Raw genomic sequence first — 57,671 nt, forward strand, 5'->3', positions numbered from 1 at the left:
TCTTTGGCAACCGCTTTTCCGTTTACGTAACCTACGGCATACAAAACGTTGTATTGAATATTGACATTATTCCATTGAAAATGCTGACCCAATCCCGGATTTTTTAGTTTTCCCAGTGATGATTTATTCACATCATTGAACAGTTCTACGGCATCACAGTTCGAATACACATCGATTCCGTTTTTGATTCCCGGAGCATCCCAACGATTCGGCCAGGTGTGCGAAACGATATACACCATCGGGTTGGTTTTGTTCGAAACATAATTAGCGCGGTACATATAATACGAATCCAAAGGTTCGCCCCAAATGCTAAAAAGCCCTTTGTAATTCACCGGTCCCACTTTGTCAATATCTCGAAAACCTTCCCCGTTTTGCGTGCGTCCCGGATTTTCGTGTGAAGCAAAAAGCCAGTTGAATTGTCCCGCAATTTTATCTTTTACCGATTCGGCTTCGCGGACTTTTATTTCCATTAATTGGGAGAAACGGTTTTCACTCAAAGTTCCTTTTTGGTCGAATTCACCTTCGGTGTGTAAATCGTGTGAACGCCAAGCGCCGTATTCTCCGTTTAACAATTGCTTGCTCATTTCGACATCGTAATTAAACGGATCGCCACCATAGGTTCCCGACCAATTTTGCACAACATTCCAATCCGTTCCTTCTCCTCCGTTACAGGTTGTTACGATGCGTTGTGAAGCCGACATTGGATCCATTTCCCGAATGATTTTCGTGCATTCTTCTGCAAATGCTGCCGGAATAGTACTTTCGTTTTGCAATCCCCACATCACGACAGACGCATTATTTCTACGTTCTTTAATCCATTCTCGCAATAAGGTTTTGAAATTTTCCTTAAATTCTGGCGTGTCGTACCAAATGTGTGCCGAAAACTGACTCCAAAACAGGATTCCATTTTCGTCTAATTCTTCCTGATATTTTAAATTATGAGGCTGGTGGGCTTCGCGAAAAGCATTAAATCCTCCTGCTTTTATTTGTTCGATTCTCGAATGGATTTGCTCGTCTGAGAATGAATGACTGTTTCCGATTAAATGTTCGTATTCGCAGGTTCCGTTAATGAACAAAGGTTCGTCGTTGATGTAAAAACGGTTGTCTTTTCCGTCACGACTCACTGGCCAACTTACCCAACGGATTCCGTATGGTGTTTTTAGTTCGTCTATTTTTTTCCCGTTTTCAGAAATTGTGGTGACCAATTGGTACAAGTAAGGACTGGCGGGAGACCATAATTTTGGGTTTGAAATTTCGGGGAGTGTTTGTGCTATTTCTTTTGTTTCACCGGCAATGCTATTCGTTTCGCTTTTGGAAGTACTGATTTCCTTCCCTGCTGCATCGAAAAGCGTATTGACAATGGTTAGTTTTCGGTTGAAATTTCCGTAGTTTTTGATTTCGGTAGTAATGTTCAGAGTCGCTTTTTCTTTGGAAATTCCTTTGTCATTCCAAATGTGAACGCCAAAAGGTTCTATGCGGACTCCATCGGTAACGACTAAAGTGACTGGTCTGAAAATCCCCATTGGCTGTGAGCCTTCGGAGAATCCCCATTCTCCGGAACAGCCTCCACAAACCCAAGGCAAATCGGCAATGAATGACGGATGAGCCGCTTTAACCATTATATCATTTTCTTTTTCGAAAGAAACGGCATCGGTAATATCGACTGTAAAAGTGGTTCTTCCGCCTTTGTGTTCGCCTACTTTTTTGCCGTTTACCCAAACAGTCGCATACGAACTTACGCCTTCAAAATAAAGGAAAAGTCTTTTTCCTGAATCTGATTTATCCAGTTGTAAAATTTTGTGATACCAAGCGGTGCCGTGCAAATTCCCGTGTTTTGTTCTTCGGAAGCCGTAATACTGGTCCCAATTGTGGGGTATGTTTACTTTTTTCCATTGGGAATCCACTTTTGGATTGCTCACAAAGGCTTGTTCTTGTTGCGGAAGATTGTCCAAAACAATGGTTTCCCAAGAGGAGTTCAGCGAAACTTCTTTACGAAAGGATATTGCTTTTTCTTGGGTTTGCGACCAAGAAAAAGTAGATATAAAAAATAGTATGTAAATTAATTTCTTCATATTGCTGTTTATCCTCACCACTCCCGAAGCCTCGGGACTCTCCAAAGGAGAGGGAGCCGAAACTGGATAAGTGTAATTTTTAATTTCACTATTAGTATTTCAATCCTGTAAGGTTTCCAAAACATTGCAGGAAATCTGTTAACTTCAAAATATTCTATTCTCCCTTGTTTTGCGTGAGGGATGGCAGTGGAGCTCTTTTTGAGGCGATTTTTTTCGCCTCAAAAAAAAGCGGGAACGTACAGCTCGACCCGTAGTTTTTACGAAGGGTCACGCTCACATTAAAAAATGCACCTTAATAAAACAACCAATCTACCGCTCCTTTTTCGCCTTCGTCTATAAACCCAACATCACGAGTTGTAATCGTTTGATTCGCATCAATAAAACCTAAAATCAAAACTTTGCCTTTGCCCAAATCTAATTTATTTTCGCCGGGTTGAAACGTATATGTATGGATATTTACTCGCGGCAATTCTTTCAGATTCATCGCACTTGCCAAAATTACTTCGGCTTGACCGTACGCATTTCCGGCTGCATCAGTTTCCAGACTTGGCGGGAACAAGAATCTTTTCTGGTCGGAATTGAAATAACCGACAACCAGTTTTACGGCTTTGGTATTTTTGAATTTCAAATGCGTTCCGTTCTCATTTTGTGCAGTTTCCTCGAAGGTAATTCCTTTTAGATTTTGCAGTTCGGGAGCTATTTTTATCAGTTCGGAAATAGGAGTGCCATAGACTTTAGTTCCGTTTTTCACTGGATATGTTGCTTTGTTTGCGCTCAACAAAGTTACTTCGGCGGTTTGCCAAGGCTTGCCTACTGCCGTTTCTATTTTACCGTCTTTTGAAGATTTCAAAAGGGCAATATTTCGCTTGAAATTGGCTAACTCACGTTCGTAATGTGGCAACAATTCTGCCCAGGTTTTGTTGTTTCCGTCGTCTCCGCCAATCGGGATTCGACGTTGTGCGGTCTGCATACTGTTGGCATACAAATAATGATCTTTGGTTAGATTCACCAATAATTCGTAATGTTTGATGCTTTCTTCAAGATGCGGAAGGGCTTTATCCAAATCGGCAATTTCGTTGGAATAGCTGTAACGCAAGACCAGCAAAGCAGTTTTTACTTTCTCCGAAAAGAAATCGGCGAAGGCTTTGTAAGCGTGCATATCGTTTTTCAGGCGCAGGAATTCTTCCTTGTCTTTGGTCACTTTTGACTCGGCTTTATCAATAGCTTCAACGGCTAATTTTCCGTGTTGCGTGATTTCGGCTATTATTTGCGTTGGCAATTCCCCAACGTGCGGCTCTTTGTTCCATTCTTTTTTGGCGTATTCCAAAAGCAATTCTCCCACTGGCCCGCACGATTCGTGGAATCCAGGGTAAACTCTCCATTTGGCTGGATTTACTAATTGACTTTCGAACATTCCTAATAATAAAGTCTGACGATTTCCTTCGGTGATTCCGAAACGTCGTAATGTTTTTGGAGCGATTTCTCCGGCTTCTTCGTAGGCTTTCAGAATGTTATTTGCACCTTCTGTATCAGTTCCGAATTTATCCGCCAATTGTTTGTCCCAATATTGGATTTCGGCAGTTCTGTCTCTTTTACTTTCCCAGGCATATCTTGCCCAAGCCTTGTACCAAATCCAATCGCGATCCATTTCCAACAATCGCTTATCGGTTTTATCTGCCGTGTAAGGCCAGTCCCAATAGGATGATTGCGGGTACAAATGCAGCGCATTGGCACCGTGAATATTATGCATTGCCTGAACCGTTTTTTGGATAAAATCCGGTGACCCGTATCGGAAAGGTTCCAAATTCGCCAAAATATGTACGTTTGAAATGTGTACCGAATTCAACGAACTCAACTTTTTGTGAATTTCTCCCCAAGGGCCACGAGGCGTGTAAGTTGTCAAGGACTCTCCGTTGTACTTGTGCATCGTGTATAAATTTTTATACAACGGAAGCGATTTTTCCATTACCAAAGGCGCATCGGTATCGTGCGCACGAAGAATAATTGGTGGTTCGTCAGTTCTTCCCAAGGTTTTCATACCATCCTGAACTCCCGGAATGATGGTTTTTGTAAACCATTCGACATCATCGTCGATAGTATTTATGGCTTCCCCCAAACATACTAACAATCCTACGTTTGGATATTTTTCGATAAAAGCGGTAATTGATTTTTTGGTGTAATCAGCGATTTCAGGCGTAATCGGACGTGAACGATCCTGTGTTTTGATGTTGTAATGCTCCGCAAAAGGCTTGGAAACAATGATATTGTAGAACATCTGAATCACCCAGATTCCCCTTTTGTTCGCCTCTACGGTTAGGTAATTATAAATTTCTTCGTTCTTTTTGAAATCTTCTTCGCTTACTTCTAATGCGAACGGATAATCTTTTAGTTTTACCAAAGAGGCAAACGGATGTCCGTTCCATAAATACAGTGAATTTAGTCTGTTGTCAACCATCATATCCAGATACTTTGTCCACAGTTTTTTATCGTAAAACCAAGGAAAAGATTCCGGTGTGTATGGATACTCGTAAACGTCTCTTCCCGGAAGATACACCGGTTTTTGAACTCCGATACACGAGCCTCTCAAAACCATTTCGGGACTGTCATCGATATTAATTTCTGACGGAATTTCACCTGAAGTTTTGATTCGGTCTGCCAATTCCAAAGCGCCGTACAAAGCTCCGGTTGCATCGGTTCCTTCAATGAAAATGATGTTTTTTTGCGTGCGGATTTGAAAACCCTCTTTTTTTGTTAGTTGGCTGTCGTCGATTTTAGCGTTTTTTGCGTTTTGCTTCCAAAAATCAGTTCCTTTTTCGCCAATAACGATTACTTTATCTTTTGATTTTTTAGGCGTTTTGTCTGCAAAAGTTATTTTGAAGCCTTTTGATGTTGCGGTTTCTGATAGTTTTTCGGCACCATATTGCGCTCTTGGTGCTTTGGCATCACGAACGATGGTGATGTTTTGCGCTGATGCAAAAGTGACAAATAATCCTAAAAAAAATATGCTTAAATATTTCATTGTATTGTGATTTTTGTTTTGCCACAAAGTCTCAAAGACGCAAAGTTTTTAAAAGTCAATAATTTATTAAAACCATTGAACTTAAATTTTCTTTGTGGCTTTGTGCCTTCGTGGCATTTAATTTTTTAATTCTGAAAAATGCGTTTTAAATATGCAACGTTAGCTCCGTAATTCGCTTTTACATTATGTACTTGAGTCACATCACGAGAACGTTCTACAATCAGCCAGCCTTTCCAGTTCATCTCGTCCAGCGTTTTTTTGATTTTTGGCATATCGACATTTTTATCGTTTTCTAACCAAACGTTATCTGTTGTGGAAGCGTGAATCTGAGCCAGATGTTTTTTGCCTAAAATCTTCAATTCGGCTGCGATGTCTCTTCCATTATCTACGGCGTTCGCAAAATTAAAAGAACTTTTGATGTGTTTACAGCCAATTTCTTCCAACAGTTTTTTCTCTTCGGTAGCGTTTAGTGAAGTTTCGATGGCAATGACACCACCTATTTTGCCTACTTGTTTTCCTGCCCATTTTAATCTTTCGATAATTATTGGATGTAATTCCGGATTTTTTGTTAAATCGCTTTCTGTACCCAAAGGCAAATAAGCAACTTTAACTTTCATGTTTTTCATTGTTGAAACACAATCATTAATCATCAATGTGATCGAATCTCTTTTGGCGAATGACTGTGCATAGAATCCTGACATCGCGATGGAACTGATTCCGACACCTGTTTCTTTAGATTTATCCAAAAACTTTTGTCTTTCAATCGGGTCGCCTAATTTGCTGTCGAATGTAGGTCTGTTTCCCAAACCTCCCATATCCAGTTCGATTCCGTCTGCTTTTATTTCGGCAGCCAAAGCAAAAGAACCCAATTTTTGTCTTTTTAAAATCATCCAGTCGCAAACTGCCACTTTGTAGCGTTGCTTTTTTGATGATTGAGCCGAAACTTCGCTATTGAATGCTCCCGATAAAACAACAAGCATCACAATGATTAGGCTCCTTTGAAAATTAATTAATTTCATAGTATATTTTTTACCATTAAGAAAATTAAGTGTGATACTTAATAAAACTTAACTTTCTTAATGGTTAATTTTTAAATCTATTCTTCTTCCGCTTTAACGGCTTTTACCTCTTTATTTTCATCACCAGGCCAAATTCCGTTTTTGATAGGAAGGGCTTTTAATTTTGTTGGATCGATTTTTACGTATTTCAGTTTTTCTCTTCTCCAGGTGTAAACGATATGCACCATTCCGTCTGAACTCTGGATCATCGATGGATACGAATATTGGCTAATTTTCGAATCTTCCAAAACCAATACCGCTTTCCAATTGATTCCGTCGTCAGAAATAGAAAGATTCAAAGGTGTTCTTGGTCCTTTGACTAAATCCCCAGGAGGCAAAACGTGATTATAAACCAATAAGTGTTTACCGTTTTTAAGCGTTACGGCATCGGTTCCGGAGTTATTATTTGGCAAACCAATCAAAGATACATCCGACCAAGTTTTTCCGTTGTCTTTTGAAAACGTGCTAAAAATAGCTCTATTTCTGGTTCTTCCAATGGCCTGAATACTTCCATCTTTATGAAAAAGAATACTTGGCTGAATGGCATTAATTTTTTGTTTTCCTCTGGATAAAGTATCTCCCATAACCCAAGTTTTTCCAAAATCGGGAGTCGATTCCATACGCAAACGCCAGCCATCACCTTCGATGCTTGAAGGAAGCAATAGTGTTCCGTTACTCAATAAAACTGGTTTGTTTTTGATTGGCCCCAAGAATCCGTCAGGCATTTTCTCCGCTTCCGACCAAGTTTTTCCACCATCAGAAGACCTTCTTAACATTCCCCACCATTCTGATGGTTTCGGTCCAATTTTATAAAACAACATCAAATCTCCACCCGGAATTTGGTACAAAACAGGATTCCACGTTGGTAATCTTGGCCCTTCTTTCATTACACCATCAGCCACTTTCACTCCTTCGCCCCATTTATCGCTTCCTTTTGGTTTGATAGCTACATAAATACAAACATCAGGATTTCTTTCAGCAGTTCCGCCAAACCAAGACGACACTAAATCTCCGTTAGTTGCTTCCACAATGGTTACAGCATGACAAGAAGGATAAGGTGCCTTATCATATATAAATTCATCTACTAAAATTCCTTCTTTCCAAGTCTTTTTTTCCAAAGCAGATTTACAGCTTCCTAAAAGTAGTACGGTTAAAAGGAGAAGGGTTGTCTTTAAGGTTTTCATTACTATTGTTTTATATTATTTGTATTTATTTGATAAGATCCCGATGGTAATTCAAGCACCAATTTGTTGTTTTCTATTTTACAGGATTTTGAAACTTTTTCATTATTTACTTTCACATCCGAAGCATTCGTTGTTGGCAAATACACCAAGGCCGATGAATTAGCTGGAATGATAATTTTCCAAACTAAATTGGTTTTGCTTGTCTTCCAATCGCTTTTAATCAGGCCGTAAATTGATTCGTAAGAAGCATTTACATAAGTCAATCCAGCCTTGAAATCAGGTTTCATAATGATTTGCTTGAAACCCGGAGTTTCGGGATTGCTCTTGATTCCCGCCATATTTTCATAATACCAAATCAACAAATCACCCAAAAGCATCACGTGATTTTGAGAATTCATTGTTGGGTCAGCGGTGTTTCCGTTCCATAATTCCCAAATGGTTGTCGCTCCATTTTCTACCATATAACCCCAACTTGGATAGGTTTTGTTTGAAGCCAATTTATAAGCCAAATCTCCTCTTCCAAAATTCGTTAAGGTTCGCATCAAAAATTGGGTTCCAATGACACCGGTACTAATATGTCCGTTCTTAGTAACCTCAACTTCGTGAACCATACTTTGAAATACTTTCTCTTTTAAGTTTTCAGGAACCAGACCAAAAGCCAAAGGCAATACGTTTGCCGTCACGGTATTATTAGCGTAGTTGTTTGTTGCAACATTCAAATATTTCGCATTGAATGCTATTTTGATTCTTATTGACAAATCCTCATAATGTACAATATCGGCTTCAGCATTCGCGATTTTGGCAAATTTTTTCATTATTCCCAACAGCTGATAATAAAAGGCACTCGATAACAATCCACCATCCGTTAAGCGAGTCGGATCTTTGGAACGAATCAATTCTAATGATTCCGGTGGAACACACCAATCTCCATATTTATCCTTGTCCATTAAATCGTTTTGCAAATAATTTTCCTCCATATATGTCATCCATTTTTTCATTGATGGATACTGCTTTTTAACTACTGCTGCATCGGCAAATTGTTGGTACAACATATCGGCAACCGTGATGTACGTTCCCGGCCAAGTCACATTATCGCCATAATAACGCCAAAATGCCGGTGCCACATCAGGTAATCCTCCATCCTGGGTTTGGGAATATTTAATATCATCCAGCCATTTGGCATACAAAGTTTGGTTATCGAATAAAAAACTTTCGCCATAAGCGCCCGTTGTTCGGTCTCCCAACCAAGGCTGACGCTCGTTTCGTTGTGGACAATCAATTGGCATTCCTTTGTAATTTCCCCTGATTCCCCAATAGGCATTTTTAAAAATTTGGTTCATCGTGGCATCCGAAGATTCAAAAGTTCCAGTTGTTTTGATGTCGTCATACACCACTTTCCCTATGAAATTATCCAATGTTGGTTTGGTGGTATAACCTGAAATTTCTACGAATCGGAAACCGTGAAATATAAAACGAGGTTCCCAAATTTCTTCTCCTTCGCCTTTCAACGTATAAACATCCGTTGTTTTAGCATCCCGCAAATTGGCAATATAAAGCGAACCGTCAGCCTGCAAAGATTCGACAAACTTCATCGTGATTTGATCGCCACTTTTTCCTTTTGCTTTCAGTTGCAACCAGCCCACCATATTTTGCCCCATATCCAAAATGTAAGTTCCTTTTGGAGTAGTTTTTATCGAAAGTGGTTTTACTTCGCCCATGATTTTCATATTCGGTGTCATTTGGGCTTCATAAAAACCGCCCGGTTCCTGCACGTATCTGGCATTTACCCAAGTTTTATCGTCGAAATTGGTTCTGTTCCAATCTTTCATTTCTTTGCGGGCATCGTATTCTTCTCCGTCATATTCGTTGTTGGACAAAATAGGTCCGTCAGTGGTTAGTTTCCAGGTATCATCTGTTCTGATTACTTCTTTGCTTCCATCAGCATATTCAATAAATAACTGCAACGCCATTTTTGGGAAACCGAATGATTTTATTTTATATGGTTTGTAATCCTGACGCATCGCAAAAAAACGTCCGTTTCCTAAAATCGTTCCCAACATATTTTTGCCTTCTTTCAATTGAGAAGTCACATCAAAAACATTGTATTTTACGTTTTTGGTGTAGTCTGTTGCAACGGGAGCCAATACCTGATCGCCAATTTTTTTTCCGTTGATATACAACTCATACAAGCCCATCCCCATAATATAGACTTTGGCTTCTTTAATTGGCTTCTTTAAATCAATTTCTTTCCTTAAATAACGAGCTGACAACCTGGCGAACTGACTTACACTATCCAAAGGAGATACTTTATCATATCCTATCCAACGCGTCGATTTCCAATCCGCATAGGTTAAAATTCCAATGCTAAAATGAGCACTCCAATTCGATTTAATCTCTCCTTTATTCGTCCAAACGGTTACTTTCCAAAACGCATTTTGTCTGTTTTCTAATCGTTTTCCGTTATAAATAATATTGACAGATTCATTGCTTTCTACTTTTCCACTATCCCATAAATCGGCTTTATTCGCATTCAGATTTTCTAAAGTCGAAGCCACTATAATTTGAAAGGCTGTTTGTTTGACAGCATTAGCATCCGCCTTTATTTGCCAACTCAAACGGGGTTGTACCACATCGATTCCTTCCGGATTGACCAGCATTTCGCATTGCAAATTCTTGACGCTGATTTTATTTTGGGCTTTCGCCAAAGAAAAACAGAGCGATGCAATTAAGATGAATGTATATAGAAATGTTTTTTTCATGATTCTATTTATAATTTAATTTTTAACGGATTAAAATCCGTTGCTACAATTTGTCCCGTTCCTACATCCAACGGATTAAAATCCGTCGCTACAATATGTCCCGTTCCTACGGAACTTACATTATGTTCTAGAGCCATCGGCTCGGATTATTTTGTAGGGCTGGACTTTAGTCCAGTTTATAATGCGAAACATCATAAAAAGAGCCGTAGGCTCGGTCCATTTTTTTTATTCCGACACTAATTTCTCCAGTTTTTCTGAAGCAACAATTTCCCTTCCGTTTTTGAAAATTTTAAACCCTTTTCCTTTATGGTATCTTTCCCCTGTTTTATCCCAAAGAATAGTGATGATATTTCCATGGTACAACACATTATCCAAACAAAACCAATCCCATTTATCTTGTGGAATTAATGGATTCACCTCTATTTTCTCATCTGCTCTAGGTCGTAATCCCACTACTCCGGTAATCATTAAATCATTGAAAGTTGAATGATTGTAATAACGGCTTCGTTCCCTGTCGCCCATTAACCAATAACCTGTCGTTTCGTCTAAGTATTCTCCCAGATAAGGTTTCCCGCGATAGTACTGTGATTGTACATACAGATCCATCTGCTTGAAATAATCCGTTTTACCAACGCTATTTTGATTATAATTATTCAAAACATTAGCCAAAGCCGTCAAAGTTTGCGAGCTTGCAAAAGGCCAAATCGCTCCGTCCCATTCACAAGTTCCGGTACCGTGCGTTCTAAAACGAGGGCTTCTGCGCTCGGCAGTTGTCAACCCAAAAGGGGCCGAAAACCCTTTTTCATCCTTAATTTGTTCCCAGGCTTTTTCAAATCCTTTATCCTTTTGCGGCAAATTGAAATACCAAGGGATAAACCCAATCGCTTCTCTTACTTGCGCTAACGTATCTTTTTCGGTAAAGGTTTCAAAGAAAGTATTTTTAGGATTCCATAATTTGGTTTCCACTAATTTTTGAAGCGTATCGGCTTTTGCAGTGAAATAACTTTCTTGTTTTACATCCCCTTTTATCTTGGCTATATTCGCCAAAGCCTTTGCATTTCCAAACATATAGCTATTAATCGTCGGACGTGCATTTCTGAATTTTCTTGCCCCGCTTAATGATTCTTCCATTCCGTCTTTTACGTCAAACTGCCAAAACAATCCATCTTTTCGTTTTCTATCGCCTTCCCAAGCCGCATATTCATTCACCAAATCAGGAAACATATCCAACAGAAATTTATCATCTTTATTCACCAAATACCGATTGTACAAGGCATCTGCTGTCCAACTGCTAAAGGTTCTCAGTTTTTTCATCGGTTTGCCATCCTGGCCTCTAAACCATAAATGAACGTCTTGCTCGATATATTCCGGATTATGCACCCACCTGAATTCATTGATGTGATGCCCTAATGCACAACTAATCATGTTGTATTTATCGGCATACGAACGGTCCACCAAAAATTCTGTAATCGCAAATCCCTGAGGTGTTTTCTTGATGTGTTTGCGCGCACTCCACCAACGGAAATAATAAATTTCTTCAAAATTTTGCTGTGGGCATTCAAACAACGGAATATTGGATTTCATCCAAACCCAAGCACTGTCATTCGGAATCGCAAATTTCAAATTCTCGTCTTCCATCGTGTTGAAATAATCCACATAATGCTTGAAATTATCGGCTTTCAAGATGACAGCCGATCCCTTGGAATGTGCCCCGGATTTACAGCCGCTATTCAAGGCAGCCATCAAGATTACGAAAGCAATTATTCTGTATTTAAAATGGTGTAACATATTCAAATTATTTTATTTATTTGGGCGTGACCCTTCGTGAAAAACTTCGGGTCGTGCTGTACGTTCCTGCTTTTTTTTGATCGGCAAAAAAAGCCTCTCAAAAAAAGAGCTCCACTGCCATCACTCACGCGGACACAACAACATTTATTCAATTTCTACTCCTGAACGCTCTTTTTTGACCTTTTAGGTTTGATCTTTTTTTTTCCTGTTTTTGTCATTTCGATGTAGAAAACACATCCAATATTCCACAACAGTGCGTGCTCAACTTGTGTGATTCCTCTTGCGTCGGAATGACAAACTAGACTTGCTTTTTGTATTTAATTCCCATAAAAAGTAAAAGTCTCTCCCGCTTTCATTTCCACATCATATTCATTGTACTTTGGTAATTCCACTGTTTTGATAACTGCTTTTTCCGAAATGATTGGTTTCTTGACATTCACATCCAAAAACAACGGATTTGGATTTTTTCCTTTTGCTTTTTTAATTTGGATTCCCTCGCTGCCACGCAAAGTATTTTCTAATCGCAGTCTGCAATTCCCTCCAATTTTTGAATAAATTTTCAAAGTCGAAACTGTATTGTTTTTCCATACCATATCGATTACAAAACCACCTCTTGAAACCAGTCCTTTCACAGAACCATCTTTCCATACGCTAGGCAAAGCAGGCAATAATTGAATCGCCCCTTCCTGACTTTGCATCAACATTTCGGCAATTCCTGCGGTGCACCCAAAGTTCCCATCTATTTGAAACGGTTGGTGCGCATCGAGCATATTTGGATACGTTCCCCCTCCTTTACGTTGCTCCGGCGTAACCAAATGCAACTGATCCTGTAATAATTTATAGGCATGGTTTCCGTCTAATAATCTCGCCCAAAAATTTACTTTCCAACCCATAGACCAACCTGTAGATTCATCGCCTCTTTGCGCCAAAGTAGTTTTGGCCGCTTGTGTCAATTCCGGAGTTTTGAAAGGCGAAATTTGATTGCTTGGAAACAAACCATATAAATGAGAAATATGTCTGTGTTTGTCTTCCGGGTTGTCCCAATCTTCCATCCATTCTTGTAACTGACCGTATTTTCCAATTCTCATGGGTCCCATTTTAGCCAATGCCTGACTCAATTTTTGGGCAAATGCACCCTCTTCCGAAACTATTTTTGTTGCTGCAATCACATTGCTAAACAAATCAAAAACCAATTGGTTGTCCATAGTCGTCCCTGCTGCAAGAGTTGCTTTTCCAGAACCACCAAAGTGTTCGTGTTCGGGAGAATTGGATGGCACCACCACGAGGAATCCTGTTTTGGGATCAGCAACCATAAAATCAAGAAAGAAAGTAGCCGCACCTTTCATGATGGGATAAATTTCTTTTAAATATTTTTTATCTCCTGTGTACAAATACCTTTCCCATAAATCTTGGCAGACCCAAGCACCACCTGAAGGCCACATTCCCGAAGTAGCAAAATCTACTGGCCCTGTTATACGCCAAATATCGGTATTGTGGTGCAACACCCAACCATTTGCTCCATACATCATCTTGGCGGTTTCTTGTCCTGTGACGCTTAATTCTTTTGCCATTTGAATAAAAGGCTCATGCATTTCAGAAAGATTAGTTAGCTCAGCCGGCCAATAATTCATCTCGGCATTGATGTTCATTGTGTATTTACTTTCCCAAGGAGGAGAAAGCATATCATTCCAAATTCCTTGTAAATTGGCGGGTTGTCCCCCCGGTTGTGAACTCGAAATTAAAAGATACCGTCCAAATTGAAAATACAATGACGCCAATTGCGGATCAAATTGTTTCGAGAAATTTCGTATCCTTTCGTCTGTCGTTTGTTTCGCAATTTCATTTGTTCCCAAGTCTAAAGAAACTCTATTGAAAAATTTCTGATAGTAGGCTACGTGCGCTTTTTTTATAGTTCCGAAATCTTTGGTAATGGCTTGCGCCAAATAGGCTTTACTTTTAGCCACTTCATCTTCGGTGATATCCTGATAATTTTTGAAATTAGTGGCAATTGATATATATAGCGTCACCTCATCGGCTTTGTTGATGCTAATGATTCCGTTGCTTGCAGTAACTTCACCGCCTTTGTTTTTGGCTTGAATTCTTCCTTGAAATTTTACTTTCCCTTTTTGTCCTTCGAAGGTGCCTGAAACTCCGGACAATGCGATTTGATCTCCTTCGGTAGCAGGAACTGTTTTGTCAAACGGACTGTTCATAAACACATTACAGGTAATATTTCCCGGCTGGCTTGCCGACAATTTTACTACAATAACCTGATCTGAAAACGAAGCCAATATTTCTCTTGTAAATTCTACTCCATTGACGGTGTATTTTACTTTTGCAGTAGCATTATCAATGTTTAAATCTCGGTAATAATTGGTATATTTTTGATGCCCCGGAAACGAAATATAGGCACTCCCAAAAGTTTGATAGGGCATTCCGTTATTGGTTTTCGACATCATTTCTTTGTCGGTCAAAGCTTGGGCTTCATCGTATTTTCCATCAAAAATTAATTGCCTCACTATTGGCAAAGACTTCAATCCATTGGGATGCGCATTGCTGTTTGGCGAACCTCCCCAAATGGTTTCTTCGTTGATTTGCAAACGTTCAACTGCCGGATCGCCAAAAACCATAGCGCCCAAACGACCATTCCCCAAAGGCAACGCTTCGTTCCAAATGGCAGCCGGTTTATCATACCAAAGTTTTAGTTCCCCTGTGGTTTGTGCAGTTATATTCTGGACTCCAACAAGAAACAGTATCCCGAAAAAAACACTGGCAATTTTATTTCTTAACTTCATATACTTTATGATTTTTTTCTCCAAACATTTCATATAACTTGTTAATATCCTTTATGGCATTGGCCGGTAATTTTTCACCTTTGTCGCCAAAAACAAACATTTTTTCTTTGGGTTCCATTACGCAGGTTGATTCGTCAATTTCGCCTTTTGCATTCTTCACTTTATTTAAATCCAAACCTAAATACTTGGCCATAAACGGATACAAAGCCATCCGTTTTGAAACTCCAAAATCATGTCCTTCATTAGGAAAATGAGCATTTTCCACTAGATTTTTTTTATCATAAAAACCATAAGTGCGTTGGATAAAAGGGAATTCTAATTCTGGAACAGCCAGCGTCCAATCTTTTCCATCCGAAACAATCAATTGTGGTTTTGGTGCCATCATTGCCGAGATTTCAGCATTATTGGTTCCGTTGCCACACAAATGAATGCCACGACCGCTTTCGCAGGGACAACCTCCAGAAAAATGGGACGAAACCATTACAACGGGAGCAGAAACCGTAATCCTGTCATCTAAAGCTGCCAAAAACATCGTGTGCGAACCGCCACCGGAACCTCCCGTAACGCCAACGCGAGAAACATCAGCATTTTTAATCGTTGCTAAATAATCCAACAACCGTATTCCGCTTAAAACCTGAACCGTCGATGCAATACTATTTCGGTGTGTCTGTTCCGGAAATTGGAGCAAGGATTCTCCCCAGGCAAACAAATCATAACTCACTACAATTGCGCCCATTTTGGCCATTATGGCGCAACGGTGTTGCTCATCGTTTCTATATCTTCCGTCTCCAAAATGTCCATCAGGCGTTAAAATAATAGCCGCTTTTTTATTTAAAGGATAGGGTTTGTATATGGAACCGGTCACGTAAACTCCCGGAAGGATTTCCAACCCAATATTTTCTACACTATAGTCTTTGTAAATCCTTTTTGGAGTTAAAATTGGTTTTGATTTTGGCATAGGTGGTGCTTTATCCAAACCAAATGAAGTGCGCATACAAGCTTTCAATTCTTTTTTTCTCGCTTCCCAATCGGATAATTTTGGATATAAATTGGTCAAAAAATCCAGACGTTCTTTTCCTTTATCAACAGAAACTTTATGACTTTCAAATTTTCGAACCAGATAACTTCCATCGGGTTGCTTGAAATAAGTCAACTCAAAAGGAACTAAAACATTGGCCAAAGAAACTTCCAAATTGCCTTGTTCAATTCTCCAATCGGCATAGTCCAGTTCTTTTCCTTTTAATAAACCTCTATCATCCGTAATGATGATATGAAAAATAGTTTCAATCTTTTTGATGGTTTCCGTAACCGGTTTTCTGAAATTTTCATCTGAAGTTTGTGCTTGAACATTGGAAAATAGCAATGCGAAAATTGAAACTAGTACCGCACGCTTTATGTTTTTAATGGTATTCATAATTCTATATTCTTTATAATTTGCATTCTATTGTATAAATTCCCGAACCTAATTTCAAAGTAGCTTTCTTTTGATTCGCATCAAAACCCAAATCTAATTTCAATTTTTCCAGGGATTTTCCATTTACTTTTATTTTCGTATTTCTCTCAACTGGTAATTTTACTGTCGCCGATGTATTGGCTGGAATTTCAATTTTCAAGAATAATTTTCCATCTTTTTTCTCCCATTCGGAAGTGATTTTACCATAAATTGATTTATAGTTTGCTTTTACAAAAGTCATGTCGCCCACCATTTCCGGTTGGATAAAGAAATGTTTAAATCCAGGATTTTCATCATCTGAAACAATTCCGGCCAAACTTTGGTAAAACCATTCTTCAATTTGTCCCATCATAAAATGATTCCAGGAATTTCCTTTACGGGGATCCCATTGCTCAGTCAAGGTGGTCAAGCCAAATTTTATTTGGAAACCATAACCCGGCGCATCATAATGATTGTTCATTTTATACATCATTTCATTTTCACCATTTCGAGCCAAAGCTTGAAATAAATAGCGGTTCCCAACATCTCCTGTAGTCAATCTATCTCCTTTGGCTTTAATATCTTCCAATAAATTATCCATCACCGCTTGTTTGTATTGCGGTTCTACAATATCCATAAAAACAGGAACAGCGTTGCTAAACTGACTACTCGTACCGTATTGTTTGGTTTCTTTGTTGAAAAATTCGGTATTGAAAGCCGTTTTAATATCAGAAGCCAGTGTTTCGTATTTCGCAATATCACCTCCTTTGTTCAATAATTTTGCTGCTTTTGCCAACAAATGTGTCCCATAATAATAATGAGAAGTTGCCGAAAGTGCAATGGGACTGTTTTTTGAATAACCCGCTGGATGCGTACCATAATCGTACCAATCGCCCAATCCGTGTGAAACAATATGATTGATTGATTTTGTCCCTAAATAATCGACATATTTTTTCATTACGGGATAATATTTTTCCAATAAGGAAGCATCTCCATATTGTTGATAATATATCCAAGGCAAAATAACGCCAGTTACGCCCCATTCCGGAGAATCGGTGAAATCACCTCCAAAAACAACATACTCGGGAGCGATAGTCGGAATCAAACCGTTCTCTCTTTGGGCATCGGCAATGTTTTGCATCGAACTGGGAATATAGCTTTCCAAATTATAATTGAACATTAAACCTGGTCCGTTTAAATGAATTTCCTCTAACCATCCTAATTTTTCACGTTGAGGACAATCGGTAAACACACTCTGAAAATTACTCTTGATGGCATTGTTAATCAATTCGTGCGTTTTGTTGAAGATGTCATTGGAACATTCAAAAGTTCCTGCTTCACCCGCAGAATTGTATATAAAATTAGATTTTAAATCTAAAAGTGTCGGGAAATTTTCATTCTTGGTGCCTTTATAATTGATGTTCTCCATCTGAACATATTGAAAACCATAATAACTGAATTTTGGTTGCCATTCTTCTATGCCGTCACCTTTTAATGTATAATCATAATAATACGGTTTCCCTGTTTTTCCCTGTCCGACCGTTCCGTCTTCATTCAAGCTTTCACCTACCCAAACGCGAACTGTTTGACCTTTTTTTCCTTTGACTTTGATGGTTGTAAATCCGGAAAGATTCTGTCCCATATTGAAAACATAGGTGTTTGGTTTAATTTCTTTTGCTTCCTTAACCTCATACTTTTTTTGTATGGTAATTGGCGTTGCAGTTTGCGCTCCCAAAATCCCTTTTGGAGCCTCCTGAACGACTACTTTTTTCCAATTTGAATCATTAAATCCTTTACTATCCCAACCTTTTTGTTCCAAGTTAGCATTGTAATCTTCCCCTCCAAAAATACTATTGAAAGTAATCGGGCTTTTGCTGTATTTCCAGCTCTCATCAGACTTTATAATGGCTGTAGAACCGTCTTTATAAACCACTTTCATCTTGAAAAATAAAGTTGGCGGGCCAAAACTCACAAAGAACTTGGCATACCTTTCGGCAACCATATTGTACATTCCGTTTCCTAACAGCACTCCTATTACATTTTCTCCTTTTTGCAAGGCATCAGCTTTAAGTTCATAGGTATTGTAATTGACTGTTTTGTCATAATCAGTCCACAACGGCGTAAACTCGCTATTGCCAACTTTTTTTCCATTTATAGTCAATTCATAATGTCCCAAACCCGAAATATAAACCACGGCTTCCTTGATTTCTTTGGTGACCGCGAATGATTTGCGAAGCATAATACTTCTGCGTGCCAGAGAATCGGAAGCATTGATTATGGCTTCCTTTTTCTCTTTTTTGAAAGTCGCCGTATGGTAATTTCTGCCTTCCGGCAAATGACTGTTTGCTTTTGTAATCGCGCCAATCCAAGTTGGATTCAAATCGGATTCCGAGGGTGCGATTCTGAAAGAAGCTGTTTTACTCCAATTGGAAGACTTGTTCTTTTGATTCCAAACTTTAACTTTCCAGAAGTATTTGGTTTCGCTTTTTAAAGCAGTTCCTTTGCAACTTATTTGAAGATTTTTATTTGAAATCACTTTTCCGCTATCCCAAACATCTCCTTCATTATCATGTAATTTTTTCTCGGAAGAAGCTACCAAAATCTGATACGCAGTTTGCGACACATTCGATGCTGTAGAAACCAATTGCCAGCTTAATCTAGGTTGATTTTGAATTACTGCCAATGGATTTTCTGCCATTTCGCATTTTAAATGGTCAGCGGTAATTTGTCCATTAGAACTAAAAGCTACTAAAAGACAAAAGAGGAGTAATATGTTTTTTATATTCTTCATAGTTTTTGTTGCACGCAGATCTTGCAGATTTACGCAGATTCTGTTTTAAAGCTTTTTTGTAATCAGAGACTGAATATTAAACACGGCTTCAGGAATTAATTTACCCACATCTGGCAGATCGGTAAAATCGGGTGTATCTGGAGCTGTATCTGGATTTGGCGTAAAACGCTGTTCACCGGTGCGGAACATAATGCGTGAAATACCATCTACCGGAGCATAGAATATCTTAAAAGTCTCTTTGCTATCATTCACTTTTACAGTATAGGAACGAGATGTAACATCTAATTTGACCGTAAGCGTATATTCTTTTCCTGCTTCGTATTTTGTAATTCCACCGAAGCGAGCGCCGTGTTTTACTTTTAATTCTCCATCCGAATCAAACACTAATCGAATCGCAGGAAGTCCTTGTTTGTTTTGAAATTCAATTTGCAATAGACCGTGATTGTTTTGCTCCGGTTTTACGGTAAAAGTCGCTTCCATTTTTTCGGCAAACGGAATCACGCGCTCTGCACGAGAATAATCAAAAGCATCCTGATCTCTTAATGTCAGCCATTTTTTGCCATCGGTTTTCTTTTCTACTTTGGCGGAAGCCCAAGACAAATCGTATGTATTCCACATTTTTAATTCTTGTCCATTAGGAAGTTCATTAAAAATATCTTTGGCATTTTCAGTTACAACACTCGTCACGGGAACTGGAATTGAAGCCACCCAAATATCTTCTTTGTTCACGCTATAACTTACCCAAAGTTTTCCGTCTGGCGGAGTCCCATCGGTTTGAGGAATTCCACGAACGTATTGTGGGCCGGCGGATTTGTAATTTCCTCCGTAACGCATCGGACTTACTTCTCCGTGAACCAATAATAAATCTTTATAATTTAACCCATCATCACTGGTTGAAATCGCCAATGGCCAACGGTATTCCGATGGATTATAAACCGTAGCATACCGATTATCCGATGTTTTTTGTCCCCAGATTTTGGCATTGCTATTCACAAAACCAGGCGCTCTCACCGGACTGTATTTCCAAGTTTTTCCTTCATCTTTACTGATAGAAGTCAGGGCAAATTTCCATAAACCAACTACATTTCCATTTGGTAAATGGTAATAATTGAAGGCCTTAAATTGTTTTTTTAACGGAATTAAAGCGTCATCTCTATCCGCTTCTTCCACCCATTGCTGCATTAACAATGGTTTAGAAAGTAATTCGTCACAAGCTTTAATAAATTTTTTGTCTTTGCTTTTGGTATAAAATGGAAATGTTGTTGGCAGTGGATTCCCGTTTTTATTGTATCTGATAAAATAAATCGGTCCAAAACTTCCATCTTTATAAATTTCTCTTACCACACGACCGATTCCTTTTCCATCATTGGGGTCGTCTTTTTTGTCCATCGCCACTCCGTAATAAGCCAAAGTCAGCAACCTATTGTCAGATGAAACATAAAAACCCATACGCTGGTGCATTATCGCATCCAGATTTTTGGCGACTCCTTCTACTCCTTCTTTTTTAAATCCGTCAGGAACGTGATAAATTGGGAAAAGCACTGTTGGCTTATTCCATTTTTCACCATCTTTGGAAGTCATCAAAAAAGTTTGACTCGGCGGAATGTGTTCGCCAGTTGGATCACTCAAATATTGTAAGAAAAAGGTATTATTCCAGTACGCCATCATCGACTGGTGGTTGTATGTCCAGCCAAAACCATCTGCTTTTTCAGGATGTTCTCTGCTGGCACGCATAATCTGGGTAGCGTGAACCCCAACCGCTGGACTCAATTGCCCGTGGTGGTAATCGACATTAGAGAGTGTTTTTCCTACATATCGAATGGTATCCTGTTGGGCTTGGATCGTATTTATGCTTCCGCAAAAGAATCCCATTGCGATAAAAGCCAGAACACTTTTAATCTTCTTTAATTCAAACATTATTCTTATTTTTTTTGCCACAGATTTCACAGATTTTTACAGATTTTTACAGATTTTTTATTTTGAATCTATTGAATTTGCTAGTCTATTTTTTCACGCAGATTTGGCAGATTTAGCAGATTTTTTTAATATCTCTCATTTTAATCTGTGGAAATCTTTTAAATCTGTGGCATTAATTTATTTTTTCTCTATTAACCCTTTTAAAACTTTTTTTGAAATAGTCGTAATCGTTCCGTGTTTATGGCCTTCCGGAAGTTTTATTTTTGAAGAAACATCTTCAAAATGGACAAAATCTGAAGTATTTAAACCTTTATAATTTTTTGAACCATAATTATCATAATACAGTAACCAACTTTTACCGACTTTTACCACCGTTGGTCCTTCTGATAAATATTCCGTCAATGGTTCTGAACTTTTTCCGAAAGGTCCCAATGGTGATTTCCCAAAAGCTACTTTTATGTTTCGCATCGGTCTGGTGTTGTCTTTTAGAACCAAAACATAATCCTTTTTGGCTCGTTTGACAATCACACAATCGATAACGCTAAAACCTGGTTCATAATACAATTTCGTATCCGAAAAAGTCTTAAAATCCTTAGTAGTTACATAATACATTCGGTGGTTGTTTTTCTCTTCTTCTGCTCCTTTTTCGTATCGGAACGGAATAGTTGATGCCCAAATAATAATGTATTCTTTTTTGACATCATCATAAAAAATTTCCGGCGCCCAAACGTTTACTACTTCAGGCTCATTTTTCATAACCGGAATATATTCTTGTTTTGACCAATGAATTAAATCTTTGGAACACGCATATCCAAAACCGTTTCCGCCTTTCCAGTCCGTAGTCCAAACCATATGATAGGTTCCGTCTTTTCCTTTTGTGATAGAAGGATCCCGCATTATTTTGCTTGCGCCTATTTCCGGTTTTAAAAATGAACCTTCAAGACCTTTCCAATTGTAGCCGTCTTCACTGTACGCTAAATACAAACCTTCCGTAGCCGGCTCTCTAAAAGAAGTAAAAAGGTAAACTTCTTTCTTCTTCTGGGAATAGCTTACAGCGAATAGTGAAAGCGTTAGTATGATGAATATTTTTTTCATAATTATGTTTCCTTTTATGGATAATGGCAAAAGAGTAAAATCTCTCCTTTTAGCCCCGATAGAAGTAAAAATCCTTATAAGCCGGCGTTCGGCTTATAAGATTGAAACGGATAGCGGGACAATGCTTCCAAAAATGACCAATGTTTCTGCTCCTAAACAATAATTACATTACTCTGTAATTGCTTTTTTATCCAAGTCTTTTCCTTTTTTCACAACGGTATTTACGTTATTAAATACATTGTTTTTCAGGAAGATATTTTTAGTGTCTTTTCCGTCTGCTTCAATAAAAATATCGGTGGCGTTGAATGGAAAATTATTGTTGATCATCATATTCGAAGCGTTATCGATTTTGATAACCGGAATTCCTTTAATCGGTGTTGAAGAACCTACATTATCCAAAATGAGATTTTTAGCATCGGATATTTTAAAAGAAGAGCCTATTGATGCATTTACTTTTACATCGTGAAATTCAACATCTGTTGCAGTAGTTACCGTAAAACCTTCTTTGGCATCCATATTAACATTAGAAAAAGAGATGTTTTGAATTGGCATTTCGCTGATTCCGCGAACAACACCTGCTTTATTAACATTTCCACCTGTTACATTACTGATGTGAATGTTTCTAAAAATAGGCGTACGCTCTGATACTGGCTCGGCAACATCGGATTTATCATAAAACAAATCCAAAATAATGGCTTCTTCCTTGATGTTTTTCATTACAATATTGTCCACGCGAATGTCTTCTACAACGCCGCCACGACCACGAGCGGCTTTGATACGAATTCCTCTGTCGGTTCCATCAAAAACACAGTTTGAAATCGTGATTTTTTTAATTCCGCCAGACATTTCGCTTCCAATTACCACACCACCGTGACCGCTTAACATCGTACAATTGGTAATGGTTACATTTTCAGTTGGTTTTCCGTATTTACGACCGTCTGCATCTCTACCCGATTTGATGGTAATACAGTCGTCGCCAACGCTGATATGGCAATTCGAAATATGAACATTTTTGCAGGAAGAAGGATTGATTCCATCTGTATTTGGTGAATGCGGGTTAAAAATTGTTATTCCTGTAACGGTAACATTGTCACAAAACTCAGGGTTTATTGTCCAGAAAGGAGAGTTTTGAAAAGTAACTCCTTCGATTAAAATATTTTTACAATTGTATGCCTGAAAAAAAGAAGGCCTGAAAAATTTTTTATCAATCGTTCTTTGATAATATGGCGAATAAACGATATCCTTATTTTGTTCCACCCACATATTTTGATATTTCGTCAATGGAATTGGTTCTTTGGCACTTTCAATTCGGTACACTTCATTCCACCACGCTTTTCCTTGTCCATCAATTACACCTCTACCTTTGATGGTAATATTTTCGGCATCTTTCGCATAAAACAATGGCGAGAAACTTTGCATCACAATTCCCTCATAACGCATTTCGACATAAGGAAGATAATCATCAAAATTCTCTGAAAATTTCAAAAGTGCTCCTGAATCTAAATAAATCGTGATATTACTTTTTAGTTTTAAAGCACCCGTTAAATATTCCCCGGCAGGAAAAAAAATAGTTCCACCCCCGTTTTTCGATGCTTTTTCTATGGCTTTCTGGATGGCTTCGGTGCATTTCACGCCTTTATTGTTTCCGCCTTCATTTAGGATATTTAACCAGCCATCGTTACTGGCGAAAGCGGTGTTCAATCCAGTTATGAAGAAGAGTATTATTATGATATTTTTGATTTTCATATTGATATTTTTTTATCTCACAGATTTCGCAGATTTACGCAGATTTTATTTGATGTTTATGCCAAAGATTAAAAAGATTCACACAGATTTTTATCTACCAAAATCTGTAAAATCTGCGTGCCTAATTTTATGCAGATTTATTTGTTTGACGTTAAAATTAGTACCCAGTCGTTTCCATCTTCTTTTTTGCCAGTAGGCTGAAATTCCTGAACTCCTTTATTAGCTACTATTCCTATTGTCGTTTTTTGTCCGTTTCTTGGATTATACCAACTTGCCGTTACTTTAACTCCTGCGATTTTACCCATATTAACGGCAATTTTTCGACCGGTATACGTGTAAATCAAGGCATAATTTTTTCCTCTGGTTGCTGTTAAATAATCGTATTTCTCTCCTTGGTTTGCAACCAAAGACTGATCTGGAACTCTTTCGAAATATGGAAAATCAAGCATTAATTTTTTGATGTAAACCATTTGTCCAGCTCCTGGCGCATTGATAGCAGATGTCCATAATTCTTTATTTCCGTATGCTGGTTTATCCCCTTTTCGGAACATTTGCATCACGGCATTGTGTCCGTATGTATAACCTGCAGCTCCAGCAAAAACGGACCAATACCCATAACGTCTAACATCACTTGCTTTCCATAATGGCTGCAAAGTATCATGTAATCCGTGTGGAATTCCTTCGTAAGACGGTTCTCCGTCCAAAGTTGGTTTGGTTGGTTTTAAATTAAAATCTCTTTGAACGAATTTGTAATTGTCTTCTTTGAAAGAACCTGGCAAGGTATCCTGATCGTATCTGCGGTGGCCCGATTGAAACATATTAAAATCCAACCAAGTAGCAGTATGGTAATCGTCAGAGGAATCGGTTCGACCGAAAGGGTGAAAAGTCACTAATTGATTCGGATTGTTGGTTTTTAATGTACTTCCGATGGCATTCCAGATGTCTTTAAATTCGTTACCGTGCGTGTCGCCACCGTTGAGCCAAATAATATTGGTTCTGTTTTTATATCGATTGGCCAAAAACTGGGCATATTTTATAGCTTGTTCTTTGCTCACTTTATCTCCTTTTGCCACATTGGTTCCCCAAACTGGAACCATCGCTACATAGATTCCGTTTTTTTGAGCCACATCCAAAACATAATCTACGTGATCCCAATAATCGTATTCTTCTTTGTTATTGAAATTATTTCCTGCAGTGGTTAATGGTTTCGAAACATCTTCATTTATCAAGGCTGCATCTCCATTCACATTAACAGCATTTATATTATGCAAAACCATAACCTGAACCACGTTGAATCCTTTTGCTTTTCTGTCTTGAAAATACTTGCTCACACCTGCTCTGTCCAGTTTTCCGAAGGTTAACCAACCGGTATCCCCAAGCCAAAAAAATGGTTTTCCGTCTTCGGTAACAAAATAGTGTTGGTCTTTGGAAACTTTAAGTTTGGGAAGAGCACCTTTTGCAGATTGTGAAAACCCGTTTTGCGCTAATAGCAAAAGGCTTATAAAAAATACGTTGAAATATTTTAACTTAGTATTCATTTTATTATTATTTGAATTATAATTTTATTTTTTCACGCAGATTTAGCAGATTTTTTAATCGTGTAACCCTTCTAATCTGTGGCTAATTTTTCTTAACTACGAATAATACTTTTTCTTTGATTTCAGCTTGTGGAATTACAACAGTTTTTCCTCCGCTGATGTTTGTATTTTTCGATACGGCTCCTGTTGTTGGATTAATCGTATAGACTTCGAAATGGCCGGCGTAATTAGAAAGGTCAATTGAAATATCTTGGGAATTCTTTCCATAAAAAAGATAAGCCTTTCCTTTATTTTCTAACTTCCAAAGATTGTCTGAAAACATACTTCCTCCTACAAATTTCATGCTAGGAATTGCTTTATAAAATTCTGAAAGTTGAATATTTGGAATATTGGCCAATGACCCACCAGCCATTAAAACAGCCCATCCAAATCGCGAAGATCCATCGGTAGAATACAAAATTACTTTCTCCCGATATTTTTCGCGATACTCCCGAATCGCTCTATATACTTGGTCTTCGGTTTCTTTGCCGGTTTTCAGTTTTCGGGCGTGCTGCCTCGGAGCTAAATTTATGCCACCTTGAGGAGCATAAGCCGTTCCATCTTCTTTGTAATACCAATACCGAATATCAATGGCATCAACTGTTTTGGACCTATTGGCATCGTTCAAAATAGCGTCCTGAACATCTTTGGTAGCACTCAAACCTATAATTCCTTTTTTACCGGTTTCATCTTTCCATTTTTGGACTTCATCCAACCAGAATTGCATAAAGTGAAGTGGTCCGGTATATTCTGCACTTGTCAACTGAATTACATTGCTGTTATCTTGAAAATTTTCCAATGATTTACGAATGAATCCTTCGTGCAATTTTTTTCGAACAGGATTCGTAATATCATAAAACTGTTCCGCCATAAAAATACGCTTGTCTCCAGCATAAGGTGGAGGTTCAGGAAAACCAGTACCGTTGATATTATTGGCAGAACGCCAAGGCGAACTGGACCAATGCGCTCCAGCTTCCAAAATGTTGTGTTGAAAATATTGTTGATTGATCAACAATTGTCCGTTTGGTTCGGCCAATTCTGCGAAACGAGCCAAGCGATTCCAATACCAATCGTTGAATTTTGTCAAGTCATATTTACTTAAATGATCCCAAGCCAAATCCTGTCCGCTTCGGGCGAAAGGCTGTTCGTAAAACGGAGGCCAAACATCGGCATCTATACGGCGAACGCGTTCGTGATCATCCATTCTGCGGTCGTACCACAAACCGTAATTATGTTCTAGGGCAATTGTATTATTGGCACTTAAATAATCAACTACTTCATTGATGTTGTCCGTGAGTCCTATTCCGATTCTTCCGGGAACAAATCGGGTAACGTGCAGGGATGATTTTTGGACTTCTTTGTCTGAAAGACTGCCACGCCACCACGCCACATTGGTTTGTTTTCCAACGATTATTTTGCCTTCAAAAGTCAATAATCCGTTTTCGATTTTTATTTTCGAAGTGTTTTTAACTGTTTTATTTGTGTCAATATTTTTTAAATCGTTGGCATTTTTCGCACCTGAATTACTAATATCAATTGGATTTAATTTAGAAACTTCGGCAATCCATTCCGGTAAACTCATTGCGGTTGTAACCGAATTTTTGGTTAATTCTAAAGCTACCTCAACTGTCGGACTCGAAGAAGGTTCTGAACCTAAATCATAGATATAAGGCTTAACTGGCAGTTTTCCCAAGCGACTTTCCAACTGTGCATAAAACAAACTTCTTGGACTGATATGACCATTCACGTCTTTCCAATGTCCGTTTCCAGCAAATTGTCCCCAAACTCCAAAAGCCCAGTTTTGCGCTGTTGGTGGACTGTAACATTCGATTTTGGAAGCCGAAGATTCCCAGATCACGCTATTCGCAGCCGTCCACCCGGCTCCTCTTCCGTCTTGTTCTCGATTGTTGTAACTTAAGGCGTCGCCATCGATATTGGCGATGTCGAATAAAACTCCGGTTGCCCAACTTCCGATGGCTCCACTATTTTCGAATGGCAAATGAGATTCGCATTGTACAAAAGCATTTGGCCCTGTAGTTCCAAAACCTCCAACTGCAAAATCGTGATAACCGAATTCCGAATAACAACGTTGAAACAAGGTTTGTTGCCCTTCGGTATAAAAAGTGTGTCTTCTAAAAGATGCAATTTCAGAAATTGGTTCTGTTGCGATACAATCTTCAACTGTAATTTGTAGAGCCGTTTTTAATACTGAAACAGCTCCGCCTGCAAAATGCTTGAAATTCACTTGTTTTACCCAAGCATTTCTGGTGTTTTCGATGCTAATTCCCAACCATCTGTGTTCTTCATCTTTTGCATTAGAGGCATTATAAGTCGATTTCATCAAAATATTTTCGATTCCGATTTGCTCAATTCGCCCCGGCCAAGAAAATATTGTCACTTTTGAAGTCCCGTAAACATCATCCAAAGACATTGTTAAAGGCGCATTTAGAGTTATTTCATTTCCGTTGATTTTGGTTACGACTCTATTCCAAGTCATATCCCAATCTCCTTTTTTCCAGCCAATCCAAGAGGTTTCTCCTCCAAAATCTTGCATATTCAATTCCTTGATCCAATTATCTGTTACAGATTTACTGATGCTGATTTCGTCCGAGACTTTTAATTTGGAAGCATTTTTTAATTGAATTTTTTGTGTTCCAAGTGGTGTGTAGGCTGTATTGAATTCAAAAGCATCTCCGTACTTTCTATCATCCACACCAAGAACACGGATTAAAGATTCTCTTTCCAGTCCAGTTCCCAAAAGAATGGTTCCGTTTTCTGTGTTTCCGCTTCCTCTTAAAACCACACCCGATTTTTTGATGTATAAAGTTCCGCTGATTTTAAATGTTCCTTTATCTAAAAGAACAGCTCCACGAAATCCTGATTTGTCCGGTTTTAGATTGCTGACATAATCAATTGCCGATTGTATTTTTTGCGTCGCATCTTCTTCTTGTTTTGGAACAAAAATTTTATTCTCTAAATTTGGAATTGCTTTTTCAGAAGCCATATACCCCGCATAAGAAAAATCAGGAATCTGGTTTCCTTGATTATCCGCAGTAAAAGAAAGTTTTCCTTCCTTGGTTTTTGTGATATCAGGAAATGTATTTTGTGCCATTCCATTTGCCACGATAAAAAACAAAGCTAAACTGGACAAAACCAGTTTGCCTTTTTGAAGGAAGATTATATTTTTTAGTTGAACAAAATTCACTTTAAAGTATTGTTTTAAAAATTAACTCATTACTGCAATAACCCTTTTGACTTCGCCAATGTATCGGTATTGTATTCTGCTTTTGACCAATCTGTTTTTTGTGTTGGATCGATACCGTTAAAATATTTTTCCAAGTTGGTATATCCATCTCCATTCAAATCTTTATTGGCATCAGAAGCGTCTTTTGGATTCAATCCGTATTGGACTTCCCATTTGTCAGAAATTCCGTCACTGTCCGAATCTTTATAGGATTTTCCTTTATATTCCGGGTAACCTCCGACCTGATTTGGACTGGTAATAATTCCTTTTTTATAAGAATCAGCAGGCAATCTTCTTTTGATAAATTCCTTACCTATCGTATTCTCTAAACCATCTTTAACCTCAATTTTTCCGGTACGAACTTGTTTGACAATTCGCTCGTCTACCGCATCTCTTTTTGGCAATGTTGCCCCAGCATTGTTCAACACAAATTCATACGCTTCTTCTGCCTTCATTATTTTAATCAGAGGCATTGCAAATGGTTTTGGTTGTTTGATTAATTCCAAATATTCTTTAGATTGTTCCAATGAAAGGTCTTCTAATTGAATTCCTCCATTCCAATTATCAGCAGTAACATCTGGAGCTCCTACTATATAATTTCCCGAAACGTATGCTCTCCCAAAGGTTTTTGGTTTCATATAGCCTGATTCCGGCTTCAAGATTCTATACCGAATAGGCTGATCTGTGGGAGTAATTGGCCCCGGTTTGAAATAATTATTGATGATATTAAACAACGAGCGGTAATCGCCGCCATCTAAAGAACGATTCCACCAATTGAAAATCACGTTATTCACAAAATTAAAGTCGCCGTACATGCCAATAGAAGCATTTCGGGAAATATTGTCTGCCCATAAATTTCTCATAAAGGTACTGTTTAAACCTCCGATAGTACTTCCAAAAGAATGATTATAGGTATCCAAGCCTTCCGAAGAAATCGTGTTTTGAATCGTAATATTTACAGCTGGCAATTTTTCCAAAGTTGATTTTTCATTCGCTTTAAACTGGTGTCTGTACAAGGATATATTTTCGTCCAGCCCCCAACTTATCGAACAATGGTCTATTATAATATTCCCTATAGGATTACCTCCAAGTGCATCATCCCTTCGGGTAACATCGGTTGCGCCTCTTCTAAAACGCATGTGTCTAATGATAACGTCGTGCGTATCCACTTCCAAGGTTTCTCCTGCTATACAAATACCATCACCGGGAGCTGTTTGCCCTGCAATTGTAACATAAGGCGCTCGCATACTGATGCGATTTTTTAATCGAATAATTCCCGAAACATTGAATACGATTGTTCTCGCACCCACGGCTTCGCAAGCTTCTCTAAAAGTACCTTTACCGCTATCTTCCAAACTGGTTACCACGAATATTTTTCCGCCTCTACCTCCTTGAGTGAAAGCACCTCCTCCTTCGGCTCCAGGAAAAGCAGGGATTTCTGCAGGTACAAAATCTTTGGGATAAGAAACCCAAGGTAAATAAGGTTTGCCGTGTTTTGCCTCTTCCTTAAGAATATTGGAATTAGCAGCCCAGATCTCGTTTAAACGTTTTTCTTCTTTTGCCAAAATGGTGTCCGTTTTAGCTTGAAGTTCATTCGAAATTACGGGATATTGGGCAAATACTGATGAAAAAGACAGCCAAAATGAAATTGTCGCAATAGCCTTTTTCATAATGTTTTTTTGAAAAATGTTAAGCATTAGAATCGTTGTTAAGAATTAAAATTTAAAATTTGGCAACTTACTTTTTTGATTTGTCCTTTTCTCGAGCTGCTGTGCGTGCATGCCAATCCGTACTTTCCTTGTTTAAATCGTATCCTTGAGCTGATAAATAATTATTTATTCTTCCTTTATATTTACCAAACCAACCGTGTTTTTCTTTGGAAGAACCACCATCTATAGCGTGTTCTCTCGCTTCAACCAAGTTTTTATAAATGTATTCTTTTTGTTCTTTGGTTAAATTAGGCAACATATCTTGGTATCCTGCGTAAGTAATTGGCAAAACACCATAAGTCATTCCGTCTTTAACTTCGGTGATTTTATCTGCATTTAATTGAGTTCCTAATTTTTTCAAATAGGATTTATGCAATTTAGCAATTGATCTGTCGGCTTTCGCTTTTAGTTTTTCAATCGATACATTTTGCTTTTCTTTTGCTAAAGCAATACTTTTTACTTTTGCAATTTCAGCGTCTCTTTCATCTTGAATTTTACTTAAATCTCTAGATTGTTGTGCAATGATATTGATTACAGCTTTTTCTTTTTCAGTATTCGACAAAGCTAATTTAGCAACAATTTTGGTTGCACGTTCATTGGTAACTTTTATATATTCTGGATCTAAATATTGTTGCGCGTTTATCGTACAGCATATAAACAGGAACAATATGCCTATACTTAAATTTTTTATTGACATGATTTTAAATTTATGAGGTTTCTTATACTCTTATTTATTTAAAAAAAACATCCTTACGCCATACTACAAGTAATGGAATAAGAATGCTTAAAAAAAAACACATTCTAAAAAACTATTCCAATAATGGACTTTTTAATGTCTCCTTATTATTGGCTAAATCTTTCCAATCCATTTTTATCGCAGGGTTCACACCATTGATGTAATCTTCAATATTGGCATAGCCATCGTTGTTCAAATCACCTTTGGCATCTGATGGGTCATTGGGATTTAAACCGTATTTTTTCTCCCATTTGTCTGGTATACCATCTTTATCAGTATCTACATAAGGTTTTCCTTTGTATTCTGGATATCCACCCACTTGTGAAATATCTGTTATGATACCTTGTTTATATGAATCCGCAGGCAAGCGTCTGTGCTCAAATTGATAGAATTTTTTTGACTCCAATCCTTTGGCATATTCAGGAACTCCTGTTTTTACTGTTCGCACAATTCGTTCGTCAACGTTGTCTCTTATTGGCAAAGTAGCACCTACATTTTTAAGTACAAAATCGTATGCTTCTTCAGCCTTCAATATTTTATTAAACCAAGGCATAGGGAATGGTCTGTCGCTTTTCATTTTGTCAAAAAATGGTTTGGCTTCTACATAAGTCATTAATTCCCCTTTTTTGTTTTCGATTTGAATACCACCGTCCCAGTTGTCTTTGGTTACTTTTTCGTTATTGTTAATTACATTTCCATTAACATAAGCTCTACCATAAACCATATAAGGCAATTTGCTTCTTCCAGATTCAGGTTTTAAAATTCTATAGCTTATAGGCTCATTTAAATTAGTTACTGGCCCTGGTTTATAAAAATTATTAATAATATTATAATTGGCTGTATAATCGCCCCCATCTGTAGATCTGTTATACCAATTAAAAATAACATTGTTTACAAAATTAAAAATACCATTCCACCCGATTGAAGGGTTTCTACCCGCATTATTTGCCCACATATTCCTAATAAAAGCACAATTTTCTCCTCCTAAAGTACTACCAAATGCATGGTTATAGGTATCTAAAGCTTCTCCGAATAAACTGTTTTGAATGGTAATGTTTACAGTACCTTTCTTTTCATCCGGATAACCGGCACCTGGACTGTACATGTGTCTGTACATTGACATATTTTCATCTAATCCCCAAGTTGCCGAAACGTGGTCAATCATTATGTTCCCTACCGGATTACCACCAATAGCATCATCTCTGCGTCCTACAAAAGTTTCGCCTCTGCGAAAACGCATGTGTCTTATAACTACATCATGTGTGTTTATCCAAACTGATTCTCCAGCCACGCAAATTCCATCACCAGGTGCTGTTTGTCCTGCAATAGTAATATAAGGAGCGCGGATAATTAAAGGGCTTTTTATTTTAATAATCCCCGAAACATTAAAAACAATGATTCTTGCCCCGCCTTTTTCACAAGCTTCACGCAAGCTTCCAGGTCCGTTATCTTCTAAGCTGGTCACAGTATAAACATTACCTCCTCGGCCACCAAAAGTATACATACCTCCACCTTCGGCACCAGGGAAAGCAGGTATTTCTGCTTGTGGCAAATCCGTTGGTCTAGATGCCCACGGAATGAATGGTTTCCCTTGTTTGGCCTCTTGTTCTATAATTACAAGTGCTTTTTCCCAAGCTTCATCAGAACGTTTGGAAGCATCATCCATAATAATCTTGGATTTTGCCTGAACTTCAGCAGAAAGAGATGGATATTGGGCATAACTTTTAGTAAATCCCGCTAGTAAAATAAATAAAATAAAACTGAACTTTTTCATGAAACTTTTTAATTATGGTATTGTTTTAGAACTAAATCACCTGTATTTAAAAAGAGAAATACAGGTGAAGAAGTAATATATTAATATCTATTTTAATTAAGTGGATTAAACGTTCCACCCCACCCTTGTGTTTGTTCCAAATATGGTGCCGTATCTAATAAACCTTGCGGAATACCAAAGAAATAATATTCGTTGTACCATTTAAAAGACCAGTTAGCAGGAGTAGTCGACTCTATATTATTTCTTTCTACTATCTCGAAATAATTAGTATACAGATATTCTAAATACAAAGCTTCAGTAGTAATAATTGTTCCCGGTAGTTTTCCTGTTGCTGGGATAGTGTATGGAAATACAGGGTCTCTATTCACTATTGGAGCAACACCGGCTGCATTTGGCAAGAAAGGATCTGTTAAACCTACATATCTAGTTCCAGCAGTATTTTTGGCTATGTAATAGTAACCAGTTCTTCTGGTACCATTAATAGGAGCGAATCCCAATCTAGCACAAGTTCCTGCACTATCATCAAAAAGTTTCCAACGTCTTAAATCATAAAAGCGTTTTCCTTCGTAAGCTAATTCTATTTTTCTTTCATTAAGAACAGCTGCAAAATGTTGATTTCTAGAAGATACATTAGCTAAACCATAATCAGAAGAACCAACAACTAAACCAGCACGAACTCTAATGGTTCTTATTAAATCTTTTCCTTCAGATAATTTGTTAATCCCAATAGCACATTCCGCTAAATTTAATACTACTTCGGCAAAACGCATTTCCATAAAATCAGTTCCACTATAAGCAAAACTATTAGCAATACTTGCTGATGGCGAAGTGGATTTGCTCAAATAAACAGCCGTTTTATTATCTCCTAATGTTTCCGTAAAAGTAGCTGGTGTAGCAGAAGCAGTTCCTGTTTTTGTATAAGCATAAGTCCATTGTTTAAAGGTAGTTTTTTCAGCATAACCCCAAGTTGCACCATTATATGCAAACGTTTTATAAAACCTTGGATCCCTGCCTTTATAAAATAAAACAGGATTATAGGATGGATTACCTACAATACTAGTACCGTCTGCCATTGGAAACGCATCTACGATTTGTTTAGTAGGAGCTACAGAACCACCTCCTGTAACTTCTTTAGAACGACACGCTTTTTCCCAACCATTGTTTCTCTTAATTTGATCTGTAACTGAATTATTAAAACCGTAAACAATCACTGCTTCTGGATTATCTTGTTCCTTAAACCACATATCACCCCAAGCTTTACCATTAGCAGTTCCACCTACAGCAAAAAGACCAGAACCATTCGCTTCTAAAAGTGTTTTTGCAGCTAAATTAGCATCATAAGCACGTTGCCAACGTGCAGTATCGTCATTAGGATTAAAAAGAGGACTTGCCCATGTTAACAATACACGTCCCTTGAAGGCAGCAGCTGCACCACTTGTGATTCTACCCCAGTTTGCAGTATCCCATTTAGGAGGCAATAATGATTTAGCCATATCTAAATCAGCAATTATTTGTTCGATACATGCAGATGTAGAACTTCTTGCAATTTGACTGTCTGAAGCAGCATCTAAAATAGGGTTCTGTGCCGTTAAAACCAACGGAACACCACCATACAACTTCACCATATCATAATATTGCCAAGCTCTCCAAAAATACAATTGTCCTTTCAGTTGATTTTTTTTAGCGTCATCAATTCCTGTATATTTATCAACTTCATTCAGGAAAATATTAATTTGTTTCATTCTGGTCCATGTATTATTGGCAATACTTGTACCCATTCTTGTCCCTAAATAAGGTAGAGAATTAGTTGTTGCATTTAATGTTGCATAAACCTTATTATAATTAGTTTCCCCAAAAAGTTCGTCTGAAGTTTTACTAAAGGTATCCGCACCACCTGCAGCAAGATCCCAAGTCATGGCGGCAGCATTATCCGGAGGCAGAATTGATTTATAGATATAATCTACATAAGCCGTAGCTAATGAAGGATCTTGAAAAACCTGTTCATTAACTCCTCCAAAATCTGCTTTCTCAGCAAGGAAATCATCATTACAACTCACTAGAGAAAAAGCTGTTACGATTGTAAACAACCCTATCTTTTTTATATTTTTTATTTTCATAACTTTATTTATTTGATTGATCACTAATTAGAATCCAACATTAAGTCCTAATGATATCGTACGTAAAGTAGGATAAACATCATAAGCTCCACTACCATTTTTATAGGAATAAGGATTATAAAGATTAAACGGATTCAAACCTACTAAGTTAACTTTACAAGAACTTAAATTCATAGCAGTCAACGCTCTTTCAGGCAATGTATATGCAATTGTAATATTTCTACAATTTAAACTAAAAGAATCAACTCTCCAAAAAGTAGATGTTGGATCCATGTTAATAGCAGTAAAGTAAGGGTTTGGCATTGTTCCGGTTGGATTAAGAACTGGATCATAAATATTATTCCAAATCACAGGTTTATTAACCGTATTAGAATTTATAGTTGCTTTCAAAGGTTTTCTAGCGTTACTATCAATTTCAGACCATCCTCCACCAAATGAAGCACCTACAACCGCATTAATACTAAATCCTTTGTAAGCAAGTTTTAAAGTAGTACCGGCACCGTATTTAGTTGATTTCCTTTTAGACAATTGAATTTGGTCATTTACATCAATGATTCCGTCTGGAGCAGCAAACTGTCCGTTCCCCAAATAAGCACCTCTAATATCTCTATAATAAAGAGTTCCCGGTCTAAGTGCTGAAGCTAGCGTACCAAAAACAGATTTAATATTATATTTAGTGACATAATCAGTTACATCTTGTTGTGTTTGGAACATACCCATATAATCATAACCCCACTGACCATTATCACTAGACTGACCCGGTTTAGCGTTCCAAGGAAGCAAGATATCAGCAGCATTAAAATTACTCTGAATTATTTTGTTATCTGACCATCCAAAACGAAGATCGATACCGTAACTAACTTTTTTTGCTATTTTATCATTCCAACCTAATTCAAATTCATACCCAAAGAAATCTGCTTTTCCAAAATTTTCAGAAGCTACGGTTCCTCCAACAGTAAAAGGTACGTTTCCAGTACGCTCCATAAGAATATCAGTACCAATATTGTAAAATGAATCTACTCCAAAAGACAATCTATTGTTTAAAAATTTAGATTCTAAACCAAAATTAGTTTTTAGCTCATCACTCCATGTACCATTAGGATTAGGGGACGCTTCCATTTTCATACCTGTAGATGCTCCAACATTTGCTGTTCCACCAAAAACACCCCCTTGACCATTTTGAAACGTATATCTTTGTCTCCACAACCAAGCTTTAGTATCGTCTTTTCCAACCTTTCCAATAGAATATCTAACCTTTAGGAAATCAACAACTTTAGATTTGAAAAAATCTTCTTTAGATATAATCCATCCAGCAGACACATTAAAGAAGCTACCCCAATAATTCCCAGGAGCAAATTTGGTTGAAGCATCCGATCTGAAAAGAACTTCAGCTAAATATTTTTCTCCATATGCATAATTTAATCTTCCAATATATCCTAATGAACCAGATTCATTTCTCTCCGTACTTCCATCTACTGCACCAAAAGCTGAACCAAATTGACCATTTGTAGCTGGTATTGGACCCGCTTTAAAAACAACCTCCTTAGTACCCTCGGACTCTGATCTTTCGATAGCAACTAAACCACTAATACTGTGCTTCCCAAAATCACGAGCATAAGAAGCGTTTAAACTATATTGTACTGACAAAGAATTAGAGTTCGCAAAATACAAACGATCTCCATTTGTGTAGTATTTACTACTTTTCAAGATAGCATTGTCATCAAAAATATGGCCATTCGTACCTGTTCCCGTATATTGATACAAAGTATAACCCGTACCTACTTGCGTTCCTCTGCCATTACCCATGTTACGGGCATATGCCCCCTTAACACTCATCCCTTTAATAAAAGGAACTGCATATTCAGCATACATATTAAGTGTCATCGTACTCGCCTTGGTAGTAGCTAAGTTATTCAAACGTTGAATTTCCTGGTAGTGATATCTAGTTGTAGCATCATTATTTCCTAAAGGCTCCACTGGATTTCCTTTGATGTATTGAGGAATATAAGGTAAATCAGTCAACAAAGTGATATAATCATTTTCTTCGTTTTCAGTTCCAATCTTATTAAATGTTTTTGTCTGATCTGAATTGAAACCAGAAATCTGTATACCTGCTTTCAGATTACTGGATAAATTGACATCAACACCCGCTCTATAGGTCCATTTGTTATAATCTAAAGTTCCTAAATTACCATTTTGTTTATAATAAGAGGCTCCTGCAAAATAAGTAGCCCTGTCAGTACCTCCACTAGCATTAACATTATGGCGCATAGTATACGAAGGAGACCATTCTTGATCTAAAGTATTATAATTTATAGTTTTGAAAAACGCAAGCTCATCATCAGAAAAGAATTTAGTTGCATCTGGAGCTGTAACATTAGCACCATTAGGCCCATTCATCGTGTTAATGTATCTTCCAAAATCATTCGCATTCATCATTTTTGTACGATAGGTAGAGTCATTCGTGCCATAAGTACCACTATACGTAAATTTAGTAGGTCCTTTTTTACCTCTTTTAGTAGTTACCAAAACCACCCCTTGACTAGCTCTAGATCCATAAACAGCAGCAGAACCATCTTTAAGAAACGAAATACTTTCTACCTCAGAAGCATCTAAGTTATCAAACAAAGTACTATCACTTTTTCCTTGAGGATCAATTTGTAAAACCCCATCTATAACATATAAAGGCTGGTCATTACCACCATCCTTTGAAAATGTCATCGGATTACGTATTTTCAAAGTCGATTTATTCCCTGGTCTTGCAGAACCGCCTGAAACTCCAACACCCAGAACACGTCCCGCCAAAGCAACACCCAAATCTCCAGTTGGCAAATCCTCAATTTCGCTCATTTTTAAGGTCGCAACAGCTCCCGTTAAATGCGCCTTTTTCTGCTTACCGTAACCTACAACAACCACTTGTTCCAGTTCAGATGCATCTTCTTTCATCGTAACATCGATAACAGCTTCGTTGCCAACAGTTTTTTCTACTTTAATCATTCCTATGTAAGCAAATGAAAGAACATCTCCTTTTTTTACGTTTATAGCATAATGTCCATTAGAGTCTGTAATCACTCCATTTTTTGTTCCTTTTACATTTACATTTACTCCTAGAACTGCTCCTCCGGCGTAATCGATTACGCTTCCAGTTACAATTTTTTCTTGGTTAGTTTTTTGGGCAAAGCTCGAAAAACTCATTAGTGCAAACAAAATTAAACCACATCTCTTTGCGATCGTTTGTTTCATAAGTGCTTTTAGTTAATTAGTTAATAGTTAGTTGGTTAATAAAAACTGCTTTTCGAACCTGACTAAAATTATGAAAAAACATCTCATTTGATGTTAAATTATAAGACAATCGTTAAGTGTCAAAAAGACATTTATTATTTATGGCCCAAATATATAATCTTAAAACATCGCAACTGTCCTGTACTGTCCTGCTTTAATGCTATTATCAAATAAAAATTGCAGTAAATAAATCAGATTAACAAAAAATAGACGAATAAAATATACTAAACAAAAAAAACAAAGAATTAGTTTGCATATTATTCGGTGCTCTTATCCCTGTTTTAAAGAGGAATCAGAAAAGAAGCCTAAGGTAAATTAGCATTTGTTTTAAACCATGAAGAAAAACTACCACACAAATCAAAGTTTTTTTTCTTGAAAAAGTAAATTCTTACAGCTAGTTTCTTAGTCCAATTTTTTAGTACTACGAAACTAGCTGTAAGAATAAATAGAATTGAAAATTATTTCTAATTTAGATTAATGTGAAAGCCAAACCGTCATCTCTCCTTTTTTATGATTTCCCCAAGCAAAATAAGGGATTAATTTGATTTCATATTGTTTGACCTCTTTTTGAGAGAACGGCCTATACAACCTTTTTTCCCATGAAGCATCCTTATTAATTAATGAATTAACAGTAATGGAAAGTAATTTCCTATCGGCTATTTCAATAAAATCAGTGGTAAACGGGGAATTTGTATTCAAAACCACATCATTCACACTTGTGTTTTCAGGCAATTGATCCGATTCTAAACAATACACAATAGGACCACGCTTTACGGCTACCTGATTTTTAATTTCCTCTACCAGAGGATTGGCTTCCATTAATTCAACTGGCATGGGTAAGTTAAGTTCAATAACGTCTCCCTTTTTCCATTTCTGAATTATTTTCATATACGTGCCAGAAACAGCATCGTTTTCAATGGTTCTATTGTTAACCAAAATTGTTCCACCTTGACTCCACCCTGGCATTCTTAAGAAAAAAGCATAACTCTCTTTTGGGGCTTTTAAGATTTTCAATGTTATTTTACCATCCCAAGGATAATTGGTTTGTTGTTCTACCTCTAATTTTTCTCCGTTTAAAGTCAACGTGTTCAAATGATTGCTACCGTATAAATTGACATACACTCCTTCTTTCGAAAGATTATAGGCGTAATTACTAATCTCGGCAATGCTTCTTGTCACGTTTGGCGCACAACAATTCGACAAAGCAATATAGCCTTCGCGTTCTTTGCTCCATCGTTGTTTAAAAGGCAATTTCGCAGAAACATTCAATGGATTATTATAAAAGAATTTTTTTCCTTCCAAACTGATTCCTGACAACACACTATTATACAATGCCAACTCTACAACATCGGCATATTTTGCATCTGCGGTAATTTGCAACATTCTCCAATTCCACAACACATTCCCAATGTTAGCACATGTTTCAGTATGAGCAGTCGCATTCGGCAATTGAAACGGTCTTCCGTAAGCTTGATGAATTTTTTGCACATCTGTCGGATTATACGAAGTTCCATCTGGGGAAACACCATCATACAAAGAACCGCAAGCACCCGTAATGTACATTTTTCGATACGTTACGTCATCCCAAATTGACTTTAGATTATCCAAAAGTTTTTTCTCTCCCGTTTCGGCATATAGATCGGCTACACCAGCATACAAATAATTCGCTCTCACGGCGTGTCCCATTGCGGTGGTTTGTTGCCTGAACGGAATTCTGTCCTGATTGTCGTCTGTCCCGTCATTGGTTGTACCTCTAATATCAATTAGATTATTGGCCAATTCCAGGTATTTTGGATTTTTCGTCGTGCGATACATTTCGACAATTCCCATATAATGCGAAGGGCAAATCGCATTACGAGCTAAATCTGGAGATGCTTTTTTATAGAAATCATACAGATAATCCGCTACTCCTTTGGCGATATTCAAAAAATTGGTTTTTCCGGTAGCACGATAATGTACGCAAGCAGCAGTCATCAGATGTCCCATATTGTATTTCTCGAAACCCAATTGTTTTTTTACTTCTTCCGGCCCTAAAGTTCCCCAGCGTTCATCAATTAAAACTGGCGTGTGCAAATAGCCATCTTTGCGTTGTGCTTTCGCAAAAAGTGCAATGGCTTTATCCATTTCGGCATCCAATTTCTTGTCTTTGGTTACGGCATACGTAGCTGCCATTCCTTCAAAAATCTTGTAAAAATCTCCGTCGTGAAAAGAAGGCCCTTTGAAAGCTCCTTTGGTTAGACCTGCGGCTATTTCAAAATTTTTATAAGCGTGCGAAATCGAATCGTTATGATACAAATCCCACATATAAGGCAAAGTATTTTTGGTTTCCACATCAAATTGTTCTTTCCAAAAACCATTTGTCCATTGTACATCTTGTAAATTGACACTTTGCAATTTGGAATAAGGACTTTCAGAATTGGCAACCAAACCTTTATTTTGAGCTACAAAAGCTGTCGAAAAAAGTATGGTTGATAATAGAATGATTTGCTTTTTCATCTTAATATTTTTATATTTTTTTGAATCTGCAAAAATCTGTTAAATCTGCGTGAAAAAAATAGGCACGCAGATTTAGCAGATTTTCGCAGATTATACTTTACTATTTCTTTATTTTACAAAAAAATTAATCGTACGGCTCATTGAATCTCCATCTGAATCTTTAACTGTAATGGTAAATGAAGCAAATCCTTTTTCGCTTGCCGTAAACTGAATTTCTTTTCCGTTTAAAACTACTTTTCCGTTTTTAACATCTGAGAAAGTATATACCGGTTTTTTCTCGTATCCTTTAAAATAATCAACTGCTGAAAGTGTTACTTTTCCACCTGAATTGATGAAAAAGTGCGGTTTTGCCATCCAATCCAAATAGTCGTCCAATTGGGCAAACCCGTCCTTGTCTTTATCCAAATTGACATCTGAAAAATCATTCGCAACCGAATTTACATTCGACCCTTTGGCTTCTTCCCACCAGTTTGGCAATCCATCGTGGTCGGTATCCCAGTCTGCAGAGCGTTTTTCATTTGCAAAATTTGGCCATCCACCGGCATCTGCTTCGTTATCAATCATACCTCCCAAACCACTTTTGCTTCCTTTATATGTAAAAGTTCCTTTCAAAGTTTCATCAACAATTCGAACATCATGTTTATCGAAGAAAGGCTGATTCGCGCCCACATCTGAAAGCACATCCTTGTAAGCTGCTTCTGCAGTTTGAGTGTTTACAAACGATTCGAAAAATGGTTTTGGCAAAAACACCGGATAATCCACAATCGCTTTATTAGATATTGTAAACTTTCTACCTTTATCTTGATTCTTTTTATTAAAATAACCAGGCATCACATTTCCATCAAAATAATATTGCTGTTTTCCTTTTCCAACACCTTCAATTTGTGCATTTAGCGCCACAAATATTTTAGTAGAAACGCCTGGCTTGTAATAATTATTTACAAAATTCACTTCGCTAGCACCACCATCTGTAGTTCGGTGTCCCCAATTGTACACCACATTATTACGGATGTCCAATCGTCCTCCATAAAAGCCATCTCCATTTAAACCTCCACCAATACTCCAGTTCCTGCCTTCATTGTGTGCCAATAGATTATGGTGAAAACTACCCACATCACCACCAATAGTAGCGGCATAACCGTGCATTTTTCCTGCTGGATATTTATCGTGACCTGCTACATTCAAGGCTTCGGAAATTAAAGTGCGTTGCAGGGTAATATTGTGTGATCCTCTGGAACTAAAAGATTCGTCAATCGTCCAACTGATAGAACAGTGATCTATAATACTATGGTTTGCACCCGTCAATCCCATTCCGTCGTAAGTAGTTCCGCCTCCGATCCGAACTTTCAAAAATCGGATTACCCCATCATTTCCTGTCAGTCCGACAGGTGCTCTACTGATAGTGATTCCTTCACCCGGAGCGGTTTGCCCAGCAATTGTTATATAAGGTTGGTTTACCACTAATCTTGATTGCAATTTTATGTTTCCAGAAACATTAAACACAATAGTTCTTGCGCCAATAACCTGATCTACGGCATCACGCAAACTACCTGAACCGCTATCGTTCAAATTAGTCACTTCCACTACTTTTCCGCCTCTTCCACCCACGGCAAAACGTCCATAACCCTCAGCTCCAGGGAAAGCCAATTGTGCTGGCCTGAAAGACCAAACTGTTCCCAATGTAGCATTTCCTTTGGCATCCAATTCATCCACACGCCAGTAATAGGTTGTTCCACTATATAATTTTCCAAGATCAAATTTGGTCGAGGTTAATTTTCCTTTGAATTCAGGAGATTTTTCAGTGGCATTTGAAACCGCATTTTTATCGGTTCCATAATAAATTTGGTGTGCTACCGCATCTTTGGCAGATTCCCAATTCAATATCAAATTTTTATCAATTACCACGTGTTCATCTGCAGTTGAAGGCTTTGGCGTATGCGATTGTTTCTTCAAATTTGGAGTATCTATTTCAAATCCGTTAATCACCATTTGTTGAATAAAATCAGATGATTTTACATCCAATTCAAAACGAATCACCACGTCCTTGTTTGCTTCAGCATTAAACACAAGATAAGCCGTCGCGGTTTCTATTTTAGAATTGGAACGATTACTTGGTGTAACCGTTTCGGCCAATTTATCATTCACATAAATTTTTACCGGCGCGAATGTTTTTCCTTCGATTTTGTCAAAAGTGTTGTGAAAAGTCAGCAATGAGTGTTGTCCCGCTTTCAGACCGCTAATAGTCAATTCTAAATTTTCGGCAGTAGCCAAACCATCACTGGTCAATTTGCCGTAAAAAGGTGCATTCATTCCAACCTTGTACCATTTCGAATTGAAATTTCCTTTCAATTTGAAGGTTACATTATTAAATAATTTCTCTGCATCTTTTTGCTCGCTTATTGGCCAAGAATTATAAGTGGTGTCATTCACTTCTTCCACTCTTCGCTGAGAAAAATCAAAATCAACTTTTACGATTTGTTTCCCCGTTACATTTTTTAATGATTGTCCTTGTGCATTTACAGCCAAAATAGCCGACAAAGCCAAGCAACTAACTAATCCCTTCATCATCTTATTTTATTTTAAATTTATTTTTTCTGTTGCTGGCATTTCCAGCAGGTTTACAATGTTTTTTCTTCTTTCCTCTGGCATTACTTTTATAATCTTTACGATTCCATTTTGAAGTTCGGCTTCAACCGTAGTATTTTCAGTGGCGTGTAATTTGAAATGTACATTCCAGTCTTTTGGCCAAGCCGGAAAAAGATAAATTTTCCCATTCGCTTCCTGCAAAAGCATTTCCTGCATACCAATCATCCCTGAACCTCCCCAATTGTGATCTGGAACCCAATCGAATCCCGGCCCCCAAAAGGCAGGAAATCTTCGGTCAGAATTGGACATTTTCAATAAATTGTATTTCGCCGCTTCATTGGTCAACCCCAAACGTGCCGCAAAAATATTGTCCTGTTTCCAGCCAACAAAGCTTCTGAATTTTACCGCATCGGTATCGTATTTCCAGGTATTCAAAGCGGTTTCTAAATCAGGTTTACCTATGCCGTAAATTCCCCAAGGGAAAACGGAATACAATTGTGGCACCTCAGAATTATTGATGCGTTCCCATGATTTAGCTGGAGCCAATGTTGTATATCCGTCAAAAGTCCTGAAATTCAAAGGAGGAATTCGAGTTTGAAAGCCTTTCAAATAATCGGAGTCTTCCTTGGACAATTCTTTTGACGAAAGGTTTAAAAGTCGCTCTGTAATTACTTGCAAAGCCGAAATAGTGCTATTAGAATTATACGCCATTTTATAGGTTTCGGCACCCGAACCCGGATAGAGAACCAAATGACCATTCCCATCCAAAGTTTTTCTTCCTCTTTGCTTGGCCAAGTATTGATAATGCTCATCAAAAAAACGAAGACAACTGATGACGAACGGATTGTATTTTTGAATATTCTCGTTTGCATATTCTTTTTGCTGTAACATCATTTGACAAAACTCAAAAACCGTATCCCACTCGTATTCCAACCAAGCATTGTATTCCATTCCGGGGTCATAATCGGCTGGACGCTTCCATTCGTATTCCGCAGGATTGGGCAATCCAAAGTTTTCTAATTGTTCAGTAAACGCTGCTCCGCCGTGTTTCCAATAGACTTGAGAACGTAATTCGGTTGTTTTTTGCAAACTCAAATAATAATCCAATTGGGATTTCATCATATCGAAATCACCACTCTTCAGCATCGGAAAATAAACCAATCGTTGGTTTTGAGCCGTCATCGTTCCCCCTCCCCAATTCCTAAAATCAGGCGTAAAATTTAAATCTGGATTGGTAAAAACAGGATCAACCGTAAAAAGTCCGCCGTTGAATTTAGTCGGGTATTTTCCATAAGCATTGCAACCCAACATATAGCGGAACAATTGATAATTTTGACCTATTTGATACACCGAATCTTTTGCAGATGATTGATTTTTTTGGGTATAAATAAAACTGCGGTTCCAGAAATTATTCCACCATTTTATCGTGTTTTTTTCTGCCTGTTTTCCTTTGATTTTATAGTCCGAAATTTGATTTTTTAGATCTTTATTCCAAGAATTAATATCATTTTGACTAGTCTGTAAATGAATTTCCAAAGCTTGTTTTTTGGAAGCTTTCACGCTCGACAAACTAAATCCTTTGAAATCCGTATTTTGATAATTACCCAAATATGTTCCGTCTGGTTTTAAATTATCTCCGGTCATAAATCCGCCAAAAGTCAAATTCGCCAACGGATTCAGCATTTGATCTTTAACCGATTCCATTTTTTGCTGTTTGACAGCAACATCAAAAACAGTTTGTTCTCTATTTCTGTGATAAAATTTTACGCCATTATTTTCAAATGCAATTGAATCTTTGAAAGTCACAATTTCACCTTGTGGAGCCCATTTATAAGAATTGGCATTGTTGGCTTTTCCTTTGGAATCCCTATCTTTATGACGCCAACTTTCGTAAGAAGCCGTCATTTGCAAAGGCGTTTTGCTCTCCAAATCCAAATGAATTACGGGTTTGAAAACATCTACCCAAAGCTTGATTTTGGTGTTATTTTGAGCAGTGGAAATATAACCGTCTTTCAATACCAATTCTTGATGAAAACCTTCGCTATCTTTAAACGGATTTGGAGTTAAAGTAACTTTTATGCGTCCTAGTTTCAATAAGGCATTATGCTCATCAAAAGTTCCACTGCGGGAAAAATAAAAATACAAATCCCCTTTTTCTACCCAAACATTTAAACCAATATCGCCCCCGCCCAAAGGCATCGATTCCGACGAATTGTTACTTTGTGTTCTCCAAATTTGATTGTAATTATCGAGCACAGGAATTTGCGCTTTGGTCAAAAGCGTAAAAAAAAGAAAGATATAAATCGTTGAGTATTTCATCTAAAAAAAATTGTTTCAAAATCCTAAATCATTAACAAACTAAGGTTTTCTGCAACCATATAAGGCAAATAAGATCATTTAAGTTTTAGCTTCAATCGCTTATATGCTTTTATGGTTAAAATCACTACCATTCATCCGTTCTGAAAGACGAAACTGGCAATCCTCCCGTACTAAATAATTCGGCTTTTGTATAATCTTTGAATAAATAACGAACAGCAACTGGTTTTGTTACTTTATCCGAAGTCAACACCACCGATTTTCTGCGAACTTCCGCTTTAGCAGGATAAAAAAATTTGTCTTCTCCAGCGATTTCGAAACCTGTCACCTCGTTTCCGTAAGCAGTAATTCCGTTCGGTGCATCATCGAAAGAGACCGTAGCTAAATTATCTTTTATTTCCAAAGCTTTAAATTTTGGACTCTCAAATTCGAAGCCTTCTAATCCGTAGGTTTTGGCCAAAGCCAAATACCCCAAACGACTTCCTCCTTTTTCTTTGTCAACTGGATGAATATTATTTTCTTCGCCAATATCCATTAGAACAGCCATTGCTGCATTTGGAATTTCCTTTGAAGCTTTCAATTGTGCTTCTCTCAAATAAGCCGAATTGTATTTTTCTAAATTATCTTTTGGATGAAACTGAGCATAATTAAAAGGTGCAATTTGGGCATAGTAAAAAGGAAAATCTCCTTGTTCCCATAAAGTTCTCCAACTGCTAACCAACTTTTTCATTAAAGCGGTATATTCAGAAGCCCTTTCATAATTCGATTCGCCTTGGTACCAAATACAGCCTTTGATTCCGTAACCGATAACCGGCGAGAGCATCCCGTTGTATAAAGTAGTTGCCACGCGGTTAGGGTCTTTTGCCAAATCTTCTATTTTAGTAGGGATTTTAGCGCTCTCAAAATCTTTCAACATTTCTTGGTTCATCCACGCTTCCATACTAGAACCGCCATAAGAAACGTGAATCAATCCCACTGGAACGTTTAATACTTGTTGCAAAAGTGAACCAAAATACCAAGCTGTTGCGCTAAAATTAGCCGTAGATTTAGGTGAAGCGGTTTCCCATTTCCCTTCAAAATCTTCTAATGGTTTTAACACCGTAGCTCTTGGAATCGTAATTAAACGAATACTTGCATTAGTTGATTTGACGATTATTTCATTTCCGTTTTTAACCGGTTGCCCTGAAAACCCTTTCAAAGGCATTTCCATATTGGACTGACCGGAACACAACCAAACTTCCCCAATGAGCACATTTTTCACAACGATAGTTTCCTTTCCCTGACTAACTTCAATAATAAATGGTCCTCCTGCAACAGGAGTTTGCAATTCTAATTTCCATTTCCCTTGATTATCAGCTTTGGCTTTATAAATTTTGGAATCCCAAGACGTTTTTATGCTAAGGTTTTCGTTCTTATCAGTCCAACCCCACATAGGTACTTTAGATTTTTGTTGTAGCATCATATTATCCGAAAACAGTGCCGGTAATTTGATTTTTGCATCCATTTGAATACTTCCTAAAACCACAAAAATTGCAATAATTGAATTTCTAAAATTTCTCATTTCTTTTTTCTTTTTAATCTATATTTCAACGGATTAAAATCCATTGCTACAATATGCATCATTCCTACGTTCAACGGATTAAAATCCGTTGCTACAATATGTGTCGTTCCTATGGAACTCTTACATTACTCACTAGAGCCATCGGCTCGAAACATTTTGTAAGACTGGACTTTAGTCCAGTTTATAAAGCTAAACACGATAAAAAAGAGCCGTAGGCTCGGTACATGTTATATCTATTTTTCTTTTATAATCGTTACTGGTCCTAGCAATCCCGCTTTCAGCAATGGATTCCCTTCTAATCTAAAAGGAGCCGTTGTCCAGGTTAATCTTTCTTCTTTTGGTAACTTTTGGTCGCCCATTAATCGATTTGCCCAAGTATTGGTGATTTTTATAACGAGTGTATTTTTTCCTTTTTTAAGTGCTTCCGAAATATCCACTTTATAAGGATAGGTCCAAAGTGTGCCACAATCTTTCCCATTGATACTGACCTCAGCTATATTGGCAATTGTACCTAAATCCAACCAAATTTTGTCTTTGGACTTTCCTTTCCAATTCAATTCCTTTTGATAGGTTGCAGTTCCCGAATAGTATTTGATATTCTCGTTTTCCGATGTACTCCAGTCAAAAAGTTTGTTGATTTTAATCCTTTCTTTTGGACCATGAAATGAAGGGTCAAATTGTAATTCCCAATTTTCATTCACCACTTGTACCGTTTCAAATTGAGTTTCGTATTGATTTCCTTTAGCCAAAACAGCTACGGTTTCTTGTTTAAAAATAACAAACCCAGATTCATTTGCTTCTAACGCTAATGGAATTATCGTGCGTCCATTTTCTACTTTCCAATTCGCTAAAGCAGTTGTTTTGTCCGTAACTGGATTGTACCATTCCGGCATTTTCCCAACTACTCGAAACGAAGCTTCCAATTGTCTTTTTTCCTCTTTTTGATTCGATAGAAAATAAACATCTTCGGTTTCCGATTTACGGTGTGTCCAAGCGATAGTTTCTGCATTGGCTCGATTTAATTTAGGGAAATAAACATCTTGCTGGATTCCAATGGATGTAAAATCATTTCCTAAATAAGGAAGTTTAATTATTGTTCCCTTTCCTATTTTCCGTGTAGTTGCATTGGAATTGTTATTCCAAATTTCATCTACTATAACTTGCCAGCTTTTGTAATCCGCGTCCGAATGCATTCCCGGTTGCAAAGTCGGTTTTTCGTCAATAAAAACGGTTGCTCCTTCTTTTACCAATTCCAATGTTTTTTTGGCTACAGCCAAAGAAATCATTTTATTAGGTGCCATTTTATGGCTTCCCGGAAATAGTAAAGCACTATAGGAAATTCCTCCTGCGAAAACAACTTTCCCATTTTCTACTTTGGCACTATTTATTAAAACGTCAGCATTGAAAGAATCGTATTGATACCCATTCATAGCGTTTACCCATTGCGACAAATCGGTAATATTTTTTGAATAGGTAACTTCTTTTGGCATTTTAGCGGTAGGCTGTCCTTCATTGGCCAATCGAATTGCTTCACTTGCCACACGTTCTTGTCCAAAAACATTAGGAATAAAAGGCAACAATCGATCTGGAAGCAGGGAACGTGAAGGAAAATCTTCCCCAATAAAAACAGCCAAATCAATCACAGGCTTCCCTTTTTGCAATTGAAATTGAACTCTTTGACAATAATCCACCCAAGCTTTTCCAGGTTTCCACCAGGTTTGATCTCTTTGAAAATAAGAACCAACACCGTCTAAAGTCATTCCCGGTTTTCGGTCCGTCCATGGATTATGCACAAAAACATGATAGAAAAATCGGTTAATTCCGAGCGCATAATTTCTATCTGCCAATGTTTTCAAATTCCCCGGATGTTCGTCCCAATCCATTCGCAGTTCCGTAAAAGCTTCTGCTTGAATAATAGCTTTGCCATAAATATGCCCTCCAGAAATAGCGTCCAGCATATCGTTAGGTTTATCATGCGTTGGACTTCGCAACCAAAATTCACCACCTGGATAATCAACATATTTATAATGCAATAAGGCATCGCTAACCATTGTTGGCGCTACGTTTTCGGAGCTAAACATTACGTTTGCTTTTTTGGCTTCTTGAGCAATGGTGCCAAAGAAATTATCCGCAATTAAATCGGCAATCGTTTTCCGAACATCATACAATACTTTTTCAGAAGTTTCCGCACTCTCAATTGGAATCCCAGCCATAACAGGCAAATAATCTACAATATCATATCCTCTACGTTTTTTAAATTCGGCTTGAAAAACAGGTGACCAGTTTTGACTGCCGCATTCCCAACTATCGAGATGCAATATTTTAATCACTTTCGCTGCTAATTCCGGGCCAGCAGTACGAATCGCTTCGCCAAACCAATGATCTAGTTGAAAACGAATCGTTTCCGGATTAAATTTATCTACTTCTAATCCTTTTCCGGCTCCACCAGTGGCATTCATGTGCCCGGTAGAAGTATGTCCCATTCGAACAATCTTCCACTTTCCTTTTGGCGCAAGCCAAGAAAGATTTCCTTGAGCATCCACAAATTTTGAAATATTGAGCATTTCTGATTTTGAAACACAATCAGGTTTTGGAATTTGAACGGCTGTAGTTTGCGGACTCAAACGCCAAATCGCGCCTGATTTTCCTTCAAAATTATCAATAAGCGATTGATTGGAAAGTGTAATTCGACTCACTTTTAAGTTCTGTTTCCATTTAGCTGCATCCAAATCTTCCGCGCCTGGTTCGGTTCCGGTTGGATCATAGACCAATCTGAAATATTTTGCCGTTACTGGTTTTATGGTATGCGTAGACGAAGCATCGGTATCTTGCCAGCCGTGGCGTGGCGCAATTAGCCTTTCGTGGAATTTAAAATTAATTCCGTCACCGCTCGTTTCTAGAATTAATCTTTGAGCCTGATAATTGTTGCCTTTGGTTTCAACTAAAATCGATTTGCAAGTAAAAGGTTTGTCAAATTCATATTGAATCCATCCTTTTCCGTCTAATTTGAAATTGCCGTCTTTCTTCACATCAGCTAAAAAGGCAACATCGGTATTTGCCACAGAAGAAGTCACTTTAGGCATTTGCTCTTGTGAAGTAACTACGGCTTCTTTGATAGGAATGGCAAAAGTGGCGATGTCTTTATAATAGCCTTCATAGCTAGTAGGAATCGGTAATTTTGTATGAATAGTAGTTCCCCCATTTACGAAAGTGTCAGTCCAAACTATCTTTTGCATGGACATTTCAGGCGTAATCCAAGGACCACCAGCAACGGCAAAACCATCGGCAGCATGAAAAGCGATTTTCAGTCCCAAACGATCCGCTTCCGTGAAAGCAAATTTGACCAAATCCCAGAATTCCGGACTCAATTGCAAAACTGGCGGATCAATTAATGGCGGATTCGTTGGCCCTTTAATTGTCATTAAATAGGCGCCTGCAATTCCCGCTTGTTTCATCGCTTCTAAATCGGCTGTGATGCCTGGTTTCGAATAGGCACTTTGCATCCAATACCAATATACCCAAGGTTTTGAGGATTCGATTGTAGGCTGAAACAAGGCGTTTTCTTTTTTATGAGTTTCCTGTGCAGAAACACATCCCGCAAGAAGTAAAATAAAAAAGAATATTTTTTTTTGAAACATTATTGTTGTTATTTATATCTACTCTTTCATTTTTAAAAATTTGCCGAATCTGCTAAATCTGCGTGAAAATTTTGGCACGCAGATTTAACAGATTTACGCAGATAATAAAATAAAAGTCCTTACTTATTAATATTTAAATTTCTTCAGGCTACTCTCTAAACTGTTTTTTGAAGCTAAAAAAGGAACCAAATAAAAACTGTATTGATAATCTCCCGAAGGAATCTGATATTTTTCCATAGGTTGCGCTACAGGAGACCAACTATCATTTCCACCAACACCCATTTGAATTAAATCGATATTCACGGTCAAAAAACCTGGATCTTTTAAATCAAAAGTATGGGTGGCTGCGCTTAAATTTTCTTGGGTATAAGGCCACGCACTCATACTTAAAACTTTTGCATCATTGACAACCAATAATCCTTTATTTTTTTGAGGTGTTGTAAGCGCCATCCACCTTACATCGGTTCTGTTTCCATTTTCTTGTGGCTTTACATAATGCTCAATAAAATCATTAATTGGCAACGAATATTTCCCTACAAACGATCCAAAACTTCTGTCGTTATAATTCTCCAATTCTCCTTTTCCGTACCAAGAAATTTGGTCAAACTTTCTTTGAACTCCCATTTGCATCCCAATTTTCGGGATGTTTGGTAATTTATTGGAAGCCTTTAAACTGTAATCAACCTTTATCGTTCCATCTTGTTTGATGTTGTACACTACACTAACATTGGCACTATCCTTTATAATTTCGTAATCACTGATGATTTTAATTGCCGCAGTTGACTTATCAATTTTGATATTCGTCAATTTCGGTTTCGCTTTGTACCACTGTTTCAAAACCTTTTGCGATTTCCATCCTCTCTTGTCATTATCCGTAAGTGGTCTAACAAAATTAGGCAGTAATGGAGAAAAAACCTGCTCTTCTCCCTTGAAAATATACGAAGTCAATGCACCATTCACTTTGCTGATATTGATATCAAACGTTTTCCCATTGATTTTAAATTCCGAATCGGATTCAGAAACATTCGCAGCATTTTCTTTTGTGGCAACATAAGTAACTTTTTTCTGCAATAAAAATTGATCGGTTGCCACGGCATACCCTTTTTTCTCCCAATCTTTATCTGCGGAAAGTTGGAATTCGATATTAAGAAAATACTCGGCATCGGTTTTCATTTTTGGCAAATACGGATTCACGTTCAAAACCATAGATTCACCTGCTTCTAATTTGAAAGGTTGTAGTTTTTGTGTTTTTATAACATTACCGTTTTCCAATATCTGTAAAACCGGAATATAGTCATTTAAAGATTTTACCGCCTGACGGTTTTTAATCTCCAATTGAAAACCTTCTTTTAAAGTGGAAACGACAGGCTGATAAACCCATTTGTTTTCGTACATCGATCCTTTTGGCTTTCCATTAGAATCAACTAAACCTTTCGTATTGAAATTCCCGTCATGGTATTTTTCTCCAAAATCACCACCATGAGCAAAATATTCCTGACCTGTTCGTAAATCGGTTTTCAGCAATCCCTGATCTTTAAATTCCCAAATACATCCTCCTATAACTCGTGGAAGTGAGCGGAATTCATCCCATAATTCTTTTAAATTCCCCACTGAATTTCCCATAGCGTGTGAATATTCTACGAAGATAATTGGTCGGGTATCTTTCTTTTGGTCGACCAAAAATTTAGGCGTAAAAACTCCGGGATAAAAGCGGCTTACCATATCAACATAAGGTTCGTCTTGCGGATTTTCGAATCGATAGGCGTGATCAATCGTTTTAGGATACCTCGGATCGAGTGGATCAATGTAACCGTCCAATCTAGGATTTCCCTGTGCAGGTTCGTAATGTACCGGGCGCGTAATGTCAAAATCGTGAACCCAACCTGCCATTGCGGAATGATTTGGACCTTTGCCACCTTCGTTTCCTAAACTCCAAAAAACAATAGACGGATGATTTTTATCTCGATAGACCATTCGGGTCATGCGTTCTAAATAGGCATTCGTCCATTTAGGGTCGTTACTTAATTTTCCGCCAATACCGTGGGTTTCTTGATCAGCCTCATCCATAACCATTATCCCGTATTGATCACATAATTCATAAAAATAAGGATCGTTTGGATAGTGACTGGTCCGAATAAAGTTGAAATTAAATTTCTTAATCGTAGTAATATCTTCTTTAATATCTTCTCTTGTCAAGGCTTTTCCTCGAATAGGATGATGGTCATGACGATTGATTCCATAAACGTAAGTCTCCTTTCCATTGATGAGCATTTTACCATTTTCTTTTGAAAATTCGATAGAACGAAAACCAACTTTACAGGATTTCACTTCGGTAATATTCCCATTTGGATCTTTTAATGTCATTACCAAAGTATAGAGATTGGGCACTTCTGAGCTCCATTTTAAAGGATTTTTGATGGTTTCTTTAAACATTCCAAATCGCACATTATCCAAACGGGGATAACTTTCGTTTATCATATCGATAACTGGTTTTTGAAGCGGTTCTTTGAACAAAGGCACATTATTAGCATCATATAATTGCGCTTGAAAAGTATAATTCTTGATTTTTACACCTGTCAAGTTTTCGACTTTTGGTCTTAATTGAAAAATAGCGTCTTTGTACTCCTTATCTAATTTGGTTTGATAAAAGAAATCCTGAATGCGCAGTTTTGGTTCAGCCATAATAAAAACTTCACGCTGGATTCCGCTTACACGCCAATGATCCTGATCTTCCAGATACGAACCATCAGCCCAGCGAATCACTTGAACCGAAACCACATTTTCACCCTCTTTCAAATAAGGCGTTATATCAAATTCTGACGGAAGAAAACTGTCTTCACCATATCCTAAAAATTCTCCATTTAACCAAACCTGAAAACCAGAACTCACGGCTCCAAAATGCAAGGTTATGGTCATGTCTTTCCAATTTTCGGGAACAGTAAAACTACGTTGATAAGAACCGATACCGTTGTAATCTTTCGGAATAAAAGGAGGATTTATGGGTCTAAACGGATACACCGCACTTTTGTAAATAGGATTATCGTAGCCTTTTAACTCCCAGTTGGAAGGCACTTCAATTTTATCCCAACCGGATACTTTTGTTTTATAAAAATCTTTCGAAGCTTCTTTGAGATTCACCGCATATTTAAAATCCCAGTCGCCATTAAGCATTTGGAGTCGGCTTTTTGTTCTGTCGCCTTTTAGAGCATCTTCAACATTGGTATAGGAATACCCTGTTGCTCTGGAAGGCTGTCTGTTAATACTCGTCACTGTCGGGTCTTCCCAAGGGGCAAACTCATATTTTTTATGTAATTCCGGAATTCCTGCCGGCTCGCCAGTTACGGATTGCGCTTGTATGGTGCAAAATGGAAGTATTAAGAAAAGAGTATTAAGTATTAAGACAAAAGTAGGAATAGGAATTAGGTTTGAAAACACTACAAATTTCAAACATTTTTTTACTGAAAACCATTGAACTAAATTGATCATAACACTATTTATTTAACTTATAAAATCCCCACCCCGAAAGGGAGGGAGACGAAACTGGAAAAACCCAATAAAGTTGTACTTCTAACAACTTAATACTTGATACTTCATACTTAATACTCTACTTCTTCTTTTCTAAAACAACAAAATTCGTTTCACTTTTACCTAAATCTTTCGAAGTTGCTACAGCAATTCCTCTTTGTTCTCCTTTATTCACCGCACAATAGAAATGATAGACAACTCCATCGTGTTTTACAACAAAAGATTTATGGGCAAACAAATCATCATACCGTTCAGATGATTTTATCAGGTCTTCCCCTTTCCAGTCGTTCCAGTGAACTAAATCATTCGAAACAGCAAAACGATTGAAAGCTCCGGGTTTCCAGAAAGCACCAAAATAAAACATCACCCAGGTATCGTTGATTCGTTGAATGTAAGCATCTCCTGTGATTCCTTTATGGTTATTCAAAACTGGATTTTTACCATACCGTTTCCAGGTTTTCATATCGTTTGAAACTGCCATTCCAATTCGTTCTGCGCCTTTTGCCGGTTTCAAACTATCGCCTCGGGCATTGTAATACATAATAAAATTGTGTCCCGTAACTTTTTCTTTGTCTCGAATCACCGTGTTTTTATACATCGTGCTATTTTCCCACCAACTTACTTCGGCATCTTTTGGAGTCAAAACGGGTTTATCTAATCGTTCAAATTCATGCGCTTTCGTTGGTGACTCTTTGGTATAGGCCATCCCGATAGATAATATTCCGGCTTCATACCCTTTGCTGTCGCCGCCAAAATAACTCATCCAATATTTGTCATCGTATTTTTCCCATTCGTAGCTTCCACCCCAAGTTGGGTCTTGTAATGAAATGTATCCTGCTTTTTGGTTCACATCCCAATGCGATTCATTTTCAGAAAAAGACATTACTTTTCCTAAATGTTTCCAATGCAATAAGTCATCACTTTCAGCCAACCAGGTTTCGTAGCCTCTACCTCCATAAATCAAGTAGGTCATGAACCATTTTCCATCTTTCCTGAATACGCTTGGGCAATCCATTTTATAGGAGTTGTCCGTTGGTACCATTACCAAACCGTATTTGTAAGGCGTTTTGATTTCGTTATAAATCTCCTGCATTACGCCATCTGTGATTTCTCTTTTCTTGAATTTTGTGGCGCAACTTACTGTAAACAATGCTACTATTCCAAAAACGAGATATTTAGTTGTATTTTTCATTTTTAACTTTATTCTTTTTTCGAGTTTCCTCAATTGTAACCATTATTTTAAAACTTGCCACAGATTAAAATGATTTTCACAGATTTTTTAAACTAACCCATAATCTGTTTGAATCTGTTAAATCTGCGTGCTAATTTTTTGGCACGCAGATTTAAAAAGAATTTTAGCAGATTGTTATTATCTTAAATTGCTACAAATCCGTTTTAATCTGTGCTTTACAAAGTAAACCCGTGTCATCCGTGTTCCATTTTTTTATTTCAATTCCTTCAATCGGGCATCCATAACTTCTCTATTCAATTTCACTTTTACCATTCCTGTAGGGTGAAATCTTTTTTTCAGATCAATGGCATTATAAACAATCGTGTACACATCATTTCCTTCAGGAATTAAACAAAGTGGCGTACGCATAATGTCCCACCATTTATCTACTTTAGTTTCTATTGGCAGATAGCGTGCTTCACCCCAATTAATTCCATCTTTTGAAAGTGTATATCCAATCATATTCGGTAGATGATGCCCCCAGCCTTCTGGGCCTCCATCAAAAATAGCGATGTATAAGCCGTTTGGCAACTGACTCACAATTGGATTTTCAACAAATGACGGATGTATCGTTTTTATAGGCTCTAATCCTTTATTCAAACGTTGCCACGGACCTTCTAAACTATTCGATTCGGCCAACGCCACAAACCAGCCTTTTCCTGATTTCTTCGGATAATCCGCCCAAGATTCAAATGGATAGGCTCCACTATAAAATCCGAACCATTTATCACCCACTTGATACGGAAAAAAAGAGGCCACACCCTGACGCCCTTCCCAAGGCTTTGAATCCAAACCGGGTTCCATAATGATTCCCGTATCTTTGTATGGACCGCCAATTCCGTTAAACCCATCAACAGTTGATTCACACCTCCAAATTCTTCCAAAAGAGTGATTTGGTTGAATTTCTTTATGAACGGTATAAGCTAAATAATAGCCGTACCATTTGTTTACTTTTTTATCAAAAACAGGCATATAAGACCAAATCGCAGCACGTCGATCGTTCATCGGATTGTCGTCTTCTGTGATGGCATACGTTCCACTGGCTTGCAAAATAGTCGATTCTCTTTTCCAATGAATGGCATCCTTACTTGTCCAATGCCCAATTTTGGTTTTTACACGGTCGTAATACATTTCTACCCCTTTTTCACCAGCTCTTTCCGTTGGAAACATATGGTAGCTATCGCCAACTTTTACCACACGACCGCCTTCAAAACCGCCTTGAATTCCTTCGGCACCAGGAAATCCTTCATCAATTACTGGTTTATTTTCTCCGCCAATAATTTCAAAAAGTGGCTTCTCATCTGAAAATCCTTCTACTATAAACGTTGGATTCCAAAGTTTTCCATCTGGAAATTCCACATTACGAGAAAGGGGTTGTTGATTATTTTTTATTACACCCAAGACTGCAAACAGTCCTTTTCCTTCAGGATTTATGACATGTGTTCCTTTAGGAAAAGAAATTGCATATACATTCACCGGAGGCAAACCTGTTATTGTCACTCCATTTTCAAGAACCAATTTGGCATTAGTTTGATTATTTAATTGAAGGTATTCGGCGTTATTTTTTTCTTGGAAAATACCGATAAGCACTTGTACCGATTCCTTAAATTTTAATTTTAATGGAGTATTTGTTCCATTTTTATATTTATCCAAAGGAAGTACCACGCCAGTTAGTCCTTGTAATTCTGGAGGGATTCGAACAATATTGTGTTTACTTCCAGAGAATACGTGTGCATATTGAGTTATTTTGAATGTCTTGAAATGAGACTTGACAACTTCAAAAGAAGCCTCTTGCCAGCTGGAATTTTTAACTCCATCGGTTTTTTGGCCTTGAGCCAAAACTGAAAAACTCAAAAAAACCAAGAGTAACTTATATATAGATTTACTTTTTAGACTCATTCCCTTAAAGTGCTTTATAACTGATTTGGTAATCCACATTCGGTTGTACCGTTAATTGGTATTTGTTTTTAGACAATTCTGTAATTGTTCCAGAATTAGTTTTAGGTTTGTTTTTACTTTCGAAAATCAATTTTCCTTCGCCTTCAGCCGCTTTTACTTTGATTTCTGATTTACTTACATACAAGGCCACTTCTCCGTTTGGTGTTGGCACTTTTCCTTCCATCCATTCCAATCCACCTAAATTAGGTTTCACTTCGAATTCAGCATAACCCGGAGCAGTAGGTTTTACGCCTAAATAATATTTTCCGAGCAAATAAATTGGGC

Annotated in this window: 29 protein-coding genes (2 of these 29 cut by a window edge); all 29 read right to left on the minus strand. The window is 37.6% G+C overall.

The features are described from left to right. Nucleotides 1-2,072 carry the 5' portion of a malectin domain-containing carbohydrate-binding protein gene (locus ACNQGG_RS10270; RefSeq protein WP_417963664.1) on the minus strand. It extends 1,429 nt beyond the left edge of the window, so only the first 2,072 of its 3,501 coding nucleotides appear in the window; its start codon is at nucleotides 2,070-2,072; its stop codon lies beyond the left edge, outside the window. A gap of 292 nt (nucleotides 2,073-2,364) precedes the next feature. Continuing rightward, a complete protein-coding gene (locus ACNQGG_RS10275; protein ID WP_417963665.1) occupies nucleotides 2,365-5,091 on the minus strand; it encodes an alpha-d-galacturonidase in 2,727 nt (908 codons plus the stop codon). Nucleotides 5,092-5,216: 125 nt separating this feature from the next. Then, nucleotides 5,217-6,110 carry a sugar phosphate isomerase/epimerase family protein gene (locus ACNQGG_RS10280; protein WP_417963667.1) on the minus strand — a complete coding sequence of 298 codons (894 nt, stop codon included), beginning with the start codon at nucleotides 6,108-6,110 and terminating at the stop codon, nucleotides 5,217-5,219. Nucleotides 6,111-6,187: 77 nt separating this feature from the next. Beyond that, nucleotides 6,188-7,333 (minus strand): sialidase family protein, encoded by a 1,146-nt coding sequence (locus ACNQGG_RS10285; protein WP_417963669.1) that lies wholly within the window; start codon nucleotides 7,331-7,333, stop codon nucleotides 6,188-6,190. A 2-nt stretch (nucleotides 7,334-7,335) separates the two neighbouring features. Next, complete coding sequence (locus ACNQGG_RS10290; protein ID WP_417963671.1) at nucleotides 7,336-10,092, minus strand: alpha-L-rhamnosidase; 2,757 nt, start codon at nucleotides 10,090-10,092, stop codon at nucleotides 7,336-7,338. 8 nt (nucleotides 10,093-10,100) lie between these two features. Then, nucleotides 10,101-10,229 (minus strand): hypothetical protein, encoded by a 129-nt coding sequence (locus ACNQGG_RS10295; protein ID WP_417963673.1) that lies wholly within the window; start codon nucleotides 10,227-10,229, stop codon nucleotides 10,101-10,103. Between the two features lie 88 nt (nucleotides 10,230-10,317). Continuing rightward, complete coding sequence (locus tag ACNQGG_RS10300; RefSeq protein WP_417963675.1) at nucleotides 10,318-11,880, minus strand: MGH1-like glycoside hydrolase domain-containing protein; 1,563 nt, start codon at nucleotides 11,878-11,880, stop codon at nucleotides 10,318-10,320. Nucleotides 11,881-12,197: 317 nt separating this feature from the next. Continuing rightward, complete coding sequence (locus ACNQGG_RS10305) at nucleotides 12,198-14,675, minus strand: glycoside hydrolase family 95 protein (RefSeq protein WP_417963677.1); 2,478 nt, start codon at nucleotides 14,673-14,675, stop codon at nucleotides 12,198-12,200. Beyond that, complete coding sequence (locus ACNQGG_RS10310) at nucleotides 14,659-16,089, minus strand: alpha/beta hydrolase (protein WP_417963679.1); 1,431 nt, start codon at nucleotides 16,087-16,089, stop codon at nucleotides 14,659-14,661. The genes ACNQGG_RS10305 and ACNQGG_RS10310 overlap by 17 nt, the downstream gene beginning before the upstream one ends. Before the next feature lie 13 nt (nucleotides 16,090-16,102). After that, nucleotides 16,103-18,898, minus strand: a complete 2,796-nt coding sequence (locus tag ACNQGG_RS10315) for a glycoside hydrolase family 78 protein (RefSeq protein WP_417963681.1) — start codon at nucleotides 18,896-18,898, stop codon at nucleotides 16,103-16,105. A 45-nt stretch (nucleotides 18,899-18,943) separates the two neighbouring features. Continuing rightward, nucleotides 18,944-20,815, minus strand: a complete 1,872-nt coding sequence (locus tag ACNQGG_RS10320) for a sialidase family protein (protein WP_417963683.1) — start codon at nucleotides 20,813-20,815, stop codon at nucleotides 18,944-18,946. Nucleotides 20,816-20,992: 177 nt separating this feature from the next. Continuing rightward, nucleotides 20,993-21,910, minus strand: a complete 918-nt coding sequence (locus ACNQGG_RS10325) for a glycoside hydrolase family 43 protein (RefSeq protein ID WP_417963685.1) — start codon at nucleotides 21,908-21,910, stop codon at nucleotides 20,993-20,995. Nucleotides 21,911-22,078: 168 nt separating this feature from the next. Next, nucleotides 22,079-23,656, minus strand: coding sequence for a glycoside hydrolase family 28 protein (locus ACNQGG_RS10330; protein WP_417963687.1), 1,578 nt, complete (start codon nucleotides 23,654-23,656; stop codon nucleotides 22,079-22,081). A 137-nt stretch (nucleotides 23,657-23,793) separates the two neighbouring features. Beyond that, nucleotides 23,794-25,194, minus strand: coding sequence for a glycoside hydrolase family 140 protein (locus tag ACNQGG_RS10335; protein WP_417963689.1), 1,401 nt, complete (start codon nucleotides 25,192-25,194; stop codon nucleotides 23,794-23,796). A gap of 82 nt (nucleotides 25,195-25,276) precedes the next feature. Beyond that, entirely contained in the window at nucleotides 25,277-28,438 is a 3,162-nt protein-coding gene (locus ACNQGG_RS10340; protein ID WP_417963691.1) for a DUF6298 domain-containing protein, read from the minus strand. Nucleotides 28,439-28,467: 29 nt separating this feature from the next. Further along, nucleotides 28,468-30,147, minus strand: coding sequence for a polysaccharide lyase (locus tag ACNQGG_RS10345; protein WP_417963693.1), 1,680 nt, complete (start codon nucleotides 30,145-30,147; stop codon nucleotides 28,468-28,470). Between the two features lie 67 nt (nucleotides 30,148-30,214). Next, on the minus strand, nucleotides 30,215-30,883 hold the full coding sequence (locus ACNQGG_RS10350) for a DUF3826 domain-containing protein (RefSeq protein WP_417963695.1): 669 nt from the start codon (nucleotides 30,881-30,883) through the stop codon (nucleotides 30,215-30,217). Between the two features lie 112 nt (nucleotides 30,884-30,995). After that, nucleotides 30,996-32,696, minus strand: a complete 1,701-nt coding sequence (locus tag ACNQGG_RS10355) for a polysaccharide lyase (RefSeq protein ID WP_417963696.1) — start codon at nucleotides 32,694-32,696, stop codon at nucleotides 30,996-30,998. A gap of 92 nt (nucleotides 32,697-32,788) precedes the next feature. After that, entirely contained in the window at nucleotides 32,789-34,813 is a 2,025-nt protein-coding gene (locus tag ACNQGG_RS10360; RefSeq protein WP_417963697.1) for a RagB/SusD family nutrient uptake outer membrane protein, read from the minus strand. Nucleotides 34,814-34,840: 27 nt separating this feature from the next. Further along, on the minus strand, nucleotides 34,841-38,056 hold the full coding sequence (locus ACNQGG_RS10365; RefSeq protein ID WP_417963699.1) for a SusC/RagA family TonB-linked outer membrane protein: 3,216 nt from the start codon (nucleotides 38,054-38,056) through the stop codon (nucleotides 34,841-34,843). 513 nt (nucleotides 38,057-38,569) lie between these two features. Next, on the minus strand, nucleotides 38,570-40,591 hold the full coding sequence (locus ACNQGG_RS10370) for an aceric acid hydrolase (protein WP_417963701.1): 2,022 nt from the start codon (nucleotides 40,589-40,591) through the stop codon (nucleotides 38,570-38,572). A 108-nt stretch (nucleotides 40,592-40,699) separates the two neighbouring features. Next, a complete protein-coding gene (locus ACNQGG_RS10375) occupies nucleotides 40,700-43,159 on the minus strand; it encodes a pectate lyase family protein (protein WP_417963703.1) in 2,460 nt (819 codons plus the stop codon). A gap of 6 nt (nucleotides 43,160-43,165) precedes the next feature. After that, complete coding sequence (locus ACNQGG_RS10380) at nucleotides 43,166-45,496, minus strand: DUF5703 domain-containing protein (RefSeq protein ID WP_417963705.1); 2,331 nt, start codon at nucleotides 45,494-45,496, stop codon at nucleotides 43,166-43,168. Between the two features lie 124 nt (nucleotides 45,497-45,620). Further along, nucleotides 45,621-47,054, minus strand: coding sequence for a sialate O-acetylesterase (locus ACNQGG_RS10385; RefSeq protein WP_417963707.1), 1,434 nt, complete (start codon nucleotides 47,052-47,054; stop codon nucleotides 45,621-45,623). Between the two features lie 233 nt (nucleotides 47,055-47,287). Then, nucleotides 47,288-50,692, minus strand: a complete 3,405-nt coding sequence (locus tag ACNQGG_RS10390; RefSeq protein ID WP_417963709.1) for a glycosyl hydrolase — start codon at nucleotides 50,690-50,692, stop codon at nucleotides 47,288-47,290. Between the two features lie 126 nt (nucleotides 50,693-50,818). Beyond that, the gene (locus ACNQGG_RS10395) at nucleotides 50,819-54,178 is read right to left on the minus strand and encodes a glycoside hydrolase family 2 TIM barrel-domain containing protein (protein ID WP_417963711.1); all 3,360 of its coding nucleotides are present in this window, start codon (nucleotides 54,176-54,178) and stop codon (nucleotides 50,819-50,821) included. A 118-nt stretch (nucleotides 54,179-54,296) separates the two neighbouring features. After that, nucleotides 54,297-55,409, minus strand: coding sequence for a glycoside hydrolase family protein (locus tag ACNQGG_RS10400; protein WP_417963713.1), 1,113 nt, complete (start codon nucleotides 55,407-55,409; stop codon nucleotides 54,297-54,299). Nucleotides 55,410-55,661: 252 nt separating this feature from the next. Continuing rightward, nucleotides 55,662-57,302: a hypothetical protein gene (locus ACNQGG_RS10405; RefSeq protein WP_417963715.1), complete on the minus strand. Its 1,641-nt coding sequence runs from the start codon at nucleotides 57,300-57,302 to the stop codon at nucleotides 55,662-55,664. Between the two features lie 49 nt (nucleotides 57,303-57,351). Further along, a protein-coding gene (locus ACNQGG_RS10410; protein ID WP_417963717.1) for an alpha-L-rhamnosidase-related protein crosses the window boundary here: on the minus strand, nucleotides 57,352-57,671 show its end. 1,882 nt of this gene lie beyond the right edge of the window; the window shows 320 of its 2,202 coding nt (coding positions 1,883-2,202); its start codon lies beyond the right edge, outside the window; its stop codon occupies nucleotides 57,352-57,354.

It is taken from the genome of Flavobacterium esculini, assembly GCF_048284325.1.
GTDB lineage: Bacteria > Bacteroidota > Bacteroidia > Flavobacteriales > Flavobacteriaceae > Flavobacterium.

What these genes read in the sequence shown, in the direction of transcription:
- ACNQGG_RS10275 (WP_417963665.1), bottom strand. Translation starts at nt 5,091, where the DNA reads ATGAAATATTTAAGCATATTTTTTTTAGGATTATTTGTCACTTTTGCA.
- ACNQGG_RS10280 (WP_417963667.1), bottom strand. Translation starts at nt 6,110, where the DNA reads ATGAAATTAATTAATTTTCAAAGGAGCCTAATCATTGTGATGCTTGTT.
- ACNQGG_RS10285 (WP_417963669.1), bottom strand. Translation starts at nt 7,333, where the DNA reads ATGAAAACCTTAAAGACAACCCTTCTCCTTTTAACCGTACTACTTTTA.
- ACNQGG_RS10290 (WP_417963671.1), bottom strand. Translation starts at nt 10,092, where the DNA reads ATGAAAAAAACATTTCTATATACATTCATCTTAATTGCATCGCTCTGT.
- ACNQGG_RS10295 (WP_417963673.1), bottom strand. Translation starts at nt 10,229, where the DNA reads ATGGCTCTAGAACATAATGTAAGTTCCGTAGGAACGGGACATATTGTA.
- ACNQGG_RS10300 (WP_417963675.1), bottom strand. Translation starts at nt 11,880, where the DNA reads ATGTTACACCATTTTAAATACAGAATAATTGCTTTCGTAATCTTGATG.
- ACNQGG_RS10305 (WP_417963677.1), bottom strand. Translation starts at nt 14,675, where the DNA reads ATGAAGTTAAGAAATAAAATTGCCAGTGTTTTTTTCGGGATACTGTTT.
- ACNQGG_RS10310 (WP_417963679.1), bottom strand. Translation starts at nt 16,089, where the DNA reads ATGAATACCATTAAAAACATAAAGCGTGCGGTACTAGTTTCAATTTTC.
- ACNQGG_RS10315 (WP_417963681.1), bottom strand. Translation starts at nt 18,898, where the DNA reads ATGAAGAATATAAAAAACATATTACTCCTCTTTTGTCTTTTAGTAGCT.
- ACNQGG_RS10320 (WP_417963683.1), bottom strand. Translation starts at nt 20,815, where the DNA reads ATGTTTGAATTAAAGAAGATTAAAAGTGTTCTGGCTTTTATCGCAATG.
- ACNQGG_RS10325 (WP_417963685.1), bottom strand. Translation starts at nt 21,910, where the DNA reads ATGAAAAAAATATTCATCATACTAACGCTTTCACTATTCGCTGTAAGC.
- ACNQGG_RS10330 (WP_417963687.1), bottom strand. Translation starts at nt 23,656, where the DNA reads ATGAAAATCAAAAATATCATAATAATACTCTTCTTCATAACTGGATTG.
- ACNQGG_RS10335 (WP_417963689.1), bottom strand. Translation starts at nt 25,194, where the DNA reads ATGAATACTAAGTTAAAATATTTCAACGTATTTTTTATAAGCCTTTTG.
- ACNQGG_RS10345 (WP_417963693.1), bottom strand. Translation starts at nt 30,147, where the DNA reads ATGAAAAAGGCTATTGCGACAATTTCATTTTGGCTGTCTTTTTCATCA.
- ACNQGG_RS10350 (WP_417963695.1), bottom strand. Translation starts at nt 30,883, where the DNA reads ATGTCAATAAAAAATTTAAGTATAGGCATATTGTTCCTGTTTATATGC.
- ACNQGG_RS10355 (WP_417963696.1), bottom strand. Translation starts at nt 32,696, where the DNA reads ATGAAAAAGTTCAGTTTTATTTTATTTATTTTACTAGCGGGATTTACT.
- ACNQGG_RS10360 (WP_417963697.1), bottom strand. Translation starts at nt 34,813, where the DNA reads ATGAAAATAAAAAATATAAAAAAGATAGGGTTGTTTACAATCGTAACA.
- ACNQGG_RS10365 (WP_417963699.1), bottom strand. Translation starts at nt 38,056, where the DNA reads ATGAAACAAACGATCGCAAAGAGATGTGGTTTAATTTTGTTTGCACTA.
- ACNQGG_RS10370 (WP_417963701.1), bottom strand. Translation starts at nt 40,591, where the DNA reads ATGAAAAAGCAAATCATTCTATTATCAACCATACTTTTTTCGACAGCT.
- ACNQGG_RS10375 (WP_417963703.1), bottom strand. Translation starts at nt 43,159, where the DNA reads ATGATGAAGGGATTAGTTAGTTGCTTGGCTTTGTCGGCTATTTTGGCT.
- ACNQGG_RS10380 (WP_417963705.1), bottom strand. Translation starts at nt 45,496, where the DNA reads ATGAAATACTCAACGATTTATATCTTTCTTTTTTTTACGCTTTTGACC.
- ACNQGG_RS10385 (WP_417963707.1), bottom strand. Translation starts at nt 47,054, where the DNA reads ATGAGAAATTTTAGAAATTCAATTATTGCAATTTTTGTGGTTTTAGGA.
- ACNQGG_RS10390 (WP_417963709.1), bottom strand. Translation starts at nt 50,692, where the DNA reads ATGTTTCAAAAAAAAATATTCTTTTTTATTTTACTTCTTGCGGGATGT.
- ACNQGG_RS10395 (WP_417963711.1), bottom strand. Translation starts at nt 54,178, where the DNA reads ATGATCAATTTAGTTCAATGGTTTTCAGTAAAAAAATGTTTGAAATTT.
- ACNQGG_RS10400 (WP_417963713.1), bottom strand. Translation starts at nt 55,409, where the DNA reads ATGAAAAATACAACTAAATATCTCGTTTTTGGAATAGTAGCATTGTTT.